Source organism: Candidatus Neomicrothrix sp. (assembly GCF_035329545.1).
Lineage (GTDB): Bacteria > Actinomycetota > Acidimicrobiia > Acidimicrobiales > Microtrichaceae > Microthrix > Microthrix subdominans.
In genome coordinates, this window is the sequence record NZ_DAOLGP010000001.1 from 145,830 (window position 1) to 203,114 (window position 57,285).

52 protein-coding genes are annotated in these 57,285 nt (G+C 68.1%); 37 read left to right on the forward strand and 15 right to left on the reverse strand.

From position 1 onward, the window contains the following. Positions 1 to 137 precede the first annotated feature (137 nt). The 4 genes from PKD89_RS00660 (at position 138) to PKD89_RS00675 (ending at position 2,830) form a co-directional block, all read left to right on the forward strand. Positions 138 to 557, forward strand: a complete 420-nt coding sequence (locus PKD89_RS00660; RefSeq protein ID WP_289010758.1) for a hypothetical protein — start codon at positions 138 to 140, stop codon at positions 555 to 557. Between the two features lie 589 nt (positions 558 to 1,146). Then, positions 1,147 to 1,560, forward strand: coding sequence for a type II toxin-antitoxin system VapC family toxin (locus tag PKD89_RS00665; RefSeq protein ID WP_289010757.1), 414 nt, complete (start codon positions 1,147 to 1,149; stop codon positions 1,558 to 1,560). A 227-nt stretch (positions 1,561 to 1,787) separates the two neighbouring features. Further along, complete coding sequence (locus PKD89_RS00670) at positions 1,788 to 2,561, forward strand: hypothetical protein (RefSeq protein ID WP_324332213.1); 774 nt, start codon at positions 1,788 to 1,790, stop codon at positions 2,559 to 2,561. A gap of 38 nt (positions 2,562 to 2,599) precedes the next feature. Beyond that, positions 2,600 to 2,830 carry a hypothetical protein gene (locus PKD89_RS00675; protein WP_287389595.1) on the forward strand — a complete coding sequence of 77 codons (231 nt, stop codon included), beginning with the start codon at positions 2,600 to 2,602 and terminating at the stop codon, positions 2,828 to 2,830. Positions 2,831 to 2,871: 41 nt separating this feature from the next. Here the strand turns inward: PKD89_RS00675 and PKD89_RS00680 are convergent, their stop codons facing one another. Continuing rightward, positions 2,872 to 3,105, reverse strand: coding sequence for a hypothetical protein (locus tag PKD89_RS00680; RefSeq protein WP_287389593.1), 234 nt, complete (start codon positions 3,103 to 3,105; stop codon positions 2,872 to 2,874). A 174-nt stretch (positions 3,106 to 3,279) separates the two neighbouring features. Here PKD89_RS00680 and PKD89_RS00685 point away from each other — a divergent pair, with 174 nt between their 5' ends. The 7 genes from PKD89_RS00685 (at position 3,280) to PKD89_RS00715 (ending at position 8,769) form a co-directional block, all read left to right on the forward strand. Further along, positions 3,280 to 3,492: a type II toxin-antitoxin system VapB family antitoxin gene (locus PKD89_RS00685; protein ID WP_289010755.1), complete on the forward strand. Its 213-nt coding sequence runs from the start codon at positions 3,280 to 3,282 to the stop codon at positions 3,490 to 3,492. Beyond that, positions 3,489 to 3,899 carry a type II toxin-antitoxin system VapC family toxin gene (gene vapC / locus PKD89_RS00690; protein ID WP_287389589.1) on the forward strand — a complete coding sequence of 137 codons (411 nt, stop codon included), beginning with the start codon at positions 3,489 to 3,491 and terminating at the stop codon, positions 3,897 to 3,899. The genes PKD89_RS00685 and vapC overlap by 4 nt, the downstream gene beginning before the upstream one ends. Before the next feature lie 62 nt (positions 3,900 to 3,961). Beyond that, entirely contained in the window at positions 3,962 to 7,366 is a 3,405-nt protein-coding gene (locus PKD89_RS00695) for a TM0106 family RecB-like putative nuclease (RefSeq protein ID WP_289010754.1), read from the forward strand. Between the two features lie 44 nt (positions 7,367 to 7,410). Continuing rightward, the gene (locus PKD89_RS00700; protein ID WP_289010753.1) at positions 7,411 to 7,659 is read left to right on the forward strand and encodes an AbrB/MazE/SpoVT family DNA-binding domain-containing protein; all 249 of its coding nucleotides are present in this window, start codon (positions 7,411 to 7,413) and stop codon (positions 7,657 to 7,659) included. Further along, positions 7,656 to 8,057, forward strand: a complete 402-nt coding sequence (locus tag PKD89_RS00705; RefSeq protein ID WP_289010752.1) for a PIN domain-containing protein — start codon at positions 7,656 to 7,658, stop codon at positions 8,055 to 8,057. The genes PKD89_RS00700 and PKD89_RS00705 overlap by 4 nt, the downstream gene beginning before the upstream one ends. 118 nt (positions 8,058 to 8,175) lie before the next feature. Further along, positions 8,176 to 8,442, forward strand: a complete 267-nt coding sequence (locus tag PKD89_RS00710) for a WXG100 family type VII secretion target (protein WP_289010751.1) — start codon at positions 8,176 to 8,178, stop codon at positions 8,440 to 8,442. Positions 8,443 to 8,493: 51 nt separating this feature from the next. Next, positions 8,494 to 8,769 (forward strand): hypothetical protein, encoded by a 276-nt coding sequence (locus tag PKD89_RS00715; protein WP_287377809.1) that lies wholly within the window; start codon positions 8,494 to 8,496, stop codon positions 8,767 to 8,769. A 125-nt stretch (positions 8,770 to 8,894) separates the two neighbouring features. Here the strand turns inward: PKD89_RS00715 and PKD89_RS00720 are convergent, their stop codons facing one another. Continuing rightward, the gene (locus PKD89_RS00720; protein WP_324332214.1) at positions 8,895 to 10,145 is read right to left on the reverse strand and encodes a DUF1565 domain-containing protein; all 1,251 of its coding nucleotides are present in this window, start codon (positions 10,143 to 10,145) and stop codon (positions 8,895 to 8,897) included. A 149-nt stretch (positions 10,146 to 10,294) separates the two neighbouring features. Continuing rightward, complete coding sequence (locus tag PKD89_RS00725) at positions 10,295 to 12,073, reverse strand: acetyl-CoA carboxylase biotin carboxylase subunit (protein ID WP_289010750.1); 1,779 nt, start codon at positions 12,071 to 12,073, stop codon at positions 10,295 to 10,297. A gap of 104 nt (positions 12,074 to 12,177) precedes the next feature. Between PKD89_RS00725 and PKD89_RS00730 the strand changes: the two genes are divergently transcribed. Then, positions 12,178 to 12,996, forward strand: a complete 819-nt coding sequence (locus PKD89_RS00730; RefSeq protein WP_289010749.1) for a biotin--[acetyl-CoA-carboxylase] ligase — start codon at positions 12,178 to 12,180, stop codon at positions 12,994 to 12,996. A gap of 138 nt (positions 12,997 to 13,134) precedes the next feature. On the opposite strand, the gene PKD89_RS00735 is transcribed toward PKD89_RS00730, so the two are convergent. Together PKD89_RS00735 and PKD89_RS00740 are read right to left on the reverse strand one after the other, a co-directional pair. Then, the gene (locus PKD89_RS00735; RefSeq protein ID WP_289010748.1) at positions 13,135 to 13,995 is read right to left on the reverse strand and encodes an aminotransferase class IV; all 861 of its coding nucleotides are present in this window, start codon (positions 13,993 to 13,995) and stop codon (positions 13,135 to 13,137) included. 23 nt (positions 13,996 to 14,018) lie between these two features. Further along, entirely contained in the window at positions 14,019 to 15,248 is a 1,230-nt protein-coding gene (locus PKD89_RS00740; protein WP_289010747.1) for a chorismate-binding protein, read from the reverse strand. A 64-nt stretch (positions 15,249 to 15,312) separates the two neighbouring features. Here PKD89_RS00740 and PKD89_RS00745 point away from each other — a divergent pair, with 64 nt between their 5' ends. From PKD89_RS00745 to PKD89_RS00755, 3 genes are read left to right on the forward strand one after another with little or no spacing between them, the layout of a single operon-like run. Beyond that, complete coding sequence (locus PKD89_RS00745) at positions 15,313 to 16,884, forward strand: LCP family protein (protein WP_289010746.1); 1,572 nt, start codon at positions 15,313 to 15,315, stop codon at positions 16,882 to 16,884. A 24-nt stretch (positions 16,885 to 16,908) separates the two neighbouring features. After that, positions 16,909 to 18,201, forward strand: a complete 1,293-nt coding sequence (locus tag PKD89_RS00750; protein ID WP_287377786.1) for a UDP-glucose/GDP-mannose dehydrogenase family protein — start codon at positions 16,909 to 16,911, stop codon at positions 18,199 to 18,201. Positions 18,202 to 18,203: 2 nt separating this feature from the next. After that, a complete protein-coding gene (locus PKD89_RS00755) occupies positions 18,204 to 19,190 on the forward strand; it encodes an NAD-dependent epimerase/dehydratase family protein (RefSeq protein ID WP_289010745.1) in 987 nt (328 codons plus the stop codon). Positions 19,191 to 19,202: 12 nt separating this feature from the next. Here the strand turns inward: PKD89_RS00755 and PKD89_RS00760 are convergent, their stop codons facing one another. Continuing rightward, complete coding sequence (locus tag PKD89_RS00760; protein WP_289010744.1) at positions 19,203 to 20,165, reverse strand: GDP-L-fucose synthase family protein; 963 nt, start codon at positions 20,163 to 20,165, stop codon at positions 19,203 to 19,205. Between the two features lie 39 nt (positions 20,166 to 20,204). Between PKD89_RS00760 and PKD89_RS00765 the strand changes: the two genes are divergently transcribed. From PKD89_RS00765 to PKD89_RS00795, 7 genes are all read left to right on the forward strand, one after another. After that, on the forward strand, positions 20,205 to 21,332 hold the full coding sequence (locus PKD89_RS00765) for a glycosyltransferase family 4 protein (RefSeq protein WP_289010743.1): 1,128 nt from the start codon (positions 20,205 to 20,207) through the stop codon (positions 21,330 to 21,332). Continuing rightward, positions 21,329 to 22,465: a glycosyltransferase family 4 protein gene (locus PKD89_RS00770; protein WP_289010742.1), complete on the forward strand. Its 1,137-nt coding sequence runs from the start codon at positions 21,329 to 21,331 to the stop codon at positions 22,463 to 22,465. Before PKD89_RS00765 ends, PKD89_RS00770 begins: the two co-directional genes overlap by 4 nt. Positions 22,466 to 22,478: 13 nt before the next feature. Further along, a complete protein-coding gene (locus PKD89_RS00775; RefSeq protein ID WP_289010741.1) occupies positions 22,479 to 23,714 on the forward strand; it encodes a glycosyltransferase family 4 protein in 1,236 nt (411 codons plus the stop codon). Positions 23,715 to 23,774: 60 nt separating this feature from the next. Beyond that, positions 23,775 to 24,836, forward strand: coding sequence for a hypothetical protein (locus PKD89_RS00780; protein ID WP_289010740.1), 1,062 nt, complete (start codon positions 23,775 to 23,777; stop codon positions 24,834 to 24,836). A gap of 62 nt (positions 24,837 to 24,898) precedes the next feature. After that, the gene (locus PKD89_RS00785; protein ID WP_289010739.1) at positions 24,899 to 25,777 is read left to right on the forward strand and encodes a hypothetical protein; all 879 of its coding nucleotides are present in this window, start codon (positions 24,899 to 24,901) and stop codon (positions 25,775 to 25,777) included. A gap of 10 nt (positions 25,778 to 25,787) precedes the next feature. After that, positions 25,788 to 26,804, forward strand: a complete 1,017-nt coding sequence (locus PKD89_RS00790) for an NDP-sugar synthase (protein ID WP_289010738.1) — start codon at positions 25,788 to 25,790, stop codon at positions 26,802 to 26,804. Between the two features lie 134 nt (positions 26,805 to 26,938). Beyond that, entirely contained in the window at positions 26,939 to 27,361 is a 423-nt protein-coding gene (locus PKD89_RS00795; RefSeq protein ID WP_287377767.1) for a hypothetical protein, read from the forward strand. 24 nt (positions 27,362 to 27,385) lie between these two features. On the opposite strand, the gene PKD89_RS00800 is transcribed toward PKD89_RS00795, so the two are convergent. Continuing rightward, positions 27,386 to 28,393: an SDR family NAD(P)-dependent oxidoreductase gene (locus tag PKD89_RS00800; protein ID WP_289010737.1), complete on the reverse strand. Its 1,008-nt coding sequence runs from the start codon at positions 28,391 to 28,393 to the stop codon at positions 27,386 to 27,388. A 100-nt stretch (positions 28,394 to 28,493) separates the two neighbouring features. On the opposite strand from PKD89_RS00800, the gene PKD89_RS00805 reads away from it, so the two are divergent. Continuing rightward, complete coding sequence (locus PKD89_RS00805; protein WP_289010736.1) at positions 28,494 to 29,930, forward strand: carotenoid oxygenase family protein; 1,437 nt, start codon at positions 28,494 to 28,496, stop codon at positions 29,928 to 29,930. Between the two features lie 49 nt (positions 29,931 to 29,979). Here PKD89_RS00805 and cofE read toward each other — a convergent pair whose 3' ends face one another. From cofE to gmd, 3 genes are read right to left on the reverse strand one after another with little or no spacing between them, the layout of a single operon-like run. Continuing rightward, positions 29,980 to 30,738 carry a coenzyme F420-0:L-glutamate ligase gene (cofE, locus tag PKD89_RS00810; RefSeq protein WP_289010735.1) on the reverse strand — a complete coding sequence of 253 codons (759 nt, stop codon included), beginning with the start codon at positions 30,736 to 30,738 and terminating at the stop codon, positions 29,980 to 29,982. Beyond that, positions 30,714 to 31,652: a 2-phospho-L-lactate transferase gene (gene cofD, locus PKD89_RS00815; RefSeq protein WP_287377759.1), complete on the reverse strand. Its 939-nt coding sequence runs from the start codon at positions 31,650 to 31,652 to the stop codon at positions 30,714 to 30,716. Before cofD ends, cofE begins: the two co-directional genes overlap by 25 nt. Before the next feature lie 22 nt (positions 31,653 to 31,674). Further along, positions 31,675 to 32,655 carry a GDP-mannose 4,6-dehydratase gene (gmd, locus tag PKD89_RS00820; RefSeq protein ID WP_287377757.1) on the reverse strand — a complete coding sequence of 327 codons (981 nt, stop codon included), beginning with the start codon at positions 32,653 to 32,655 and terminating at the stop codon, positions 31,675 to 31,677. Between the two features lie 146 nt (positions 32,656 to 32,801). On the opposite strand from gmd, the gene PKD89_RS00825 reads away from it, so the two are divergent. Then, positions 32,802 to 33,278 (forward strand): helix-turn-helix domain-containing protein, encoded by a 477-nt coding sequence (locus PKD89_RS00825; protein WP_287377755.1) that lies wholly within the window; start codon positions 32,802 to 32,804, stop codon positions 33,276 to 33,278. Positions 33,279 to 33,479: 201 nt separating this feature from the next. Here PKD89_RS00825 and PKD89_RS00830 read toward each other — a convergent pair whose 3' ends face one another. Then, complete coding sequence (locus PKD89_RS00830) at positions 33,480 to 34,388, reverse strand: GDP-mannose 4,6-dehydratase (RefSeq protein ID WP_289010734.1); 909 nt, start codon at positions 34,386 to 34,388, stop codon at positions 33,480 to 33,482. Positions 34,389 to 34,513: 125 nt separating this feature from the next. Further along, a complete protein-coding gene (locus PKD89_RS00835) occupies positions 34,514 to 36,187 on the reverse strand; it encodes a hypothetical protein (protein ID WP_289010733.1) in 1,674 nt (557 codons plus the stop codon). Positions 36,188 to 36,298: 111 nt separating this feature from the next. Here PKD89_RS00835 and PKD89_RS00840 point away from each other — a divergent pair, with 111 nt between their 5' ends. The 3 genes from PKD89_RS00840 to PKD89_RS00850 are packed head-to-tail and all read left to right on the forward strand — an operon-like array spanning position 36,299 to position 42,553. Continuing rightward, complete coding sequence (locus PKD89_RS00840) at positions 36,299 to 40,504, forward strand: glycosyltransferase (protein WP_324332216.1); 4,206 nt, start codon at positions 36,299 to 36,301, stop codon at positions 40,502 to 40,504. After that, positions 40,501 to 42,114: a DUF5719 family protein gene (locus tag PKD89_RS00845; protein WP_289010731.1), complete on the forward strand. Its 1,614-nt coding sequence runs from the start codon at positions 40,501 to 40,503 to the stop codon at positions 42,112 to 42,114. Before PKD89_RS00840 ends, PKD89_RS00845 begins: the two co-directional genes overlap by 4 nt. Position 42,115: 1 nt before the next feature. Continuing rightward, the gene (locus tag PKD89_RS00850) at positions 42,116 to 42,553 is read left to right on the forward strand and encodes a hypothetical protein (RefSeq protein ID WP_287389548.1); all 438 of its coding nucleotides are present in this window, start codon (positions 42,116 to 42,118) and stop codon (positions 42,551 to 42,553) included. Here PKD89_RS00850 and PKD89_RS00855 read toward each other — a convergent pair. Together PKD89_RS00855 and ftsH are read right to left on the reverse strand one after the other, a co-directional pair. Continuing rightward, the gene (locus PKD89_RS00855) at positions 42,550 to 43,455 is read right to left on the reverse strand and encodes a DUF6777 domain-containing protein (RefSeq protein WP_289010730.1); all 906 of its coding nucleotides are present in this window, start codon (positions 43,453 to 43,455) and stop codon (positions 42,550 to 42,552) included. The two genes, PKD89_RS00850 and PKD89_RS00855, sit on opposite strands and share 4 nt — an antisense overlap. A gap of 147 nt (positions 43,456 to 43,602) precedes the next feature. Further along, on the reverse strand, positions 43,603 to 45,528 hold the full coding sequence (gene ftsH, locus PKD89_RS00860) for an ATP-dependent zinc metalloprotease FtsH (RefSeq protein WP_287377738.1): 1,926 nt from the start codon (positions 45,526 to 45,528) through the stop codon (positions 43,603 to 43,605). A gap of 238 nt (positions 45,529 to 45,766) precedes the next feature. Between ftsH and PKD89_RS00865 the strand changes: the two genes are divergently transcribed. From PKD89_RS00865 to PKD89_RS00910, 10 genes are all read left to right on the forward strand, one after another. Next, positions 45,767 to 46,006 (forward strand): DUF3499 family protein, encoded by a 240-nt coding sequence (locus PKD89_RS00865; protein WP_287377735.1) that lies wholly within the window; start codon positions 45,767 to 45,769, stop codon positions 46,004 to 46,006. A gap of 8 nt (positions 46,007 to 46,014) precedes the next feature. Then, positions 46,015 to 46,797 (forward strand): type II CAAX endopeptidase family protein, encoded by a 783-nt coding sequence (locus tag PKD89_RS00870; RefSeq protein WP_287377734.1) that lies wholly within the window; start codon positions 46,015 to 46,017, stop codon positions 46,795 to 46,797. Between the two features lie 52 nt (positions 46,798 to 46,849). Then, positions 46,850 to 49,756 (forward strand): hypothetical protein, encoded by a 2,907-nt coding sequence (locus tag PKD89_RS00875; RefSeq protein ID WP_289010729.1) that lies wholly within the window; start codon positions 46,850 to 46,852, stop codon positions 49,754 to 49,756. A gap of 56 nt (positions 49,757 to 49,812) precedes the next feature. Beyond that, the gene (locus PKD89_RS00880; protein ID WP_287377730.1) at positions 49,813 to 51,180 is read left to right on the forward strand and encodes a phosphomannomutase/phosphoglucomutase; all 1,368 of its coding nucleotides are present in this window, start codon (positions 49,813 to 49,815) and stop codon (positions 51,178 to 51,180) included. 46 nt (positions 51,181 to 51,226) lie between these two features. Beyond that, complete coding sequence (locus tag PKD89_RS00885) at positions 51,227 to 51,475, forward strand: Trm112 family protein (RefSeq protein ID WP_287377728.1); 249 nt, start codon at positions 51,227 to 51,229, stop codon at positions 51,473 to 51,475. Beyond that, positions 51,472 to 52,527: an SIS domain-containing protein gene (locus PKD89_RS00890; RefSeq protein ID WP_287377725.1), complete on the forward strand. Its 1,056-nt coding sequence runs from the start codon at positions 51,472 to 51,474 to the stop codon at positions 52,525 to 52,527. The genes PKD89_RS00885 and PKD89_RS00890 overlap by 4 nt, the downstream gene beginning before the upstream one ends. A 79-nt stretch (positions 52,528 to 52,606) precedes the next feature. Continuing rightward, positions 52,607 to 54,055 (forward strand): adenosylhomocysteinase, encoded by a 1,449-nt coding sequence (ahcY, locus tag PKD89_RS00895; protein ID WP_287377723.1) that lies wholly within the window; start codon positions 52,607 to 52,609, stop codon positions 54,053 to 54,055. A 144-nt stretch (positions 54,056 to 54,199) separates the two neighbouring features. Continuing rightward, positions 54,200 to 55,129: an SDR family NAD(P)-dependent oxidoreductase gene (locus PKD89_RS00900; protein WP_289010728.1), complete on the forward strand. Its 930-nt coding sequence runs from the start codon at positions 54,200 to 54,202 to the stop codon at positions 55,127 to 55,129. Between the two features lie 86 nt (positions 55,130 to 55,215). Continuing rightward, positions 55,216 to 55,452 (forward strand): AbrB/MazE/SpoVT family DNA-binding domain-containing protein, encoded by a 237-nt coding sequence (locus PKD89_RS00905; RefSeq protein WP_287377720.1) that lies wholly within the window; start codon positions 55,216 to 55,218, stop codon positions 55,450 to 55,452. A 3-nt stretch (positions 55,453 to 55,455) separates the two neighbouring features. After that, positions 55,456 to 55,863 (forward strand): PIN domain-containing protein, encoded by a 408-nt coding sequence (locus PKD89_RS00910; protein WP_289010727.1) that lies wholly within the window; start codon positions 55,456 to 55,458, stop codon positions 55,861 to 55,863. Positions 55,864 to 55,889: 26 nt separating this feature from the next. Here the strand turns inward: PKD89_RS00910 and PKD89_RS00915 are convergent, their stop codons facing one another. Further along, positions 55,890 to 57,167, reverse strand: coding sequence for an HD domain-containing protein (locus PKD89_RS00915; protein ID WP_289010726.1), 1,278 nt, complete (start codon positions 57,165 to 57,167; stop codon positions 55,890 to 55,892). Positions 57,168 to 57,285 lie beyond the last annotated feature (118 nt).

Here is a 57,285-nt window from a genome sequence, read left to right on the forward strand (position 1 = left end):
CTCAGGCTCAGGCTCAGGCTCAGGCTCAGGCTCAGGCTCAGGCTCAGGCTCAGGCTCAGGCCGAACACGAGCGGCGGTGGGCCGTTCTTTCCCAAGATGGTTCCAGCCCCGCCGAGAAGCTGTCCGCTGCCACAGAGATGCTAAAGACTCCGGGCTGGGACGCTCACACGCAGCTGTTTCTCAAGGGGGCGGTGGCGTACTACATCGCGGTGTTTGGATTAGTTGAGCGATATGGCGAGGCTGACCGGCTCTCGTCCGAGGTGGTAGCGCAGGACCCGAGCGATGCCAACGTGGATACCCGAGGTTGCGTGCTGGCGATGATGGGCGCCGGGCTTGAGGCTGTGCCGATGCTGAAGCGGGGGTTGATCGGCATCGATGAGCTTGGTCTTGGTGATGAGGAACTGGGGTGGTGCCACTCGTTCCTGGCCAAGGCTCACCTCGACGGTGGTGCGGAGCCCGAGGCCAGGTCGCATGCCCTCAAGGCTGCTGAGCTTGGCGCGACGATCCCTGCGTTTGACGAGGTTCAGCAACGTCTCGGGCTGTCGCAGATCGACTGAATTCAGTCGGTTGCCGTGAACACCGCTTGTAGCCCATCGTCGGGGTGGAAGGTCCAGGTCACATTTACGTGGTCGGCGTCGGCCTCCTGGGTGCCGTCGAGCGCCCGAGTCTGTCCCATTCGTTGGACTGCTGCGGATGAGAAGCCCAGTTCATCCATTGGCGGATGTCGAGAACCGCCGGAGGTCGCCACCCCGGTGGCGTCCGAGCGAGCTGAAGAAGTCCCTGCTGTGGGTGGGGTCCACACGCGCCCGCGATCGGCTCTACATCACCTGGGCAGGCACCCCAGGCAGGTTCCGCAGCTGAGCCATCGAATGCGTTGTCTGCCACCCGTCGACGGAGTACATTTAGATCCATGGCAGAAGTAAAGAAGCGACGGAAGGGGACCACCCGCGTGAGTTCTCAGCGCCAGGTGACGATTCCTGCTGAAGCGTTTCGCTCTGCTGGTTTCGCAGTTGGTGATCAACTTGCTGCTCGATCCGATGGGCCTGGTCGGGTGACGTTCGAGCGAGTCGATGATGTGCTCGCTGAGTTCGCCGGGGCCCTGACCGGCGTCTACGAACCCGACGAACTCGACAGACTGCGTGATGAATGGGACTGACCCACTTGGATGCAGGGGTGCTGATCGGGTTCCTCAACGCGGAGGACGCGCATCACGGGTCGGCAGCCAAGGCGATTGGGGATGCGCTTTCGGAGAACCAAACGCTCGCGATGTCAGCTTCAGTTTTCGCCGAGATTCTGGTCGGACCATCCAGGAGCGGCGCCGAGGCGGTTGAGGTCGTGCGCAACATGGTGGCCACCTTGCCCATCGGGACGGTTCCGATTGGCGATGAGATAGCGGTGACGGCTGCAGGACTGCGGGCTCGTCACCAATCGCTCAAGCTCCCGGACGCTCTGGTCATTGCTGCGGCCAAGGTGGAAGGCGCAGATCGGCTCGTCACCACCGATCGATGCTGGCCAGCAGCCAAGCGCCTCGGCATCACGACGGAACTGCTCATTCTTTAGGGCAGCCGGTTGATGCCCGCGGGATCTCTCCCCAGGGGGTGCGGATCCGTACCTGCGCAACGTGCCCTCAGGACCTCTGGGCCAGTGACAGGTGCTCGACTGAAGCCTCGGGGTTGTCCGAGCGGGCGACGTCGACCACCGCCTGAAACAACGTCACCGATGGGGGCGTCACCGCCGACGACCTCGACGGTGGGTCCGACCAGCATTCCTTCGCCGGCTACCACAGCTTGCGGTCGGGGCCCGAGCCGGTGTTGGCCGGGTTTCGCACCCGGCCCGAGATGCTTGATGCGCTGGTCGAGCAGGTGCGCAGCTGGATCGACGAGGGGGTCGATCCGATCGCCATCGGCGTGGCGGCCCGCACGAACAGGCAGGTCGAGGCCGCCAAGGGTGTGCTGGACTCGGCCGGGCTGACCACCTGTCTGTTGCCCCAAAAGGACCTGCCCAGCAAGCCCGGCGTTCGACTGGGGACGATGCACCGCATGAAGGGACTGGAGTACGAACGGGTGGCGGTCAGCGACGCCGACGACGCCAGCGTGCCGGCGCCGGACGAGCTCGACCGGCATCGCATCGGTCTGCAGGCTGCCCGACGGGATCGTGTGAACCTCTTCGTGGAGAGTGCCGAACGGCTGCTTGTTCGCATGGAGGCTGCAGCCAACACGGCCAACTCGAAGGTGTTGCTCAACCCGATCCAGTCGCCGGCCGTCATCAAGGCGAGCAACAGCGTCGTCGAGGGCGTCGGCGAATTCCACGGGTTGCTTGAGATCGAGGCGTCCCTCCAATCGGCCGAGGCCCGAAAGTGGAAGCACGCTGCCTCCGAGACCTGGGACACGACTTTTGAGCGAGGGGCTGCTGGCATCGGCACGGTGAAGACCTTCGGTGGCGACACTTTCAGCCAGGCGAAGTCGGCAACGGGCAAGCTCTCCGGGAAGCTCTCCGGGAAGCTCTCTGGCCGGAAGCTGCGCAGGCGCGGAAGCGGTGACCGGGAAGGAGATGGGGCCTGACCCCAGCTACGTTGGCTGTACGAAGGAGGCGACTTTCTATGGCGAAGAACTTCGATGAACTCGCACAACCCATCATCGATGACCCAGTGCGTGCAGTCCGTGTCGAGCGGTTCGTCGTCGAGGCCCTTGAGCAGGTCGTCACCCTTGAGGGCTCGGAGCAGGACGAGGCCGCCGAGGACTTGGTAGATCAACGCGAACTCGAGCTGGCCCGAGCCGAGAACGAGTTCCTCGCCTGGGAGGAAGTCAAAGCTGACCTCGGCCTGGCCTGAAGCTCCCACCCCGTCCAGAGTGACGGGCTCGCCGGGTAGAGCTACTTCCCAGCGTAGGTGGTGAACTCCGAGAGCGGGCGGGTGGCGTAGTCGTCGGCCTCGGCCTCAATCGCCGCAATGGTGGCGTGTTTGCCGTCGAGGATGTCGGGCTCGCCGGTGGGCTTGTAGAGATAGCCGTCAGCATCGGCGAGGTAGTCGCCGTATGGGTACAGCGGGGTGTCGGGCGTCGGCCTCGGCGCATTCTTCCGGGTCGGTTCGGTCGTGGTGGTGCTCATAGGAAATCGGCCTGTGTGCCCGGCCTCAGCTTCATAGAGTGGATAACTCGGCGTTCAGTATCGGACGGTACGTAGACAATTTCCAGTAGCTGTCCGGTCTGGGTCGCTCCGAGGAGGACTCCATCCGGCGGGTGGTCGTACACGTTCTTTACACGTGAGGTGTAGGATAGGTGTATGGCTCGAACTCGAACCAACATCGAAATCGATGACGTTTACGTTCGGGCGATCATGGATCGCTTCTCCGTGAACACCAAGACTGAGGCGGTGGACCTGGCGCTCCGTCATCTTGCCGGTCAGCCGATGTCCCGTGAGGAAGCACTGGCCATGCGAGGTGCCCACGCCATCGGTGTGCTGCCAGCCGATAGCGGGCCGGCCGACGCAGCGTGATCCTCGCTGACACGTCGGCGTGGGTTGAGTTCGATAGGGCCACAGGTAGCGAGGTTGATCGCAGGCTGACCGACATCATCACCACCAGCGAGCCCCTCGGCGTCACTCAGCCGGTGATCATGGAACTGGCTGCTGGCGCGCGAAATGACGAACGCGAACAGGACATCCGGCGGCTTTTGGGGCGTTTTGATCTGCTCAACTTCGATGCCGTGATCGACTTCGATGCCGCTGCCCGTATCTACCGGACGTGTCGACGGGTCGGAGTTACTCCACGAGGCATGGTCGACTGCATGATTGCCGCCATTGCACTGCGGTACGGGGCCACATTGCTGGCCCAGGATGGTGACCTCACTCGCGTCGCCGCCGTGATGGGGATCCCGCTGGACGAGGCCTCGCCCCAGGGTTGAGCGGCTCTCAAGCTATGGGGTCAGCAGGGTGTGGTCCGCGTCAACCGGGTCATGATGTTCGGGTGACCGCTCGGCTGCTGACCCCGTCCAAGATCACCGCCTGGCTGTGCTGCGAGCACGCCCTCACGCTGCAGCACCAACTGGAGTCCGGGGCGATTGCCCCGGTCCCTCAGCCGTTCGGCTCGTTCGCCCGATTGCTGGCCAACAAGGGGTTGGAGCATGAGGCGGCGTGCCTGGAGGCCTACCGGGCGCAGGGGCTGTCGATACTTGAGATCCCCGATCGAGCGCCGACCGAGCGGTTTGCCGACTGGGTGGAGCGCATCGGCGACCCGTTCGCCGGGGACCACGACGTGATTTACCAGATGCCGTTCGCACACGACGGAGTTCGCGGCGTGGCCGACTTTGTGCTGCGGGTGATCGACGAAAAGACCGGACAGGTGAGCTACGAGCCGGTCGACGCCAAGTTGGCTCGCTCGGAGGCAAAGCCCGGCCACGTGCTGCAGCTGTGCTTCTACGCCGAGGCGATCGAGGCACTCACCGGCATCAAGCCGAAACAGATGCACCTGTGGCTCGGATCGGGTGAGTTCGAGACGATTCGAACCGACGATGTGATGCCGTATTGGCGACACCTGCGATCGGGGTTCCACGAGCTGATGAGCGAGGAGGGAGCGAAGGCGGACACCACGCCCGTCCCCTGCGACCACTGCGAGGTCTGCGACTTCGAAGCGACGTGCGCTGCCTGCTGGCGCTCCGAGGACGCAGTGCACCTGGTGGCCAACGTCCGGACGATGGACGTCCCGCTGCTGGAAGCGAGCGGCATCGGGACGCTTGCGGGCCTGGCCGATGCGCGCCCCGGCACCGAGGTGGAAGGCATCGACCCGGATCGGCTGGCCCAGATGTCCATCCAGGCGGAGCTGCAACGGGTCGCCCGCGACTCGCCCGACGAGGCGCCGCCGTTTCGATTCATCGACGTGGCGGATGGACCACCCGGATCGCTGGGGTACGAACAACTGCCCAAGCCCGACGATGGCGACGTGTTTCTCGACTTTGAGGGCCACCCGTTCTGGCGGCCCTCGGACGACCTGATCTTTCTGTTCGGGTGGATCTGTCGCGACCCCGACGGGGATGGAGCCGGGGATCGGGGCGGCGACGGCTGGACCTACCACGCCCGCTGGGCACATGACCTGGCCGAGGAACGCACGCAGGTCGGGGCGCTGATCGAGTACCTGGCCGAGCGGCGTGTGCGCTACCCAGACATGCACGTCTACCACTACAACCACACCGAGCGGTCCGCTCTGGAGCGCCTGGCAGGGCAGTACGGGGTGGGGGAGGTGCTGCTCGACGACCTGGTGGGCACCGGGGCGTTTGTCGACCTGTTGGTCGTCATCCGGGGCGGGATGCAGGTGGGCGTCGAGTCCTACGGGCTGAAGCACCTCGAAGCGCTCGCCGGGTATCAACGGGGTGATGACATCGAGCAGGGCGCCGGGGCGGTGGTGGCCTACGAGGAGTTCATGGCCGGCGGTGACCCGGCAACGCTCGACCGGATCGCCGCCTACAACGCCGACGATGTGCGGGCGACTCGGGCCGTGCGTGACTGGCTGGTGGAACAGCGGAACGACGCCCACGACTGGCGAGACGCTGAGCTGGTTCCGAACGAACTGCCCGAAGAACTCGAGGCCCGGGTTGAAGCGCTCAAGGAGTTTGGCCCCGACACCGACGAGCACCTCCTCGCCGACGTGCTGGGCTACTGGCAGCGCGAGTGGAGTGCGCACAAGGCGCAGCAGATGTCCCGTTTGGCGGGCTCAACATCCTCGTTGTTGGATGACCCGCTGGTGATCGGATCGTTGAGGTGGGAGGCCGAGATCCCAAGGGTTCACAAACGGCACGGTGGGGCCATTGACCCGGCCATGCGCTTCTCCTTTCCACATCAGGACGTTGAGAGCTGGGCCAAGCCCGGCAAGCAGGTGTTTTTCGAGGCTTTGGATGGCCAAACGGGATACTCCAGCGTGGTCGCCGCTGAGCCCGGGGTCCTTGATCTGGCATGGAACGAGAGCAGCCGCGAACTGGGCGTGTTGCCGGAGGCGATCGTCTTCAACGACTGGGTGGCGCCCAAACCCAAGCCGGAAGCGCTGGACGACTTTGCTGCCCGGTTGCTGGATCCGGAGGCGTTCGGGGCGCCCAACCCCGTGTCGTTGGCGCTGCTGCGTCGTGAGCTTCCCCGGTTTGTGGACAGCGAGGGACCTCCCGGTGCCACCTTCGCGGGGGACCTCGACGAGATGCGTCGCTGGGCGCCCTCTTTGGATCACAGCTACGTGGCGGTCCAAGGCCCGCCCGGCACGGGCAAGACCTACAGCGGAGCGCACCTGATCCTGGAGCTGATCCGCTCGGGGCAGCGGGTGGGCATTACTGCGTTCTCCCACAGCGCCATCGACAACCTGTTGAGCGCAGTGGTGAAGGTGTTCGGGGACAACGGGGAGTCGGAGCTGCTCCGGGCCGTGCGGCGCGGAGCAGAACCGCGATCGGGCGGGTTGCCGGGCGTGACGTACGCCGGAGGCAATCTGGCGTGTGCCAACGGCACGTACAACCTGGTGGCAGGCACCACTTGGCTGTTCGCCGGCAAGGACCTGCGAGGTGCGCCGGTGGACACGCTGATCGTCGACGAGGCCGGCCAGCTGTCGCTGGCCGACACGCTGGCGGCCTCCGGAGCCGCGACGAACCTGATCCTGCTGGGCGACCCGTTGCAGCTGGCCCAGGTGTCCAAGGCGTCCCATCCGCACGGCTCCGGGGCGAGCGTGTTGGAGCACGTGCTGGGCGACGAAGCGACCATGCCGGCGGAGCGGGGTGTGTTTCTGGACGTGACCCGCCGGATGCACCCGGACGTGTGCCGGTTCATTTCCGAGCGGGTCTACGACGGCCGGTTGGTGAGCCACGAGTCGTGCGCACAGCAGACGACGGAGTTCGGCACCGGGCTGCGGTGGGTGCCGGTGCGCCATGAGGGTCGCTCAACCGAGTCGGTGGAGGAGGCCGAGGCTGTGGCCCGCGAAGTTGACCGGCTGCTGGGCACCGACTGGACGAATCAGCGTGGCGAGACCCGGCCGCTGGAGGCGTCGGACATCATGGTCGTTGCGCCCTACAACGACCAGGTGAACCTGATGAGAGTGACCTTCGAGGCGCAGGGGATGGCCGGGGTTCCGGTGGGCACCGTCGACAGGTTTCAGGGCCAGGAAGCGGCCGTGGTCTTCTACACAATGACCGCTTCGAGCGCGTCCGACGCTCCTCGGGGAATCGACTTCCTGTTCTCGCAGAACCGCCTGAACGTGGCGATCAGCCGGGCTCGCTGCCTGGCGTACCTGGTGAGCACCCCGCAGTTGGTCAACGTTAAGGCGGGCAGCCTGTCGAGCATGCGCCTGCTCGCCAACCTCTGCGCATTTCGCGATCAAGCGACAAGGCTGCCCGTCCGGGAGTGATCGCGCCGAGGTATCCTTACCTACCGCGCTACGTAAGGAGTCACATGGACGTCGCAGCGAAGCTGACCTCCAAGGGGCAGGTGACCATTCCCCGGGCCGTCCGCGAAGCGCTTGGCGTCAGCACCGGGGATCAGCTGATCTTTCGGGTTCAGGGCACCCGAGCGGTGGTCGCCCGAACCCCCGAGTTCCTCGACCTCGCAGGTTCGGTGCCGGTACCCGAGAGCAAGCGTGGCGCATCCTGGGACGAGGTGGTTGAGAGCACGCGACGCAGTCGCGCATCCGAGCGGCGGTGAGCGCATTCCTCGACACCAACATCCTGATTCGACACCTCACCGGTGACCCTCGGGACATGGCGGGGCGAGCTACCGCCTACCTTCGGACCGCTGACGAGCTTTTTCTCGCCGACCTGATCGTGGCAGAGACGGTGTACGTGCTGGAGTCCTTCTATGAGGTGCAGCGTGTCCAGGTGGCCGAAGCGATGCGCTCGCTCCTGGCGATGAAGAGCGTGGTCACGCTGGATGCTGTCGTGCTGCTGCGAGCCGTGGAGGTGTACGAGGTCGAGCGGATCGACTTTGCCGAGGCCTATCTGGTGGCCTGCGCCGAACGTGCCGGCGTGGGCCAGATCGCCTCGTTCGATCGGTCGATCGATCGGGTCGCAACGGTGCAGAGGATCGAACCGCCGCCGGTCTGAGACCACCGGCGGGAGACCGCCGGCACCGGCCCGGAGCCTGCCCCGGGTTGTGATGCCCGGTGACAGGTGGGGCGCATCTCCTTACGGTGAGCGAACACTCAACGAAGGGAGAGCGGACATGGCCTTCATGGGCATGAATCCGGCACAGATGCGGACGTTCGAGACCAGCCTCGATGCTGAGGCGAAGCGGGTGCGGGCGGTGATCTCGGATCTCGATGGCCGCGTGGCCAAGGTGGACTGGCGCGGGCCGGACGCCAGCAAGTTCAAGTCGTCGACGTGGCCGTCGGCCCGCAGCCAACTGGAGAAGCTGGTGGCGGGCTACGAGCAGCTGCGGGAGATGGCCAAGACCCAGCGCGTTCAACAGGAGCGCACGTCGGCTCGCTGAGCCGGCCGAGCACGAAATCACCAACCAGACAACACAGACAGGAGCGAGACGATGGCGGATACCGAACTGGGTGGCGACCCGGTACAGATGAACGACCTGGCCGGATACCTGGCCAAGAAGGCGGCCGAGATCGACGGCAACGTCAACGACCTGCGGGCAAAGAGCCGATCGGTGATGTGGGTGGGCAAGGACGCCGACACCTACCGCACGGCCCAGATCGACGGGCAGCTTCGCAAGTCGTCGGAGGCGGCCACGGCCACCCTCCGGTCAGGCGAGAAAATGTTGACCGAGCAGGCCCGCGGCCAGGAGCAGGCCTCGGCCAGTTAGCGATCGACGATGGGCTCCGAGCGGGGCGTCTCGACAGCGTGGAAACCCCTGCTACCCGGTCGAGAACGCGGAACAGCCCGGCACACGGCCGGGCTGTTCCTGACTACGTGTGACCGCTGGGGTCGTCAGCTACCGGTGCAAGGTCCGCTGCTGGCCAAGTTCCATGGCGAGAAGTCGACGCCCGGCGTCACGGTGCTGGCACCGGGAGCGCCCGGGCCATCGGCCGAGCCCCACCAGTTGCACTTGGCATCGAGATCGTTGGGCCGAGCGGCACCGGTCCAGCGAACCCCGATCTTGGGGACGTCCACAACGGTGGCCCCGCTCCAGAGACCGCCGTCAAAGCTGTTGCCGCTGATCGCAGCGTTCACGGTCGTCGGCCCGCATGCTCCGGCTACGTAGAAGTTGATGCCGGCACGGTTGTTGACGAACGTGTTTCCGGTGAAGGTGTTGAGGTCCGAGTCGACGTTGGTCCCGTTGCACACCTGGCCGTACACACCCGAGCCGAAGCCGGTGAAGGTGTTGTCGCTGACCGTGTTGCCACCGGCGGTGATGACGACGCCCGCCGGAGACCAGTCGGGTGAATCCCAGCCTGTCGAATCAAGGTTGTTGTTCGACACCGTGATCGTTCCGGGGAACGGTCCGCCCTGGTACTCGTTGATCCAGATCGCCCGGTTGGTGACGTGGTGGATCGAGTTGCCGGTGATCGTTCCCGACACGACAGGATGGCCCGAATCGAACTGGGTCACATCGATCGGAGAGCGGAAGTTGGTGAAGGAGTTGTCCTTCACCTCATACGTTCCGGACTGAACCATGACGGCCGCGTCGGTCATCGTCGTGCAGGCGTAGCCGCAGTCGGACACCCATGGGCCACCGGTGAACACGTTGTTCTTGACCGACACCTGCGGACCGCCGAACAGCGAGACGAGGTGATGGGTCGACGGGGCGATCAGCGACGCGTCGCCCTGGGGGTCGATGGTGAAGCCGTCGATGGTGACGCTGAACTCACCGGTCGCTGCCGCCGGATGAGGTTCGCCCGGATTGCGGAACCCCTTGACGACGCTTCCTACGGTGCGTAGTGCCGGAGTGACACCGGCGCTTCTCCCGGCGTTGGCGCCCTCGAAGACCAAGCTCTTGGTCACCGACACGAGCTCGTCATAGGTGCCAGCGGCGACGTGGACGGTTTCACCCGCCACAGCTTGCGAGACGGCGTAGTTGATCGTGAGACATGGCGTCGCCGACGCAGCGCAATCGCTGGCATCGACGCCTGTTGGCGAAACATAGCGACCACTGTCCGACGGCGGATCCGGAACGCATGCGGTCACCGCTAACGCAGCAACAGCGCAGGCGCCAAAGAGCAGCTTCTTGACATTCCTCACGAGACGTTCCCCCCGGTAAGGCGAACCGCTCCGGTCCGCAGATTGTGGAGCGTATACCGACGGAGGTGTCCCGGGGGCAGAATCCGAACAAGTCCGGTCAGAACCGGTGTTCCCCTGGTGGGTCCGTCCCCGCGAGGGGTGAGCTTTGGTTACTCGGCTGGGGTGATGATGATGACGACGTCGCCGTTGGACACCGACGAGCCGGTCTCCACCTTGACCTCGGCCACCGTGCCGTCGACGCCGGCGGCGATGTTGTTCTCCATCTTCATCGCCTCGAGCACACACACGGTGTCGGCCGCTTCGACCTCTTGGCCGACCTCGACGAGCACCTTGACGATGGTGCCCTGCATCGGTACGGCCACCGCTCCCGTCCCGGCAGCGGCGATCGCGCCGCCTCCCCCTCCGGAGCGGCGCGGCCGCGGCCTGGCGGCTGCCCCACCGCCGCCGGACGCAGCGATCTCGGACTCGGGGATCCACATCTTGACGTCGAAGCGCTTGCCGCCGACCTCGACGAGGACGTTGCGCTCCACCTTTTGCTCAGCATCGTCGGCGTCCGGGGGTGCCCCCGCAGCGCCACCGATGCCGGTGAGGTCGAGCACCTCCTCGACCCACTTGGTCGAGTGCTCGATGGCGGCAAAGTCGGGGTGCGACAAGATGGCCAGATCGGCGGGGATCGTGGTGGCCACGCCGGTGATCGTGGTCTCCTCGAGCGCACGGATCATGCGGGCGATCGCACGGTCGCGGTCACGACCCCACACGCACAGCTTGCCGGTCAGGTTGTCGTAGAACTGGCTGACCTCGTCGCCGGTCTCGTAACCGCCGTCCCAGCGGACGCCGATGCCGGCGGCCATGTCGAGCTCGGTCAGCGTGCCCGGGCTGGGCAAAAAGGCGCCCTCGGCCGGGTCCTCGGCGTTGATGCGGCACTCGATGGCGTGGCCGTTGATCTGGATGTCGTCCTGGGTGAACGGGAGCTCTTCGCCCGCGGCCACCCGCAGCTGCAGCTCGACGAGGTCGACGCCAGTGATCAGCTCGGTCACCGGGTGCTCAACCTGGAGGCGGGTGTTCATCTCCAGGTAGAAGAACTCACCGTCCTGGTAGAGGAACTCGACCGTACCGGCATTGACGTAATTGCAGCCCGCGGCCACGGCTACGGCGGCCTCGCCCATCGCGGTGATGATCTCGGGGTCGATCCCGGGGGCCGGGGCCTCCTCGATCAGCTTCTGGTGGCGGCGCTGCGCCGAGCAGTCCCGGGTGCCCAGGTACACGTGGTTGCCGTGGGTGTCCGAGATGGTCTGCACCTCGACGTGGCGCGGCTTGGTGAGGTAGCGCTCCATGTAGGCCTCGTCGCGACCGAAGTACGCCAGGGCCTCGCGCTGGGCGGACTCGAGTGCTGCGGCGGCCTCATCGGCGGACGCGACCACCTTCATGCCACGACCACCACCGCCGTAGGCGGCCTTGATGGCGATCGGATAACCGAACTCCTCACCGAAGGCGGTGACGTCGTCGGGGCCCTCGATCAGCTCGGTGGTGCCGGGCACGCCCTGCACGTTCACCCGCTCGGCGGCGTGGCGGGCGGAGATCTTGTCGCCCATCACCTCGATCGCCTCGGGCGGCGGGCCGATGAAGGCCACCCCGGCCTCGGTGATGCGGCGGGCGAAGTCGGCGTTCTCGGAGAAAAAGCCGTAACCGGGGTGCACCGCCTCGGCGCCCGACTGCTCGATCACCTCGATCAACTTGTCGGCGTTGATGTAGCTCTCGGCCGCGGTTTGGCCGCCGAGCGCATAGGCCTCGTCGGCCAGGCGCACGTGCAGTGCCTCCCGGTCCAACTCGGAATAGACGGCGACTGAGGTAATGCCGAGTTCGCGGCAGGCTCGGATGACCCGCACTGCGATCTCGCCACGGTTGGCGATCAAGACCTTGGAGAACACGTGGCCTATCGTTGCCGGGTGCCCGGGGGTCGTGCCACTTTGTCGGCAAAGGATTGTCTTCGGTGGCCTTCGGTGGGGTGTTGCATTGTCGGTCGGAGGGCCCGATGAGCAGTCCAGACGCGCCGGGGTCGGCCGGTTTTGGTGAGCTGCGTTGGGTGGAGGTGTGCAACTCGACCAACACCCTGGTGCGGTCGTTGATCGCCGAGCTGCCACCCCACAACGCACCCAGGGCGGTCGCCGTCGCAGACGCCCAGAGCGCCGGGCGGGGACGGCTGGACCGTCGCTGGGAAGCGGCAGCCGGCTCGGCGCTGATGCTGAGCGTCGCCCACGAGGCGCCCAGCGATCCGGAGGTGCTGGGAGCGTTGCCCCTGGCGATGGGACTGGCCGCCGTCGAGGCGATTGCGGCGACGGTCGGGGCGATGCCAGGCCTGAAGTGGCCCAACGACCTGTTGGTCGAGGTTGGCGGTCCGGACGACTGGAAGAAGGTGGGCGGCATCCTGGGGGAGTCGTTCGACGATCCCCGTCCCGTCGCTGTTGGGCGGGTGGCCGTGCTGGGGATCGGCATCAACACCGGGTGGGACGCGCTGCGAAGCGACCTGCCGGAGGCCACGTCGCTCAACCTGGTCACCGGAGTCGAGGTCGACCGTCGGGAGCTGGCGATGGCACTGCTCGCCCGGTACCGGTCGTGGTGGCAGCGGTTGCTCGACGGCGATCGGGCCGGCTTCCGGGCGGCGTTGGAGGGCGCCTCGCTGACGATCGGCCGGCGGGTGCGGGTGGAGCTGCCCACCTCCGAGGTCCTGGGCGTGGCCGAGGCGATCACCGCATCGGGAGCGCTGGTCATCGTCGAGGACGGCGGCGCCCGTCGGGAGGTGACCGTCGGCGACGTCGTGCATCTTCGTCCGCTCGACGACCCTCAGAAGTGATCGCCAGCGTCAGCGGCGGCGGTGACCATCGTGCGCCTGGCGGTCGAGCACGGTGGGGTTGACGAGGGCCACCGGGTCGAGTTCCCAGTTCCCAGTTCCCAGTTCCCAGTTCCCAGTTCCCAGTTCCCGATGGCCGGCTCACGGGTCGGGGGTGGTCGCCCGAAGCTGGGACCAGTAGGCGTCGAGGCGCTGCCAGACCGGGCCGTCACGTCCGGGCATCGGCTGGTAGTCGATCGACTCCACCGGGATGATGCCACGCACCGACGACGTCAGGATCACCTCGTCGGCCTCCGAGGCATCGTGAGCGTCCAGGAGCTCGCCCACCGTCACCAGACCGGACTCCAACAGCAGCTGGCGGGTAATCCCGGGTAGGCAGCCGGTGTCGAGATCGGGGGTCTCCACCCGGGCGCCCGACACGACGATGACGTTGGTGGTGGTGCCCTCACACAATTCTCCTGCCGGGGTTTGATAGAGGCACTCGGTGGCGCCGCGGCGCCGTGCAGCCCAGGCGAGCACCGCCCTGGTGTTGGCGGCCCCGGCAAGCGTTTTGTGCCCGGCATCGAAGCGCTCGGGATCCCGAGGGTGGGCGCCGGTGACCGCCGAGACCGCCGAGATGGGTACCGAAGCGTCGACCTCGGTCAGGGTGGCCCACACGGTCGGCGAGGTGGCCGGATCGGCGGGAGCGCCGGGCCCGGCGGTGATGGTCACCCGCAGGCGTCCGTCGCCCACGCCCAGCTCGGACGGCAACCCCGCCAGGCGCTCCCACGGCACGTGCGCCGCGGTGAGCCCCAGGTGTTCGAGCGAAGCGGCGAGGCGACGGCGATGGCGTGACAGGGCGAACGGCACCCCGTCGACGACCCTCATCGTCGTGTAGACCCCGTCGCCGGAGGTGACCCCCCGGTCGTTGCTGGCGATCGTGAGAGCACCGGGGTCGATCAGCTCGCCGTCGATCAAGGTCCACGATCGGAGCGCAGGGGTGGTGTCAACCGGAGTCGCCATAGGAGCGGTCTACCGGCGTTGGTTCACCAGGTGCGCACCGCAGGGACATCCAGGCCGAGCGGATCACCCCGGGTGGCGAGCGGATCCTCGGCCAAAGTGAGCAGGCGAGCGGCCTTGAGCTCGGTCTCGGACCACTCGTCCTCGGCATCGGAGTCCCAGGTGATCGCCCCGCCGGTGCCGAACGTCCAGCGCCAGGCGTCCGGCCAATCAGCGACGGCCGATGCGGCCCAGAAGGTGCGGATGCTGACCGCCAGGTCGGCTGTTTGGGCGTCGGCATCGACCCAGCCCAGAGCGCCGCAGTAGGGACCCCGGCCTTCTGGTTCGAGCGCATCGATCACCTCGAGGGCGGCCAGCTTGGGGGCGCCGGTGACCGAGCCCGGTGGGAAGACGGCGTCGAACAGCGCGGCCCAACCAACCCCGGACCGGAGCCGACCCGACACGGTGGTCACCAGGTGCACGAGGCCGGGGTGGGATTCGAGGCGCAACAGGTCGGGCACCTCGACCGAGCCCATCGTGCACACCCGACCCAGGTCGTTGCGCACCAAATCGCAGATCATCACGTTCTCGGCGCGGTCCTTGGCGGTGAGCTGCTCGGCGGTCACGGCCGTTCCCTTGATCGGCTCGGACGTGACCAGGTCGCCGTCGCGGCTGAGAAACCGTTCCGGGGAGGCGCCCACCACCCATGCCCCCAGCTCGGGCAGGCACAGGCTGGCGCCGAAGGGCGCCCGGTGGGCGGTGGCCTGCGCCGTGGTGAGCGCCAGCGCCGAGGCGCCCGGGTGGTCCCGCCGGATCGGTCCGGCCAGCCGACGGGTGAGGTTGACCTGATAGACGTCGCCGGCGGCGATCAGCGCCCGGATATCGCCAACCCGGTGGGAGTAGTCCTGGCGCGAGAACGACGAGACCCACGAACGCGGCGGTTCGTCCTCGGCGGGCACGACCGGGGGTGGCAACCCGTCGCCATCGCTCTGGGACTCGGGCTCGGGATCGACCCGCACCGGGGCCGAGTGAGGGAAGCGGGCCGCCAGCATCGGCCCCTGGGCGGGTAGGCACACGATCCACCGTCCGGTGCCGTCCAGCACCGCCGGATCGTGGCTGATTTCGGGCCGGCCCCAATGCCAGCGGCCGTCGGCGAGCGCCCACGAACCGGCGGGGTCGAGCCGGTCCGGCACCACGACCGTCGGATGTGGGGCTGGGCGGGTGGTCGGGTCTTCGGAGGTCCCGGAGCGAACTGCGCTCCGCTGAGTGGGCTCCATCATCGGGAGCGTAGGTGAACACCCGTGTACTGCGAATCACCGAGGGTTCCGGTATCGTTTCCGGGTGCCTCGACTGCCTCGCAAGTCTTCTCAGCCCCGTCGCTCCTGGCCGCAGCGGTTGCTGGTGGCGTTCAACGGGGTCTTGGTGGTCAGCTGCATCGCCGCCGCCGTCGGCCTGTTCTACACCCGGGTGCTGGTCCAACGGATCGACACCGTGTCGGTGTCCCAGGCGACCCGCAGCGACACCCGCAACGCCAAGGATCCGATCAACTACCTGATCATCGGCACCGACAGCGCAGCCACCCTCGACAAGAGCGACCCGATCAACACCGGCCGGGAGGAGTACGGCGAGCTGGCCGACGTGATCATGGTGCTGCGGGTGGACCCCCGGAGCGGACAGGCATGGCTGCTGTCGGTCCCCAGGGACTCCCTGGTGCCGATCTCGCCATCGGGCCGGGAGTCCAAGATCAACTCGGCGCTGAACGGCCCGGGCGGGGCCAGCGACCTGATCCAGACGATCAAGCGCAACTTCGGCGTATCGGTCGATCACTACGTCCAGATCGACTTCCGGGCGTTCAAGCAGATCGTCGAAGTGCTCGGCGGCGTCCCGGCCTACTTCATCAACCCGGTGCGCGATGCCAACACCGGCCTGCTGGTCGAGGAGACCGGCTGCACGGTGCTCGATCGGGACCAGGCCTTGGCCTACGCCCGAGCCCGCCACCTGGAGTATCAGCAGCCCGACGGAACCTGGGAGACCGACCCCCGCGGTGACCTTGGACGGATCCCCCGCCAGCAGCAGTTCGCCAAGCTGTTGATCCACAAGGCGCTCGGCAACGGCATCCGTAACCCGGGCAAGGCGCTGGGCGTGGCCAACTCGGTGATCGACGTCGTGAAGATCGACCAGCAGCTGTCGGTGCAGCAGTTGGTCGACGTCGGCTCGCAGTTCCGCACCTTCTCGTCCGACCAGCTGAAGACCTACCCGCTGCCCACCTCGGACTACACCACCGAGTCGGGGGCCTACCAGAAGGTCGAATGGGACGACGCCCGCCAGTACCTGCGGGTGTTCCAGGGCCTGGAGACCGGTCAGCGCCCCGTGCCCCGTGACGTCATCGTCGACGTGATCGGCGACACCGAACAGAACACCACCGCGGTCATGAAGTCCCTCGGCAACCTGGGCTTCGATGCGTCCACCATGGTGGACGACACCAGCCGAGACGTCCCGCTGATCACCTACGGGCCGCTTGGGGCGTCCGGCGCGCTGCTGGTGGCCCGGGCGATCGACGGGCCGGTCGAACTGCGCTCGGATGATGCGATCGAGGGGCAGCGGGTGCTGGTGGAGCTGGGGGACCTCACCCCGACCGTGCCCGATGAGCTGCGGGCCGAGGCCGACGTGGACCCCGAAGTGCTCATCGACCTGGCCCAGGCCGGGGCGACCACCGACGCCGGCGAGAACCCGCCGAGCACGATGGGTGATCCCAACACGACCGAGCCCGGCGAGGGCACGACCACGGTCCCCGAAGCGACCAGCACGACGGTGTACGGCGAGGACTCTCCGCCCGAACCCGGTCTGGTGGGGTCGGAGTCAAACGCCATCGTGCCGATCGACTACGAGCGGTCCCTCGCCTGCAGCGGCTAGCTCACGACCTGCCAAGATGATCCGGTGTCGTCACGGATCGCAGTAGTAGGAACGGGATACGTCGGTCTGACCAGCGCAGCTGCGTTGGCTCACCTGGGCCACGACGTTGTCGGCATCGACATCGATGCCAACAAGGTCGAGGGCCTTCAGCGGGGCGAGTTGCCCATCCTGGAACACGGGCTCGACGAGCTGGTCGCCGAGGGCGTCGACGCCGGGCGATTGCGCTTCACCACCGACGGGGTGGCAGCGGTGGTGGACCGCCAGTTCATCTTTTTGTGCGTGCCGACGCCCCAGGGCGCCGACGGCGCCGCCGACCTGAGCTACATCCAGGAGGCGGCCCGCACCCTGGGCCCGCACCTGGCCAGCGATTCGGTGGTGGTCAACAAGTCGACCGTGCCGGTCGGTTCGGCCCGTGTGGTTGCCGCCGAACTGCGTCGCGACGACGTGTCGGTGGTGTCGAACCCCGAGTTTCTTCGCGAAGGATCGGCGGTCGCTGACTTCCTCAACCCCGACCGGGTGGTGATCGGCTCCGACGACCGGGCGGCGGCGATGGCCACCGCCGAGCTGTACTCGTCGCTCAACGCCCCGATCATGATCACCGACCCGGCATCGGCCGAGACGATCAAGTACGCCTCCAATGCCTTTCTGGCCACCAAGCTGAGCTTTATCAACGCAGTGGCCGCCGTGTGCGAGGCGGTGGGCGCCGACGTGGCCGACGTGGTCACCGGCATGGGCTACGACACCCGAATCGGGCCCGAGTTTCTGCGTCCCGGCCCGGGCTGGGGCGGGTCGTGCTTCCCCAAGGACACCCAGGCGATGGTGCGGATCGCCGCCGACGCCGGCTACGACTTCGGCCTGTTGAAGGGCGTTGTCGAGGTGAACGACCAGCAGTTCGACCGGGTCGTCGACAAGATCCGACGGGGCGCAGGCGGGACGCTCGAGGGCGCCACCGTCGCCATCTGGGGACTGACGTTCAAGGCCCGCACCGACGACCTGCGGGACTCGCCGGCGATCGAGGTGGCGAGCCGCCTGCTCGCCGCAGGCGCGTCGGTCACCGCGTATGACCCGACCGTGGAACCGGGCGACGAGTCGAAAGCGGTGCCGGACGGGGTGCGCGTGGTTGGCGACCCGCTCCAAGCCAGCACGGATGCCGCGGTGCTGGCGGTGATGACCGAGTGGGACCAGTTCCGCTGGGTCGACCTCCACCGGGTGGCCAAAGCGATGACCGGAGACGCCGTGATCGATGGCAGAAACCTGCTCAACCCGACCGAGGTGCGCGCCGCCGGGCTGAGCTACGACGGCATCGGCAGGAGCTGAGGATGGCCGAGCAACCAGACGCCCAACAGCCGTTGACCGAGCGTGTCGTGATCGTGACCGGTGGGGCGGGGTTCGTCGGGTCCCACCTGGTCGATCGGCTGGTCGAGCGGGGAGACCGCGTTGTCGTCGTCGACAACGTCGTCACCGGCACCTGGGACAACCTGGCCCATCTGGGCGACCGTATCGAGCGCGTCGAGGCCGATGTGTCCCAGGGGCTCGCCCTCGACACCCTCGGCGACCGCACCCCCGACACGGTGTACGGCGTGTGTCACCTGGCCTCGCCCGCCTCGCCGCCCGCCTATCTGGCGCTACCGGTCGAGACGCTGATGGTCGGCTCGGAGGGCACCCGCCACGCCCTCGAGGTGGCCCGTCAACGCGGTGCCCGCTTTCTGCTGGCGTCGACCAGCGAGATCTACGGCGACCCCGAGGTGCATCCGCAGCCCGAGACCTACCTGGGCAACGTCAACGCCATCGGTCCGCGCGGCTGCTACGACGAGGCCAAGCGCTTCGCCGAGGCGATGACGATGGCCTACGCGCGTACCCACGGGGTGTCGGTGCGCATCGCCAGGTTGTTCAACACCTACGGTCCGCGGTTGCGGGCCGAGGACGGCCGGGTGGTGTCCAACCTGTTGACCCAGGCGATGGAGAACCGGCCGATGTCGATCTACGGCGACGGCACCCAGACACGGTCCTTCGGCTACGTCGACGACACGGTGGACGGCCTGCTGCGGCTGCTCGACAGCGACGTGCAGATGCCGGTCAACCTGGGCACCCCGACCGAGTTCTCGATCCTCGAGCTGGTCGAGGCCGTGCGCCAGGTGACCGGGACGACCGCCGAGGTGGTGCACCTGGAGTTGCCCACCGACGACCCGACCCAGCGTCAGCCCGACATCGGTCGCGCCAAGGAACTGCTGGGCTGGAAGCCCGAGGTCACCCTGATCGACGGCCTGCACCGCTACGCCGACTGGCTCTCCGCCCAGACGGCGTAGGAGGAACTCGGGTTAGTTCGCTCGGGCCTCGGCCGCTTCCCGGTTGTTGAGGAACCACTCGATCGTGGTTTTCATGCCCTTGCGCAGCTCGGTGTTGGCCGTCCAGCCGAACAGCTCCTTGGCCCGGCTGGCGTCGACCCCACGCCGGGGCTGGCCGTCGGGCTTGGACGTGTCCCAGCGGATCTCGCCGGCGTACCCCACCAGCTCGGCCACCAACGGGACCAGCTCGGAGATCAGCATCTCGTGGTTGCTGCCCAGGTTGACCGGATCGATCCCGTCGTAGCGTTCGGCGGCGGCGAGGATGCCGGCGGCGGCGTCGTCGACGTACAGGAACTCGCGGCTGGCCGACCCGGTGCCCCACACCTCGATGAAGGGCGCATCGGCCTCCTTGGCTTCGACCATGCGTCGGATCAGCGCCGGGATCACGTGGCTGACCTTGGGGTTGAACTTGTCGCCCGGCCCATACAGGTTGGTCGGCAGCAGGTAGATCGCTCGCTGGCCGTACTGATCGGCGTTGGCCTGAATCTGGGTGAGCATCGCCAGCTTGGCGACGCCGTAGGGGGCGTTGGTCTCCTCTGGGTACCCGGTCCACAGCGAGGATTCCTGGAAGGGCACCGGCGTGATCTTCGGGTACGAACAGATCGTGCCCACCGCCACCGTCTTGGCCACCTCGTGGCGTCGGGCTGCGTCGATGACGTGGGTGCCGATCAGCAGGTTGTCGAGGTAGAGATCGCCGGGCCGCTCACGGTTGGCGCCGATGCCACCCACCCTGGCGGCCAGGTGGATCACCAGGTCGGGGGCGGTGGCGCTGAACAGCTTGTCGGTGGCGGTCGGGTCGCGCAGGTCGCACTCCGCCGAGGTGGGGGTGATCACTTCGCCGGGCGCCAGCGGGGCCAGCGCGCGCTGCACCGCCGAACCCAGAAAGCCGGTCCCCCCGGTGATCAGCACGCGGCGTTCGCTCCAGAAATCGGACATGTACGCATCGTACCGGCGGCGCCGTGTCACGCTGGAGCGGTGCAGCGACCCACCGTGGCCGTCCCCCTTCAGTTCTGCTGGCAGTCCACCCCAGGTGGGACCGGTCGCGCCGCGATCGAGCTGACCGCAGCGTTGCGCAACGAGGGCCTGGCCGACGTCGTCGGGGTCGTCCCCCGCATCGGGACCCCAACCGAGGGCTACGAGCCGAGCGTGCCCACGGCGGCCGCTCCCGCCCCGCCTTGGCCGGCGCTGCCCGCACCGTTGCTCAACTCGGCTTGGCAACGCCTGGGGTGGCCCTCGATCGAGGGCGCCGTCGCCGCCGCCGGACGGGGGCGCGTCGACCTGGTGCACCTGATGGCGCCGATCGTTCCCCGCCGGGGGAGCGCCCCGCTGGTCGCCACGTTGCACGACCTCTTTCCGCTCCGCTTCCCCGAGTCGTTCAGCCGTCGCGGCGTCGCCGTGATGACCCGCGGGCTGGCCCTGCTTGCCGACCGGGCCCAGCTGGTCGCCTGTTCCAGCGAGGCGACCGCCGCCGACGCGGTCGATGCGGGCTTCGACGCCGCCCGCCTGCGGGTGATCCCGCTGGGGGTGAACGCCTCGCCGCAGGACGCCGCCGCCGTCGCCGCCGTACGCCGCCGCTACTCGTTGGAGCGGCCGTACGTGATCTGCGTCGGCACGCTCGAGCCCCGCAAGAACCTGGCGGCGTTGTTACCGCTCGGGACCGAGCTCGACCGTCGGGGCGTCGACCTGGTGTTCGTCGGCCCGTCGGGTTGGGCCGATGTCCATGCCACGGTCACCCGGGCGCCGTCGGTGCGGTGGCTGGGGTTTGTGCCCAGCGCCGACCGGGACGCCCTCCTTGCCGGGGCCGACGTGGCCGCCCAGCCCAGCCTGGACGAGGGTTTCGGCCTGCCGGTCTTGGAGGCGATGGCCCAGGGGACGCCGGTGGTGACCTCGGCGGCCACCTCGACCGCCGAGGTGGCCGGTGACACCGGGGTGCTCGTCGACCCCCGTCGCGGGGACGAGGTGCGCGAGGCGGTGCTGGCGCTGCTCGACGACCCCGACCGGGCGGCCGCCCTCGGCCACGCTGGCCGTCGCCGGTCGGCCGAGTTCACCTGGCAGCGGTGCGCTCGAGCCACCGCCGCCATGTACGGCGAGCTGCTGACATGAGCGACTCTGGGGCGTTTCCCCGGGTAGGAGTGAACCTGCTGTGGCTGCTGCCGGGCCGGGTGGGAGGTTCCGAGCAGGCGACGATGCGCCAGCTGAGCGCCCTGGCCGAGCTGCCCGAGGCTACGAACTATCACCTGTTCTGCACCCCCGAGGTCGCCCGGGCCCATCCGGCCATCGTGAGGGCCTTTGCCGTCACCGAGCTGGCGGTGGACGCCGATTCGCGGCTGCGGCGCATCGTCGCCGAGTCGAGCACCCTCGAGCGCGCCGCCAGCCGGGCCGGCGTGCAGCTGATGCATCACCCCGGCGGCACGCTGCCCATGCGCAGCCGGTTTCCGGCGGTGGTCACCATCCACGACATCCAGCCCCTCGACCTACCGCAGTACTCATCGGCGCTGAAGCACCGTTACCTGGCGATCAGCCTGCCCCGCACGGTTCGTCGGGCGCGGGGGATCGCCGTGCCCTCGGCTTTCGTCGCCCGTCGGGTGATCGTTCGCTTGGGTGCCGATCCCCGGAGGGTCGCCGTCATCCCGTGGGGTCCACCCCGGGCCGCCGAACTGTCCTCCGAGCAAGCCTCGTCGCCATCACAGCGTGACGGCAACGACTACCTGCTGTACCCGGCGGTCACCTGGCCGCACAAGGGCCACTTGGCACTGCTCGAGGTGATGGCGGCGCTGCCCGAGGACATCGATCTGGTGCTCACCGGGGCGGAGGGTCCCGCCCACGCCGCCGTTCTCGACGCGGTGACCAGGCGTGGCCTGGGCAACCGGGTGCGCCATCTGGGCCGGCTATCCCAGATCGAGCTCGACGGGCTGTACCGGGGCGCCCTGGCCGTCGTCGTCCCCTCCGAATACGAAGGGTTCGGCATGCCGGTGATCGAGGCCGAGGCCGCCGGCGCGCCGGTGATCGCCTCGGATCATCCCGGTCTCGACGAGGCCTGCGGCGACGCCGCGCTGCGCGTGGCGACCGCCGATGTTGCGGGCTGGGTCGCCGCAGTCCAGAGTGTTCGCAGCGACACGCAGCGTCGTGAGCGCCTGGTGGCCGCTGGCCGCCGGGTGGCCGCCACCTTCAACTGGACCGACTCGGCCCGGGCACTGGTTGCCCTCCACCGGTCGGCTTGGGAGTCTCCCTCGTGAAAGTCAGGCCCGCGTGAAACTGCTCGTCATTGCGCCTCATTTTGCGCCGGATGTGGCGCCGACCGGCGAGGTGATCACGTCGATCGTCGACGGGCTGGTCGACCGCGGCCACTCCGTCCATGTGATCACCGCGTTGCCCTGGTACCGCGGCCACCGGGTCGAGGACGGTTGGGGCGGCAAGCTGGTGCGCACCGAGGCGACCGAGTGGGGTGCGATCAGCCGCCTGCACCCGTTCCCGACCGAAAAGTCGAACATTCCTGCTCGTGCCCTGGCCTTCGGTGGGTTCACCGCCCTGGTCACGCTGCGAAGCCTGGCGATCCGCCACCGTCCCGACGCCGTCCTGGCCATGTCACCGCCGCTGCCGCTGGGCTTCCCCGGCGCGCTGGTGGGGGCGGTGCGACGCATCCCGTTCGTGTTCAACATCCAGGACGTCTTCCCCGACGTCGCCGTCGAGATCGGGGCGATCACCAACCCGACGGTCATCAAGGTTGCGTCGCTGGCCGAGCGGTTCCTGTACCGACGGGCGGATGCGGTCACCGTCCTCTCGGAGGACCTCCGACGCAACGTCGCCGACAAGCTCGGGTCCGGCGGCGACGAGAAGGTGGAGGTGATCCCCAACTTCGTCGACACCCAACGGGTGCAGCCCTCGAGTACCGATGTCGCCTACCGGCGCGAGTTCGGTCTGGGCGACCGCACGGTGGTCACCTATGCCGGCAACGTCGGGTTGTCCCAGCCGGTCGAGCTGCTGGTCGAGGTGGCCCGGCGCATGGTCGAGCGGCGCGACGTCGTCTTCGTCGTCAACGGCGGTGGCTCCTCCCTTGACTCGGTGCAACGTGCGGCCGCCGGCCTGGACAACGTGGTGTTTGTCCCCATGCAGCCACGGGAGCGTCTCTCCGAGGTGCTGGCGGCGGCGGACATCCACACGATCCTCCTGCGCCACGGCCTGGCCCGGTCCTCGGTGCCCTCCAAGATGTACTCGATCCTGGCAGCGGGCCGCCCGGTCGTCGCCTCCGTCGATCCCGACACCGAGGTCACCCGGGTGCTCGATCAGGCCGGGGCCGGCGTCTCGGTGGCGCCCGGCGCCGTCGACGAGCTGCACCAGGCGATCGTCGGCCTGGTCGACGACCCTGCCCGCCGGGCGACGATGGGGGCGTCCGGGCGCAGCTGGGTGGAGCGTTGGCTCTCGCCCGCCGCAGTCGCCGAGGCCTACGAGGAGTTGTTCGAGCGGCTGATCACTCAACACAACTGACCCTTGTATAGGAAGGCTTCTGGCAGTACATTGTCGCCAAGCCTGAACCGGGGGGTTCTCATGGGCGATTCGATCGTAGTTCAGGTGGCGGTTGGGTTGGCGCTGATATTCTTGGTGCTAGCAACATTGGTTTCGGCGCTGACCGAATTGATGTCCAAGGTTTTCAGGGTGCGTGCTAAGACGCTCTGGAAGTCGCTGGCTGGGCTGCTTAATCCGCCAGCCGTAAAGACCTATGGTCCCCCCGAAGGGACATCCACCGACTTCGGGCTCGCTGCCGGCCTCAAGATGGTCACAAACGACCCTCGGCCGACTGGTGCTCTGGGTGGGAATCATACAATCACTACCGATTTGGCGATGACGCCCTCCGTCCGAGCGTTCGATCCGACGGCCGATCCAAAGAAACCCACACAGGTGGCCCAATTGCCGCCGCGCGTCTTTGCTGCAGCCTTGTTGGAGTTGGCCGAAATCAAGGGTGAGTCCGGAAGCGTCGCAGCTCGCATCAGGAAGTTAACCACGGAGTACGGTGATGCACCGTTGGGCCAGTACCTAGCGACTATTGCAGCAGGAGTGGGCGACGACGTCGACCGCTTCGTCGACCAAGTGGGCGGATGGTTTGACGCTCAAATGACCCGCCTAACCGCCGTATATAAGCGCTGGGCAACACTCATCCTCTTTGTCATCGGTCTCGTGGTGGCGTTAGGCCTAAATGCCGACGCTATCGAGATGGGCATCGCTCTGAAGGAAAACACCCAGACTCGTACCGCCCTGGCCCTTGTGGCTGACAGCGTCGCTGGTAGCGATGTTTCAGCAATGTGCACCCGCCCTGCCGAGCCTGCCGAGCCTGCCGAGACATCCGGAACATCCTCCGACGGGGACAGTGGCACAGCGGACTACATCGACCTGCGTTGTGCTAGCCAAGCAGTAGGAAAGTTGGAACAGCTACGCATTCCAATCCTGGGCAACTGGTCGTGGCAGCGCTGGTTGGACAGTTGGACTGAAGGCGGTTTGCTCGGGGGTGTTACCCATGGTGCAGGGCTTTTGATTACTGCGATGGCTTTGGCTATGGGAGCGCCATTCTGGTTTGACTTGCTCGGCCTACTTACGGGGAAACGTCGCCAGTAGCGGGTCGTCTTGGGATGGGCGCTAGTGGATCGACCTCCTGGGAGTAGTAGCGTGTCCGGCTCATGGACTCTCAGCGCTCCCTCAAAAAGATCCAGCGCGTCCAGCGGGCCGGGGTCACCCGGGCTGCGGGACAACGGCGCCCCGTGGGCTTCACGTTGCTGTTGGTCGTCATCGTCATCGTCGGCCTGGTCCTCACAGCGTTCGCTCGATCGGCCTACCGAGACGTCTCGGGCGCCGCTCCGCGTATGGCGTCGGACACGGCCGAAGGCGACCGCTATCGAAATGCCTTCGGGATCTACCTGTGCGACCGCTTTATCGAACCGTTGGCCGACGTCAAGACCGACACCACCGGGATCCACTCCCACGACGATGGTCTGATCCACATCCACCCCTCGCAGCCGAGCTCGGCGGGGTCGGGAGCGGTGATCGGCAAGTTCTTTGATGCGGTCGGCCTCGAGGCGACGCCCGACGTGGTCGTGCTCCCCGAGGGCGCAGACGCGAAGGAAAAGACCTGGACGAGCGGCACGACCACCTGCAAGGTGGGTGACGGCAAGGACGCGAAGAAGGAAAAGGGCCAGTGGGTGCTGTTGGAGTACCCGGCCCAGGCCGGTCCCGATACCGAGCCAATCGTGCACACCGACGACTTTGGTGAGCTCCCGGTGCGCACCGACGGTCAAGCCTGGACGCTCGCCTTTCTCCCCGAGAAGCAGATCGACAACGTGGCGGAGAAGCGCAAGGGCGACCTGTTGCCCCCCAGCATCGAAGCCCTGAAGAACCCCGACAACGACCAGGAGCCTGGCCAAGGAGACCTCCCGGCCAATCCTGGCGAGAACATCCCCACCGATGTCACCGTTCCGGCGGGCGACGATCCTGCACCCACGACCGGGGAACCGGCACCCACGACCGACGCCACCGCGCCGGTCACCACGGCTGCGGGCTGATCGGGCCGCCATGCGAGCGATCGTCCTGGTTGGAGGTTTCGGCACTCGCCTGCGCCCCCTCACCCTGACCCTGCCCAAGCAGATGCTGCCGGTGGCCCACACCACCATGCTCGAGCGCGTGGTCGGCGGCCTGTCGGAAGCGGGTGTGACCGAGGTGGTGCTGTCGCTCGGGTACCGGCCCGACACCTTCGTCGAGGCGTATCCGTACGGGTCCTGCGCCGGCGTCACGCTGCACTATGCGGTGGAGCCTGAGCCGCTCGACACGGCGGGTGCCATCCGCTTTGCGGCGCTGGAGGCCGGGCTGGACGAGCGCTTCCTTGTCGTCAACGGCGACGTCCTGACCGATCTGGATGTGGGCGCCCTCTGGGACCATCACGAGCGCTGTGGGGCCGAGGCGACGATCGCCCTGACGCCGGTCGAGGATCCGTCCCGTTTCGGCGTCGTGCCGACCCGGGACGACCATTCGGTGATCGACTTCGTCGAGAAGCCCGACCCCGGCACAGCGCCGACCAATTACATCAATGCCGGCACCTACGTGATGGAGCCCTCGGTGATCGGGCGCATCGCCGATGGCCGCCGGGTGTCGGTCGAGCGGGAGGTGTTCCCGGCCCTCGCCGGTGACCGCACCCTCTACGCCCTGCGCAGCGACGCCTACTGGCTCGATGCGGGTACACCCGAGACCCTGTTGCAGGCCAACCTCGACGTGCTCGCCGGCAAGCGGGCCTTCGGCAGTGATGCGGTGCACCCGTCGGCCCGCGTGCACTCCGATGCGGTCGTCGTCGACTCGATGATCGGCGCCGAGTCGGTCGTGGAGGCCGGCGCACGGGTCGAACGCTCGGTCGTGTTCGCCGGCTCGAGCATCGGCGCCAACGCCACGGTGACCATGTCGCTCATCGGTGGCACCGCCACGATCTCCGAAGGCGCCACCGTGGCCGACCTGAGCGTGATCGGCTTCGGCGAGAAGGTCGAACCCGGTGCAGTGCTGTCGGGCGACGTTCGGCCGGTGAAGGACGCCTGGCCCGACTGAGGCTCGGCCGACGGTCACCTCCGAGCTGGTCCCCATCTTTGCCAAAACTTGACCCGGCCCTGGGCTTGCGCTGGCACGTTGGGTGTGAGGGTGCATCGACGCCGCAACGAGCGGCGGCCTGAAAGGGACCCCCCATGTCAACACGTACAGCATCCGGAGCATCCGACCTGCGACGAGGGGCGGCCGCGGCCTGCCTCATCGGCGCGGGGTTGCTCCATGGGTTCATTACCCTCGAGTACGTCAATGAAAAGCTGTACATCGGCCTTCTGTTCGGACTGTCGGTGCCACTGTGCATCGGCTTGGCCGCCTACCTGTGGCAGCACGACGACCGCCGCGCCTGGCTCCTCGGTGCAGCCCTCTCGGCCGGCATGATCGTGGGCTTCCTGGTCAGCCGCACGACCGGGCTCCCCGGGTTCAACGAATCGGGAGTGTGGGCGCACTGGACCGAGGGCTTTCCGGCGTTGGCCACCGAAATCGGCTTCCTGGTGGCGGCGGCCCCGGTGCTGATGGCATCCATCGGAGCCGCTCAGGGACACGGCCAGCCGCTCCGGGGGTAGCGGATCGCCCGGCCCGACTGAGGCTCAGCCGACGGCGACCGGCGCCCTCAGCTCGGGCACCGGCGGAACGGGGTAGCCCGCCTGGGCCAACAGCCGCTCGGACAGCTGCCAGAGGTGCTCGGCGTGCACGGTGGATCGGGCCCGGCGGCCGACCGTGCCCGGGCGCTTTCGCACCCAATAGGTGCCGCTCGACCGACCGCACAGCACCGACGTGGCGGCGAACACCGGCGTTTCAGCGCCCTGTCCGGCGGTGATCAGCACCCGCTGTTCGATCGGGCGCAGCCACCGTTCCATGCGACTGGACACGTCACCGTCCATGGCGAACTCGCTGGCGACACTGCCCGGGTGGACTGAGTGAACGACCACCCGGGTCGGGTCGAGCCGGTTGGCCAACGAACGCGTGAAGGCGACGTTGGCCAACTTCGACTCCCCGTAGACACCCAACGCATTCCACAGGCCGATGCGGCGGTGAGCAAGGCGTCCGAAGGGAATGCCGCGGGGAGCCAGGTGGTGGGCCGCGGAGGCGATGTTGATCACCCGGCTCGGGATGGCTCGGCGCATCAGGTAGTCGTCCGGTTCCGGGTCGGCAACACCGCGCAGCTGAGGGAGCAGGCGACGGGTGAGGTAGAAGTGGCCGAGGTGGTTGACCCCGAACATCGTCTCGAACCCCTGAGCGGTCTCGGTGCGTTCGCCCAGGATCAGGCCGGCGTTGTTGATCAACAGGTCGATGGTGCGACCCTCGAGAGAGGTGGCCAGGGCGCTCACCGTCGCCAGGTCGGCCAGGTCGAGCGGCAACATCTCCACCGACTCGTTGCCCGACCTGGCGATGATGTGCTCGAGCGCCCGTTCCCCCTTGGCCCGGTTGCGGACGGCGCCGATCACCGTCGCTCCACGCGTTGCCAACGCCACTGCTGTCTCCAACCCAATGCCGGAGTTGGCGCCGGTGATCAACGCCACGGAGCCGTCCAGACGCTCGGGCGAGGGCGGGTGGTCGATCGCCACGGAGGCCGGGCCGGAGGGGGGAGACACCATGGGGGCACGCTAGATGATCGGCCGTCCCCAACTTCTCGGACGGCTCCACGGGACGCAACACACCGAATGACACGGCCTTTCCCCGGGCGTACCGTGAGACATGGCCGACACCGTCACAGCCAACGCCCGTCCCAGCGCCCCAATACCGAACCGGTACCTCGAGGGCGCCTATGCGCCGGTCGCCGAGGAGGTGACGCTCACCGACTTGGTCGTCACCGGCACTCTGCCGCCGGAGTTGGACGGGCGCTACCTGCGCAACGGCCCCAACCCGCTCGGGCCGGTCGACCCGGCCACCTACCACTGGTTCACCGGCGACGCGATGGTGCACGGCCTGCGCCTGCGGGACGGTCGGGCCGAGTGGTACCGCAACCGTTGGGTGCGCTCGACCAACGTGAGCGAGGCGTTGGGTGAGCCACCGGCCCCCGGCGAGCGCCACGGCGGCATGGAGACGGCGAATACCAACGTGATCGACCTCGGTGGCCGCACCATGGCCATCGTCGAGGCCGGCGCCCGTCCCGTCGAGCTGAGCGACACCCTCGACACGCTGTGTCACACCGACCTCGGCGGCAGCCTGCCCCACGGCTACACCGCCCACCCCAAGGTCGACCCGGCGACCGGGCTCCTGCATGCGGTCGGCTACTACTGGGCCCGGCCCAACGTGTTGGAGTACGCGGTGATCGAGCCGTCCTCCGGCCGGGTGGTCCACCGGGTCGACGTGCCGGTGCCCGGCAACCCGATGGTCCACGATTGCTCGATCACCGAGGGGCATCTGGTGCTCTACGACTTGCCGGTCACCTTCAACCTCGACGTGGCCGCATCCGGCGCCTCGTTCCCCTACGTGTGGGACGACGCGTACGGCGCGCGGGTGGGAGTGATGCCCCTCGGGGGGCAGCCGGAGGAGGTGCGCTGGTTCGAGGTGGAGCCGTGTTACGTGTTCCATCCAATGTCCGCCGAGGAGCGGCGCCGGGAGGACGGAACACTCGAGATCGTGCTCAACGTGGTGCGCCACCCCTCGATGTTTCATACCGATCCCCATGGGCCCAACGAGGGAGCGCCCACGCTGTGCCGTTGGACGTTGCGCCTCGGCGCCGATGGTCAACCGCTCGGGCCCGTGGCTGAGTCCCAGCTCGACGACCGCCCGGTCGAGTTTCCTCGGGTGGACGAGCGCCGGGTGGGGCGGACGGTCCGCTACGGGCTGGCCAACGTTCTGGCGGTGGGCGACGGCTCCCCAGGTGCGGGTGGCGATATCGGCTGGGGGGATTCCGGCCTGGTCCGCTACGACCTGGAACGCGGCGAAGCCCTCGAGATTCCGCTCGGGCCGGACCGGGCGCCCGGCGAGGCGGTGTTCGTGCCCCGCAGCGTCGATGCCGCCGAAGACGACGGCTGGTACCTGATGCTGGTGAGCAACCGGACTGACGGCACCTCCAGCCTGGATGTGTTGAGCGCCGCCGACCCGGCCGGCGGACCGGTCGCCCAGGTGCAGTTGCCGGTGCGCGTGCCGCTCGGCTTCCACGGCAACTGGGTCCCGCTCCGCTGAGGCCGTTCGGGCCACGGAGGCCGGATCCCGTTCCGCTGAGGGTTTGGCGTTAGCGGAAGAGGTCCTCGGCGGGGGAGCGGACGAGGTCGGCGACGACGCCCCCGGAGGCGGGCAGGTCGGGATCGGCCGGGTCGGTGAGCCAGGCGGGGTCAACGCCGCGGACGATCGCTGCGGCGATCCCAGCCGACTTGCCCATCACCAGGTCGGCCGCGGCCGCCACCTCGTCGACCAGCGCCACCTCGGTGACGGCCAGCTCGCGGCCGAGCGCATCGTTGGTGCCGCGCAGGTCGAGGATGGGTCGGATGCCCGCCGAGCCGAGGGCGATGTCGGTCACCCCCCGGCGCCACGTCCGCCCGAACGTGTCCGAGATGATCACGCCGCAGGTGACGCCATAGCGGTGCACGAACACGTCGCGTAGGCGGCGGGCCGAACGATCGGGATCCTCGGGCAGGAGGGCGGCGGTTCCCGCTTCCACGTTCGACAGGTCGATGCCTGCGTTGGCGCAGACGAAGCCGTGATGGGTCTCGGAGATCACCAGATCGCCCCGGCGGCGAAGGATGCGCCGCGACTGCCCGGCGACCAGCGCCCGGTGGGCGTTGGGGTCGTTGGCATCGATCGCCACCAGTGCGTTCTCCGCCTTGCTGACCACCTTCTGGGTGACGACAACCACGTCGCCGTCCTCGAAGCCGACAGAGGCCAGCGCAGCGTCGGCGACCAGGGCGCCCAGATCATCGCCGGGCCGAACCTCGGGGATGCCCGGAACCGGCAGCAGCTCCAGGCTGTTCACCTCGGAGCGCCGGCCAGACACACCCGGGCCAGCTCGGCGGCTCGCTCGGGCGTGTCCATGATCGACGGCGCCACCACCGGCGTCATGCCGGCCTGGGCCACCGCACCAGCGAGGTCGGCGTCGACGGTGTCGATGATCAGCGCGCTTGCGAACGGTGCGTACCGCCGAGCGACGCCGACGACCGAGGCCTCCTCGCCGAGGTTGGTCATCAGGCGGGCTGCGGGTCCCTTCAGGGCCGCCCCGCCCACGATGGGCGACACCGCAATCACGGATTCTCGCCTGAGGGACAGTGCCTCGCCGATGCCCGGCACGGCCAGCACCGGACCGACCGAGACGATCGGGTTGGACGGGGCGATCACCACCACAGCGGCGTCCCGCAGGGCGACGGTCGCTTCGGGGGTGGGTCGCGCCTCGATGGCGCCGGAGAAGCGGACGGTCGCCACGTCCACATCGTGTTGCGCTCGAACGAAGTACTCCTGAAAGGTCAGCGTCCCCCCGTCGTGGGTTGTCACCTTGGTGCGGATCGCGTCGTCGCTCACCGGCAGCAGCCGCAGGCCCAGGCCGAAGGTGCGCGTGATCTCGGCGGTCACCTCGGTGAGGCGGGCGCCCTCGGCCAGTCGATGGCCACGCCACAGGTGGGTGCCCAGGTCGAGGTCGCCCAGCGCAAACCAGCCGATGTCTGCCCGGCCGTTGGCCTTGGCGTGGCGACGCAGCGACCCGAGCGCAGCCCAGGTCTCCCCGGCCAGACCCCACCCGGTGTCCGGGTTGACCGCACCGGCCAGCGTGTAGGTGATCGTGTCGAGGTCCGGGCACACCAACAGACCGTGGAACTCGGTGTCGTCGGCCACGTTGACGACGGCGGCGATCCTGGCGGGGTCGGTGACCTGCACCATCCCCGCCAGTAGGCGCGCCGCGCCGACGCCACCCGAGATCACGGCGACCGTCGGGGCCGACGGTTCAGGCGAGATGATCGAGCTTCCCCGAGAGCAGCGCCATGTCGGCGTCAACCATCATGTGGACCAGCTGCTCGAAGTCGGTCTTGGGCGTCCAGTCGAGCACCTTGCGGGCCTTGGCCGGATCGCCGACCAGGAGGTCCACCTCGGCGGGCCGGAAAAACTTCTCGTCGACCGTGACATGGTTCTCCCAGTTGAGCCCGACCCGGTCGAAGGCAACCTGGCAGAACTCCCGCACCGAGTGGGTATCGCCGGTGGAGACCACGTAGTCGTCGGGTTCGTCCTGTTGCAGCATCAGGTACATCGCCTCGACGTAGTCGCCGGCAAAGCCCCAGTCGCGCTTGGCGTCCAGGTTGCCCAGCGCCAGCCCGGTGTCCATGCCCAGCTTGATGCGGGCTGCACCGTGGGTGATCTTGCGGGTGACGAACTCCAGGCCGCGCCTGGGAGACTCGTGGTTGAACAAAATGCCCGAGCAGGCAAACAGGTCGTAGCTCTCGCGGTAGTTCAGGGTGATCCAGTGGCCGTAGACCTTGGCGACGCCATAGGGGGAACGGGGGTGGAACGGGGTGGTCTCCAGCTGGGGCACCTCGTGCACCTTGCCGAACATCTCCGAGCTGGAGGCCTGGTAGAAGCGGACGTCCGGGTCGACGATTCGGATGGCGTCCAGCAAGCGGGTGACGCCGAGGCCGGTCACCTCACCGGTGAGCACCGGCTGGGAGAACGACGTCTGCACGAAGCTCTGTGCTGCCAGGTTGTACACCTCGTGGGGGCGGTAGGTACGCAGCAGTTCGATCAGGCTGGCCTGGTCCAACAGGTCGCCGTTGACCGTGGCGATGCGATCCTGCAGGTGGGCGATGCGCTCGAAGGTCACCGTCGAGCTGCGGCGCACCATGCCGATGACCTCGTAGCCCTCGTCGAGCAGCAGCTCGGCCAGGTACGAGCCGTCCTGGCCGGTGATTCCGGTGATAAGCGCGCGCTTGGTCATGGGTGTAGTTGTAGTCCACCCGCTCGGGGGTGTCTGTCTACTCAGTTGACACGTTTGCGTAGCTCCTCCCGTTTCGGAGGTTCGCTCTGATCCTGGGCGGTACCACCTCTCCGGGCCCCGTCTTCAGCGGGTGTATCTTTGCTGCTGTGAGTGAGCCCCCGGACGCGTCGCTACCCTCCAATCTTGGGGGGCGGATCGCAGCTCTGCGCGGTGACTTGGGGTGGACGCAGACCGAACTGGCCGAACGGGTGGCGATCTCGCGGGTGGCGGTGTCCAACCTCGAATCGGGCCGATCGATCCCCTCGGAGCGCACGGTGGTGTTGCTCGCCGGGGTGTTCGGCACCGAACCCCACCAACTGGTCGCCAACACGAGCTATCCCCACCAGAAGAGCGACCGCCTGCCCCTGGTCGCGGCGCGCCACACCGAGATCGACCTTCAGCTGGCGCTTCTCGACCGGGACCTGGAGTGGCTGGCACGGGTCGAATCGCCCGAACTCACCCGGGAGGTACTGGGTGAGTGGCGTGTTCGCCTGGAGTCGCTGGCCCAGCGGACGCTGGATCGACGCTGCCGGGACCAGTTGGCCGAGGCTCGGCGGCGGGTGGGGCGTCTCGCCGGGTCCTGACGAGCCAGCAACTCGGGAGTGCAGAAGACCGTCAGGGCGCCCGCTGGGCTCCCGAGTTCGCAGCGCACCGGCAACTCGGGAGTGCAGAAGACCGTCAGGGCGCCCGCTGGGCTCCCGAGTTCGTGGTGGTGTGGGCGCCGGCCTGGGTGAGGGGGCCTCAGGCTTGGGTGCGGGGGGCCTCAGGCTTGGGTGAGGAGGGCCTCAGGCGTCGGCGACGCGTGAGCGGGCGGTGCCCATCAGGTCGGCCAGCGTCTGCGACAGCGGTATCTCGGGCTGCCATCCGGTGGACGCCTCGATCTTGGAGTTGTCGCCCAGCAGCACGGGGATGTCGACCGGACGTTGCAGGTCGGGGTCGGAGGTCAGCCGCACGTCGACCGTGGCCATGGCGATGAAGGAATCGACCAACTCCTGCACCGCCACCGCTGCGCCCGAGCAGATGTTGTAGGCCTCGCCGGGCTGCCCATCGAGTACCAGCAACCGGTAGGCCCGCACCACGTCGCGAACGTCGGTGAAGTCGCGCTTCGGGGTGAGGTTGCCCACCGGGATCTCTCCGCCGCCGTTGATTTCGGCCTGCGCCACGCGTTGTGCCAGTGCCGGAGCGACAAAGCGGGGCGACTGGCCGGGGCCGAGGTGGTTGAACGGGCGGGTCCGAATGACGTCGAGCCCGTAGCCCAGGCCCGCTTGGACCGCCAGGAAGTCGGCGGCGACCTTGGAGGCTGCGTATGGGCTGACCGGTCGCAGCGGGCACTGCTCGGTGATCGGCAGATCATCGGTGTGCACCCGGCCATACACGTCGGCCGACCCGACGACCAGAACCCGTTCGACCCCTGCGTCGCGGCAGCCGAGCAACACGTTGAGCGTGCCTTCGGCGTTGGCCCGAAACGTGGACGCCGGGTGATCCCAGCTGCCACCGACATCGGCATCACCGGCCAGGTGGTACACCGCGTTGGGGCGGAGCTCCGCCATGGCTGCCGTCACGGCGGGCCCGTCGGTGATATCGATGCCCTCGAGCGTGCGGTCCCAACCGATGACCTCGTCGCCGGACGATTCGAGATGGGCGGTGAGGTGGGCGCCGACGAAGCCGCCGGCACCGGTGACGAGCGCCCTCACCGGGGTTGCGGCGCCGGGCCGAAAGCGGAGAAGGTGGGCACAAAGCGAGGCACGGCGACAGCATAGGAGTGCGGGCCCTCCTGCGGTCAGCCGGCGGTTGCCCGGGCGGGCGGCCGTCCGTGTGGTCAGGCGGCCGGCCGAAGGTCGTAGACCTCCGCCAGCACGATTCCGCGCTCCTTGACGACCCCGACCGGCGTGTTGCCCGCCCTGAATCCGGCCACCTCTCCGGACAGGTCCAGTTGGCGATCGTTGATGTAGATAATTCGGTAATCGGCCGCATTTCCGACTTTGGTCGCCCGGCCGCAGGTGATCGCCTGGTCGAAGTAGGGAAATGCCATCGCCACCATGATGTTGTCGCAGTTGCCGGCCTCGCGTCTGGCGATGATGTCGTCGGCATCCCTGATGCCTTCCCCCCAGCCGACAACCAAGAGTGACTCGGCCCGGTCCGAACCGCCGAGCAGCGGGTTGAAGTAGATCCCGCCCCACGGGCTGACATGAACGGCATACCCGGTTGCGGCGACGAGAGCCACCGCTGCAGCGATGGGAAGCGTCCTCGGATATCTGCCAACAAATCCGGCCACGAGCGGGCCGAAGCGACCGGAGCGGAGGTGCTCTACCAACCTCGCCGCACCGATTCCGGTGGCGACCGCCAGCAGCGGCAGGACTTCGATGATGTAGCGGTCGATCTTCTTCGGGGTCAGCGTCAGAACGGTGACGGTTGTGACGATGAAGACGACGATGGTGAGGAATTGTCGTCGCCGATGGCGATCGGTGAGGCCGATCGGGACCAGGATCACGGCTGCGAGCATGAACCACGGCGTCATCCGAAACGGAGTGGTGACGAAGTAGAACAGGCCGGGCGGCGCGAAGGTGATCTCGCCCTGGAAAACGCTGAATTGCCCGGCGTCGGCGAGGCTCGCCGACTTGCGCAGCACGCCCAACTGATCACCGGGGGCAACGACGATCGCCGGCCACAGGATGGCGACGGTGGCGGCGCCGGCGAGGATGATGATCGCCAGGGGCTCGAGGACGGATCCCAGCCCATCCTGCCAACGGCCCCCTGCCCGTCGGGAACCGACAACCCGGCGCCAGGCGACCCAGCAGATCAACAAAACCGCCCCAGGAATGAACGCCACGGCCGAGAGCTTCGTCAGCGCGGTCAGCGCCGCCAGAATGCCGGCAACCACGGCGGTCGCTACGGGGCGCTCGAGGGGAGGTCCGCCGCGTCCCAACAAGCGAGCGAGCAACACCACGGTGCAGGCTGCAAGGAGCCCGAGGAGTTCGTCGGTGTGGAGGACGGCGCCGTGCCCCACGAGGAGCGGCTCGGTCGCCATGAAGAACCCGACGGTCATGGACGGAATGGCACCGAGCCACTGCCAGGTGAGCCACACGAGCAGCCCGATCAGCAGGCTGGTAGCGATTGCCAGAGCGATCTGGGCACTCTGCAGACCCGTCCAGGCTTGAGCGAAGGGCTCATCGGAAACGACCCCGATCTTTTGGCCGGCGCCGTAGAAGAACCGCGCGATCGAGCCGACGATCATCGTGGGCACCCCTGGCAAGGTGGCCACCTGATCGCCCGTCGCAGCGGTCATGCCGGCCAGGTTGGCGGTGGAGAGCGCGTCCGAGTACCGGACCGTCCGCCGCATCCACACCAGTTCGTCGTAGGTCAGGTGGTGGCCGGCGGTCAGCATCCTCGGAATGAACGCGCTGACAGCGAAGAAACCGGCGACCGCCTTGGCGTTCAGCACACAGCGCTTCGCTCTGAGGTCGGTGACAGGCGCGGCTTCGACTTCCTGCACGATCGGAACCTAGTGCGCGAGGCCTGGTACGCAGGCTGTGGAGGGGGCGATCACCGGCGGTCCATGGCCCACTCCTGGGTGCATTAGTCTCGCTTTCTGCCGGGCGGTGCGATGACGTCGAGCCGCGCACGTGGAGGTCTGACTATCTCGACCCGGGCCAAGAACCCCCAAGACAACCAGAGCGCACAGGCGCCGCGCGCCACCACCTCGGGCACCGGCGCGCCCGCCGTGGTCGTCGTGCTGGTGACCCACAATCCCCAGGAGACCTTCGAGACGACGCTGGCGTCGCTCGAAGCCCAGGATTATGCCAACCAGGCCGTGCTCGTGTTCGACAACGACAGCGACGAGCCGGTCGATGGCCGGGTGAAGGCCGTCCTGTCGGACGCACACGTCGTGCGCCTGGCCGCCAACCGCGGTTTCGGCGCTGCTGCCAACCGTGCGCCGGCCGTGGTCAAGGGCGCCTCCTTCTACCTGTTCTGCCACGACGACGTGTACCTGGAGCCGAACACGGTGTCGGCGCTGGTGGCCGAGGCCTTCCGGTCGAACGCCGGGGTGGTCGGCCCGAAGTTCGTCGACTGGGACGAGCCCGAGATGCTGCTCGACGTGGGTCGGGCGATCGACAAGTTCGCCTTCCCGGCACCGGTCACTGAGCCGGGGGAACTCGACCAGGCCCAGCACGACGCCGTGCGGGACACCTTTTCGGTCAACGGCGCCACCATGTTGGTGCGCGCCGACCTCTTCGAGGCCGTCGACGGGTTTCCATCGGACTTCAGCGCCTACGAGGAGGACACCGACCTGTGCTGGCGGGTGCACCTGGCCGGCGCCCGGGTGATCGTCACCTCGGACGCCGTCGTGCGCCACCGGGAGGCGACGCTGCGCGAGGTCCCCGCCGCCGAACGCCTGCGCAGCCAGTACGCCCACCGGGCCCGGATGGTGCTGACCAACTACTCCGGCGCCCACCTGGCCCGTGTGCTGCCCCAGGCGGTGTTGTTTTCGCTGGGTGACTTGATCCTCAACCTGTTGGCGTTCCGTTGGGTGCGGGCGGCCGACGTGGCCCTGGCGTGGACCTGGAATGTGGCCCACCTGCCGAGGTCGCTGGCGATCCGTCGCCAGGTCAAGGGGTTCCGCCGATCGCCCGACACCGAGATACGCAAGCTCCAGGTCGGTGGATCGGCCCGGGTCACCGCATTTGTGCGGGGCACGGTTGGCGAGGGCGCAGCGCGCTTCAACACCGGTGCCCAGCAGTCGCGCACCGTCGTACAGCGACTTCGGGAGGGTCCATCCCAGGTGGCCGCCCTGGCATCGGTGTTGATCGCCCTGGTGCTGATCATCGGCAGCCGCAGCGTGATCCTGGGCGACATCCCCATCATCCGGGAGTTCTCCGGCACCGGCACCTCCTGGTCGTCGATGTTGCGCGAGTACTGGGATGGTTGGCGCACGACCGGGCTGGGTGCGACCGCCCCGACGCCGACCCTCGTCGGGCTGGTCGGATCGCTGTCCACGTTGCTTTTCGGCGGCGAGGGGCTGGTCCGCAACCTGCTGATCGTCGGGTGCCTGCCCGCCGGTGTGACCGGCGCCTGGTGGATGGCGCGGGGCGGCTCGAGCAGCAAGACGCGGGCGCTGATGATGGTGGCCTACGTGATCACCCCGGTGCCCTACAACGCCATCGCCGAGGGCCGCTGGGGGGCGTTGGGCCTGTGGGCGGGCCTGCCGTGGATGGTGGGCCTGCTCGGTCGTTCGGCCGGGGCCATGCCCTTCGCCGGCTCGGAATTCCCCACGCTGAAAGGCCTGCGGGCCACGGTGGCGCTGGGGCTGGTGACCGCTGCGGTCACCACCGTCCTGCCGCTGGCACCGTTGCTGATGGTGATCGTTGCGCTGTTGATGGCGGCGGTCGGCACGCTCGACCGCTCCGACCTGGCCCGGTGGGAGCGGGCGGTGCCCACCGCGATCGGCGCCTCGGCGATCGCCTTTGTGCTGCACCTGCCCTGGGCGATCGGGCTGCTCTTGCCGCTCCCGTCCTGGAGCGAGATCGTCGGGCCGGTCAGCACCGCCGGTGGCCCGGTGGCGCTGCGCGACCTGGTGTGGCTCGACTCCGGCCCCAACAGCTTCGGGCTCGTGCTGGTCGGGCTGCACCTTGCCGGCGCGTTCGCCATCCTCGTCGGTCGGGAGTGGCGGTTTCGACTGGCTGCGCAGGGATGGGCGATCGCCCTGGTCGGTTGGGTGCTCGCCTGGATGGGCGAGGCGCGCATCGGGCCGGTGCTGCCTCCACCGGAGGTGACGCTGATGCTGCCTGTGATCGGGTTGTCGTTGGCCATCGGTGCCGGCCTGGCCGCATTTGAACGCGATGTCGCCGGCAGCGACTTCGGCTTCCGGCAGGTGTTTTCGATGGTCGCCGCCACCCTGATGGTCGTGGCGTCGGTCGCCTGGGTGGCACGCTCGGCCAACGGACGCTGGGGCCTGCCCGAGGAGGGCAACCTGGCGGTGGTCGGCACGTTGACCTCCCAGGCACCCGAGGGTGAGTACCGCACGCTGTGGCTCGGAGACGCCGACGTGTTACCGATGGGCTCATGGACGCTGTCCAACGGATCGAGCTTTGCGACGACCTCCGGCCTGTTCCCCCGCATTGGCGACTGGTTCGAAGGACCTTCGTCGAAGGGCACCGACACGCTCAAGGAGGCGCTCGAGGACGCGGTGGCCGGCAAGACCACCCGCCTGGGGCGCCTGCTGGGGGCGATGGGCATCAAGTACGTGGTCGTCGCCCAATCGGGAGCGCCGCTGGCCTACGACAAGGGCAAGGCGGTGGTCAAGCCCCCTGACAGCACGGTCAACGCCCTCGACGAGCAGCTCGACCTGGCCCGCCTGTCGGTGTCGAAGTCCGTGTTCATCTACGACAACTCGGCATTCACTCCCGAGGTGGCCGAGCTGCCGTCGGGTGCGCTCGACAAGGCGGGCAGCGACCTGGCAGCGATCCTGACCACCGATCTGAGCGGGGCCAAGGCGGCGCTTCCCGAGCGGGGACGGTTTGCCGACGGGTCCGGTGAGCTGGCCGATGACGTCGAGCTGTACGTTGCTCGAACCCACGATGCCAACTGGACCCTCACCGTCGGCGATGCCGAGGTCGAGCAGCGCCCTGCCTTCGGCTGGGCGTCCCAGGCGAGCATCTCCTCGGGCGGCGATGCCAGGCTGGTGTACTCGCCGCCGTTGGTGCGCAACCTGGCGGTCATCGTGCAGCTGCTTGCCCTGGTGGCAGCGATCAACATCGTCAGCCGACGCAGGACCGGGGTGATCAAGGTGGGCGGCCTCAAGCGGATGCTGGCCGACCGACGGGAGCTCGTTGCCGAGCGGAAGCTGCGGCGGGAACAGGAGCCAGAGGTGGACGGACCGCTGCTCCCCACCTCGGAGCTTCCGACGTTCACCATGGAAGGGGAGGAGGAGCTCTACGAGCCGCCCGAGAGCGACGGGTCCTTCGATGACGACGAGGAGCCGAGCCTCGACAGCGGTGCCCCAGCGGGCCTCGGTGAGGAAGCGCAACCGGGGTTCGACGCCGATGCCAAGCCGGATGCTGCTCGCCCTGCGCCCGTGGCTTCCGATCGTGACGGCCCAACGACGCCGGACGGCCCGGCTCGACCCACCCCTCGGGATGGGGACGACGAGGCTGCGCCCGAGGTTCGGCCCGAGGCTGCGCCGGCTGCCCCGCCCGAGACCGTTACCCGGGAGACGTCGGAGGCCGACCGACGTGCCACGACCGAGGGCGATGAGGACACCGGGCTGGCCGACGAGCCCCAACTGCTCGACGACAAGGCCGAGTGGGACCCCGGCGAGCTGGAGCCCGAGTGGATGGCCGAGCCGCCGGCGGTGCGCCGCCGTCGTCGTCGTCGCCGCAACGTCGTGTTGCCCGGCGAAACCGAAACCGAAACCGAGACCGAGGCCGTCGTCGAGCCGTCCGGGGAGGAGCAGCCCGATGTCATCCCGTTCGGCGGCGGGGGCTCCGACGCTGAAGGGCCTGGCGACGAGGATGCAGCCGTCGCCGGTTCTGAGGACCATCCGGCAGGCAGCGGGCGCGGGCGCCGCCAGCGGCCACGGCTGCGGTTGGTGCGCGGCCGTCAAGACGATGAGCCCGATGAGCGCGACGCTGACGAGCCAGATGCGGCCCAGCCGGCAGGTGGCCCGGCGGTGTCGGAGACGGGCGATACAGACGAGGAAGCACCGCCGCCGGTCGTGCGACGCCGTCGCTCCCGTCGCAACGGCGAGGAGGGCCGCACACCGGGCGAGGAGCGAGAGCCAACCGGTGACGACCCGAACGAGGAGCGGCCGTGAAGTTTGTCCGAATGGGCGTGATCACCGCGGTGTTGGCGGTGCTGGCCGCACTGTCCGCCGTCAGCTTGGACGGTCGACGGGCGGACTCTGCCGGGGAGCAGGTGGAACAGCGCCTCGGCCTCCTCAACGAGATGGTGACCGCCGACCCCGCCGGGACGCTCGACTCGACCTGGTACTGCGCGGCCACCCGGGTGTTGGAGGCCGGCAGCAGCAAACATGAGGTGCTGATTTCCAACGGCTCCGACGAGCCTGTCAACGTCGAGCTGCGGGCCGTCCCGCTGAACACGAAGGCCAAGGTGCAACCCCCTCAGAAGCTGGAGGTGGCCGCCAACAGCGTGGTCGTCTTCGATGCGTCCACCTTGTCGAAGGAGTCGTCGGCGGCGGTTGTCGTCGAGGTTCGCTCCGGCGAGGTGGTCGTCTCCCACCGGCTGACCAACGGCACGGGCAGCTCACAGGCGCCGTGCACCTCCCGCCCGTCGGGCTCGTGGGACTTCCCGTACGTCAACACCGAGAAGGACGCCACGGCCCGGCTGTTTCTGTTCAACCCCTACCCGGTTGCGGTGAGCGTTGACGTCACGCTGTCGACCACCGAGTACGTGCGGGTTCCCGCAGAGCTCAGCGGTGAGAGCGTTGCCCCCGGTCAGGTGAAGGTGATCAACCTCAACGAGCGTGCCCCCCGCCGGGACCGCCTGTCGGTGAGCGTGCGGTCCAGATCCGGGCTGCTGATCGCCGAGGTGGTGCAGACGTTCTCGAAGGACAACCTGGAGTTCAACCTGTCCTCGGGCGAGGGCGGCGACGGCAAGGTGGACAAGGAGGAGATCGGCGAGCAGCCGGTGAAACGACGAGGCGTGGCGCTCGTGTCGGGTAGCCCGCAAGCGACCACCCATGCCGGGTTCGTCGACGGGTTCACCCAAGGTGGGGTGATCGAGCAGTACGTGGTGTTGAACCCATCGGATCAGAACGCCGACGTCCAGCCGATCTGGATCACGCCGTACGGGCAGCCGCGTGACGGGATCGAGCCGCTGGCCAAGGTGATCCCGCCGGGCCGCGCCGAGACCATCTCGCTCGACCAGGAACAGCGAATCCCCCCAGAGGGGTTCCACCACGGGTTGGTGATCGCCGACCGGGGCGTGGCCAGCGCTCGGGTGCTGGTGAGCGTGGATGAGCGCAAGGACTCCACGGCGTCCGGCGACCAGCTGCGTCCCAAGCCGGCCACCGGCATCAGTATCTCACCGGGCATGCCCCTGGCCGCCGACCGCTGGTGGTCCGGTGGCATCACGCTGTCCGGCGACGATGAGGGCTGGCTGTTGGTCGACAACCCGTCCAGCACCGACTCGGCGTCGATCAAGTTGCTCGTCCACGGGGACGGCAAGGTGGAGGCGGCCGAAGGTCTTGACGACTTCAAGATCGAGGCCGGAGGCCAGCTGGCCATCGACCTCCGCAGCCTCAAGCTGCCTGCGGCAGCGTTGGTCGAGTTGCGGTCGACGGCTCCGGTACAGGTTGAGCAACGGTTGGTCAGCGCCGCTGCCGGCGACTACTCCTCGGGACCCGCCATACCCGATGCGAGCACGGTCGTGTCGCTGGCCGACGTCGTCGGATCGTCGGGTTGAGGTGATCGTTCAGCTGGTGATCGTCGCCGTCATCGTGGCGGTGACGATCGGGGTGGCGATCGCGTCCCGCCGCGTCGGTGGTGATGCCGCCCCGACCCCGAGCGGGTTCACCGTGCCTGGGCGGGTGGCGCGCAACGACTTCGAGCACCCCGAGCGGCCGTGGCTGGTGGCGGTGTTCACCTCGGAGACCTGTGACAGCTGCGCCGGTGTCGTCGAGCGGGCCGCCCCATTGGACTCGCCCGAGGTCGCCGTGGCGGCGGTCCCCGTGCAAGATCAGGCCGAGACCCATGCCAAGTACCGCATCGATGGGGTGCCGACCACGATCATCGCCGATGCGCACGGCACGGTGGTCGACAGCTTCCTCGGACCGGTGCAGACGATCCAGTTGTGGGACGCGGTCGCGGCGGCCCGGGCAGCGATTGAAGGCCCGGAGGGCTAGCCGTTTGCGATCGTGACCTGGTCGTCCGTGGCGGGGCTGTCCCCGTTGGGCGCTGTTCCCTGGTCGGACGCGCCGTCGACGACGCCGCCGCCGGTGTCGGTGGCGGTGGCGGGGCCATCCGTCGCCGTGCCGTCACCGCTGTCACCGCCGCCGTCCGTGTCACCAGATGTCGTGGTCTCATCGTCGGGGATCGATGACGTCGTCGATGACGTGGAGGTCGACGAGGAGGTCGACGAGGAACTGGTGGTGGTTGAACTGCTGGTCGAGGAACTGCTGGTCGAGGATGAGGACGTCGTCGGATCGCCGGTGGTGGTGGTGACCCACTCGGGCCGCTTGGCGCCGATCTCGGGTGCTGGGAGCAGCGGGTTGCCACACCGGCAGCGGGTCACCGGTCGTGGGCCGCCCGACTTGCCCGAGTCGTCCTTGTCGACGAGCACCGCTGTTCCGGCCTCGAGGTTTGACGCGACCGGGAACGGCTTGCCCTGATCGTTCAAACCGTGGTTGGTGAACTTCGTGTCCTCGCCCAGCACCTGCGGCTCCAGGGTGTCGATGTAACCATCGACATCGTCCTGACTCATGCCCAACACCTCGGCATAGGCGGCCTTGGCCTCCGGACGCTGATCGAGTTCGTCCTTCAGCATTTCCTTGTCGCAGCCGCCGCCTTGCCGGGCGCCGGCAAAGCCCTGGAAGACCGGACCGGTGTCCGGTGCGACGTCGACGGGAGCGGTAAAGGCGCCCTGGCCGGGCGCCGTCACGGATTCGAACACAAAGTCGCTCTCCTGCACCACGTCGTCACCGGCCGCTTCGTCGGTGTCGTTTCCGCAGCCGGCGGCCACCAGCGAGAATGCCGCCAGCCCGCCGATCAGTGCGCCGACAAGCGGCGAGTGGGTTCGTACACGCATGGTCATAGCCTCTCTCAGTGTTCTTGACCGGACGAGGCGACCCTAGCGCCGTGTTGTCCGGAATGCCGCGGAACGCCGTGAAGCGCGAAGAACGCCATCACAGCCCCCGTGGTGTACGCCGACAGGTTGGCCCTGCCGGCGAAGCCCTCAGTGCACCTCGGCGGTGTCGTGGGACGGGGTGTCGGATCGATCATCGCCCGAGCCAACGACCGAGTCGCTTGCGGGCTCGCTGGCGGTGAAGCTGCCGAGGTAATCGGCTGGCGGGGCCGAACCAGGGTCGGGCGGGTGGCCCGGTTCGCCGGTGCGTCCAACCTTCACCAGGCGCAGCACCTCGGCACCGTCGATCGTTTCGTGCTCGAGCAGCTGGCGGGCGACCAGATCCAGGCCGTTGCGCTCGGTGCGCAGCAGCTCGCGGCATCGGCTCTGGGCTCGACGCAGGATCTTCTCGGTCTCCTCGTCGATGACCCGGGCCATCTCGTCGGAGTACTCCTTGGTGCTCATCAGGTCGTCGCCGAGGAACACGGCGCCCTGGGATCCCCAGGCCATCGGCCCAACCCGCTCGGACATGCCCCATTCCTTCACCATCGAATGGGCGAGCTGGGTGGCCTTGACCAGGTCGTCGGCGGCGCCGGTCGACACCATCTCGAACGTGATCTCCTCGGCGGTGCGACCGCCGAGCATCATCACCAGGCGGTCCTCGATGAAGTTCTGGCGGTGGATGTGGCGTTCCTCGTCGGGCAGCGTCATCGTGACGCCCAACGCCATGCCGGCCGGGATGATCGTCACCTTGTGCAGCGGATCCATTTCGGGGAGCACCGCAGCGCACACCGCGTGGCCGGCCTCGTGGTAGGCGATCGCTTCCTTTTCGGTGTCGCTGAGCACCATCGACTCGCGCCGCTGGCCCATCATCACCCGGTCACGGGCGTCCTCGAAGTGGTGGGCATGGATCTCGGAGGCGCCTTCGCGCACGGCGAAGAGGGCGGCCTCGTTGACCAGGTTGGCCAGATCGGCGCCGGACATGCCAGGAGTGCCGCGGGCGACCAGGTTGAGGTCGACGTCCGGCGACATCTTCTTGGCCTTGACGTGCACCTCGAGGATGCGGCGCCGATCCTCGAGCTCGGGCAACGGTACGACGACCTGACGGTCGAAGCGGCCGGGACGCAGCAGGGCGGGATCGAGGATGTCGGGGCGGTTGGTCGCCGCCATCATGACGATGCCCTCGGTGGCCTCGAAGCCGTCCATCTCGCTGAGCATTTGGTTGAGCGTCTGCTCCCGCTCGTCGTGCCCGCCGCCCATGCCGGCCCCACGCTTGCGGCCGATCGAGTCGATTTCGTCGACGAAGATGATCGCCCGTCCGGCCTTGCGGGCCGATTCGAACAGATCGCGCACCCGGCTGGCGCCGACGCCGACGAACATCTCCATGAAGTCCGAACCGGTGACCGACATGAAGGGCACCCCGGCCTCGCCGGCGACCGCCCGGGCAATCAGGGTCTTACCGGTGCCCGGCGGGCCGACCAGCAGCACGCCCTTGGGCACGCGGGCACCGATCGCTGCGAAGCGGTCCGGCTCCTTGAGGAAGTCGACGACCTCCCGGATCTCCATCTTGACGCCGTCGTATCCGGCGACATCGGCGAAGGTCGTGCCCGGACGCTCGGACGAGTAGGTCTTGGCCTTGGAGCGACCGATCGACATGACGCCCGACATCTGGCCCGACGCACGGCGCTGCATCCAGGCGAAGAAACCGAGGATCAGGGCGAAGGGCAAGATGATCGAGAGCAGCGACAGCAGGCCGCTCTGCTGGGGAGTCTCGAAGGTGTACTCGACGTTGTTGTCCCTCAGGAGGACCTCGAGGTCCTGCGGGTTCTCGGCCGGGCCGGTCGACGTGAAGGTCTTGTCACCGTCGCCCTTGAAGGTGCCCTCGATCTTGCCGGTGGTGTTGTCCCAGGTGATGGACTTCACTTTGTCCTGCTTGACCTGGGCGACCAGCTGGTCGTACCGCAGCTCATCGGAGGGTGCCTCGGCGCTCGAGAAGTACAACACCGAGCCGATGACGATCGCGAGCAGGACGAACATCGACCAGCTCGGAAGCTTGCCGCCGAGGAAGCCACTCGGGGACGAGCCACCGGAGCCCTGACGTTGGGGGCCCTGGCCTGAGGGCTGCGGAGGTCGGGTCTGCTCTGGCATCGCAGGCAGTCTACGGGGTGCCACCACCATCGGCGACGCACGCCCCGGCACACTGTGGGGGATCCCAGGTAATCGTGGTCACGAGAGGGTCCATGAGCTGCTCGTCCCCGGCCGGTACGGTGTGAACATGAGTCGCACCGGGAGCAGAATATGTGCCCGCCCCTACTGCTCAAAGGTGGCAGCGGCCACCCTGTCGTATGCCTATGAGTCCGGGTCGGTGTGGTTGGACGACCTCACGGTGGATTCCCATCCGATGGTGCACGACCTGTGCGAGCTGCACGCCGACGCCGTGACCGTGCCCAAGGGATGGCGGGTGGTCGACCGCCGCAGAAGCGATGCCGTGGTTTCCCAGCTCGCCGTCGGTTAGCTCAACCGATGAACCAACGTTCGCGCCGGGAGGCCGCCAAGCCCACCCCCGACCCCGTGCTGACGCGTCTGGTCTGGCTCGCAGCCCTGTGGCTGGGGTCGCGGCTGATCGCTGGAGTGATCGCAGCGCCCTTCCTCGGCGAGGGCGCACAGCTCGACCCGGCACGCCTGGTGATCACCCAGGTGCCGTTCTGGGCGGCGACGGTCGGGGGGTTGTACTGGATCTCCCGCCGGGAGGGAGAGCGGTTCGGGCCCTTCGTGCGCTGGGGTTTCAAGCCCCCCGACGCCCTGGTCGGTCTGGTCGCCGGCTTTGGCCTGCACTGGGGCGTGAACCTGCTGTACCGGGCGCTCGACAGCGTCGGTGTCTCGGGAGACCCGTCCGAGTCGGCCCGCAAGCTGGTCGAGGCGTCGCCTGGCGTACTCGGCAAGGTGACGCTGGTCGTGATGGTGTCGGTGGGCGCGCCGTTGGTCGAGGAGCTTTACTACCGCGGCGTCGCCCAGCGCACTGCGGTCGAACTGGCGGGCGGCACGGCCGCACCGTGTGTCAACCGGCGCAGCGCGTTGGGTGCGGCGATCGGCATCGGGGCGGTGGCGGTGTTTTTCGCCCTCAGCCACATCAACTCCGGTGCCGACCTGATCCAGGTGCCCGGTCTGGTGCTGGTCGGGGTGGTGCTCGGCACCCTCACCTGGCGATTTGATCGGCTGGGCGCATCCATCGTTACCCACGGGGTGTTCAACCTGTGCAGCCTGCTGGTGCTGTGGGGCGTCTCAACTCCGCTGTTGGCCGGATAGTTCGCCCGCTCGTCGATGAGGAGTTGGTGTGCCGTCATGGCACCATGGGGCGATGACCGACCTGGCTGATTCCCCCGCGCCCGGGCACCTCACCGACCACGCCGGTCTGTCCGAACCGACACCCCTGGCCGATGGGCGCTCGGGTGGCGCCGGCCCGAGCGCCGGTCGTTCCGCCAAGCCGTCGATCGGTCGCCGCTGGCCCGGGGGCTTTTCGCCGGCGCAGGCGGCCAACTACGCGGTGCTGACGGCGGCGACCGTCTTCATCTTCGTGTCCCTCAACCGGGCCGGCGGGCTGTGGTCGCGCGCCACCCCGACCGGTGGGGACATGGGCGCCCACGTGTGGGGTCCCGCCTACCTGAAGGACACCCTGTTGGCGTCGTTCCGGCTGTCGGGCTGGAGCCAGGACTGGTACGCCGGGTTCCCCGTCTACACCTTCTACATGGTCGTGCCGGCGCTGGCGATCGTCGCACTCGACGTTGGCCTTCCCCCGTTGGTGGGGATCCCGCTGCTGGCCCTCAGCGTCGGCGCCCTCGTCTACGGCTGGTCGCTTTTTACCCATCGGCTGGCACGGGCGGCGATGGTCGTCGCAGCGGTGGTGATCATCCCGCTGTGCATCGACCTCGACCCCAACGTCGCGTTCAAGCTGGTGACGGTGTCGGGGTTGCTGGCGATGCCCTGGGCTGCGTACTTTCTGGGCACCTCGCTGCGGCTGCGCTTTCCCGGCCCGATGATGATGGTGATGGCCGCGCTGGTCTTCGTCTGGGACTCGCACTTCACGATCTACGGCGGCAACGCGGCGTCGACGATGGCGGGGGAATTTTCGTTCTCGATCGCGCTCGCCTTGGCGCTGGTCTTCCTCGGCGTCGTCGCCCGCGGCCTGGAGACCGGCCGCCATGCGTCGTTGGCGGTCGTTCTGTTCGGCCTGGTCGCCACCTGTCACGTCATTCCGACGTCCTACGCCATCGCCGGCGCCCTCGCACTGTGGGTGCTGCGCTTTGGGTGGCGTCAGCTCGCCTGGGTGGCCACCGTCGGGGTGTCCGGCACGTTGCTGGCGTCGTTCTGGATCGTGCCGTTTTTCCTGCGGCGCGCCTACCTCAACGATATGGGCTGGGAGAGGCTCGGCCCGCCTATCGATGACAAGCCGGCCACTTTCTGGCAGTACCTGCTTCCCAACACGATGCCCTACCACCAGATCATCATTGGCCTGGCGGTCATAGGGGCGGTGCTCAGCATCGTCAAAGCCAACCGGGCCGGCCTCACCTTCCTCGTCTGGACCGTCCTCGGCGCCTGCATGTTCCTGGTTTTGCCGCAGGGACGGTTCTGGAACGCCCGGGTCCTGCCGTTCTATATCCTGTCGCTCGACCTGCTCGCGGCCGTGGGCGTCACGTTGCTGATCGGCGCCCTGGCGTCCTTCGTTGCGTCGCAACCGCACTGGCGGACTGCCGCAACCGGGGTGCTCGCCGGAGCATCGGTGATCACGGTGTTCCTGGCGGTCGCGCTCCCGTTGGGGCTGCCACCCACCGCCAAGTCCACCGTCGTGAACGCCTCGACCGTCGTCGTCAGCCAGACCTCGGTGACCCAGCTCGACGGCCGTCAGTTCGGCCCCTTCCTGTCCACCCAATCCAACGTGGCCAGCAGCTGGGCAACCTGGAACTTCGCTGGTCTCGAGGCCAAGGACCGGTACCCGGAGTTCTCCAACCTGATAACGACGATGCGCCGCATCGGCGAGGAGCGGGGTTGCGGTCGGGCGATGTGGGAGTACTACGACGAGCTCGGTGATTACGGCACGCCCATGGCTCCGATGATGTTGCCCTACTTCACCGACGGCTGCATCGGCTCGATGGAGGGCCTGTACTTCGAGGCGTCGATGACCACGCCGTTCCACTTCCTCAACCAGGCGCTCCTCTCCGCCGTTCCGTCCCGCGCGATGCGCAACATGCCCTATCAGGGCCTCAACGTCGAGGAGGGTGTCAAGCGCCTCCAGCTGTATGGCGTGAAGTACTACCTCAGCCGCAGCAAGGCGGCCACCGACCAGGCCCGGGCGCTCACCGAGGGGCCCGACGCGATGCTCACCGAGGTGGCGGAGGTTCCCTCGCAGGGGCTCGCCGACGACACCGAGGTTGAACAACAGCCGTGGGTTATCTTCGAGGTGGCCAACTCCGAGCTGGTGAGCGGCCTGGACCACCAGCCGGTCGTGATGGACGACGTCGCCTCCAACCACGAGGCCTGGCTGGACCCGACCGTCGCTTGGTACAACGATTCCGGCGCCTGGTCCACGTTCCTTGCCGCCGACGGGCCGAAGGAGTGGACACGCGTGTCCTGCGGGAAGCGGCCTGGTGAGGTGAGCGTGGACGAGCCCTACGGGCGAGTCTGCGACGGGGTCGAGCCGAGCGAACCGGTGACCCCGGCCGAGGTGAGCGACATCGTCGTCGAGCAGCAGTCGATGTCGTTCACCGTCGACGAGGTGGGCAAGCCGGTCCTGGTCAAGATGAGCTACTTTCCCAACTGGCGGGCCGAGGGGGCCGAGGGCCCCTATCGCGTCGCACCCAACCTGATGGTCGTCGTGCCCACCAAGAACGACGTCACCTTGACCTACGGGCGCAGTTGGGTGGAGGTGCTGGGCGCGGCGCTGTCGCTGCTCGGCCTGGTGATCGTCGTCGCGCTGCTCGCGCTGAAGCTTCCCCGCTTTCGGCGGGCCTGGCAGTTCGCCTATGACGCCGAGACGAGCGATCCCGGGGCGCCGACCGCCAGGCAGTACTACGCACGCGCCTGGCCGTGGACGAGGAAGGGGTCATCGAGCCGCCGCAAAATGCCGGGGCCCGACGCGACACCGGAGTCCGCCGGGCCCTCGGGCCGCCGTGACCCCGACGCCACGTTGGAGCCATCGCCCGATTGGATTGTCGAGGCGCAGGCACCGGCAGACGTCGCCGACGACCCCGGGCAGGGGGACGACCGCTGATCGTGACGGCCCGCCACGTGGGTCGTCACCCCGGCTCAGCACTAGTGTTGCCGCCCGTGGCAGACTTGGACGGCATCTTTAAGGCCTACGACGTGCGAGGCCTGGTTCCCGACCAGCTCGATGAGCCGCTGGTCGAGCGGATCGGCGCTTCGTACGCCCGGTTTCTCATCGGCGGGACCGAGGGCGAGGTGGCCCCGTCTCGGGTCCTCGTCGGGCGCGACATGCGCCCGAGCGGACCCGGCTTCGTCGCAGCGTTCGCTCGCGGGGTGACCAGCCAAGGCCTCGATGTCGTCGACCTCGGCCTGTGTTCCACCGACGAGGTGTACTTCGCCAGCGGGTCGATGGACGCACCGGCGGCCATGTTCACGGCGTCGCACAATCCTGCGGGATACAACGGCATCAAGTTCTGTCGCTCCGGGGCGCGTCCCCTGGGGCTCGACAGCGGCCTCGATCGGGTTCGCGACGACGCTCGCGCCGACCTGGAGCCCATGGGCGAGCCCGGTGTGGTGACGACCGCCGACGTGCTCGAGCAGTTTGTTGACCACGTGCGCAGCTTCGTCGACGTCGACCGCCTCAGCCCCCTCTCGGTGGTCGCCGACGTTGCCAACGGCATGGGTGGCCTGGTCGTGCCCGCAGCGTTCGAGGGCCTCAACCCGAAGCTGGAGGTGATGTACGGCGAGCTCGACGGCAGCTTCCCCAACCACCCCGCCGACCCGCTGCAGCCCGAGAATCAGGCCGACCTCCGGGCCCGGGTGCTCGAGGTGGGTGCTGATGTGGGCCTGGCCTTCGACGGTGATGCCGACCGCGTGTTCCTGGTCGACGAGCAGGGCCAGGGTCTGTCGGGTTCGACAACGACGGCGATCATCGCCGCCGCCATGCTGCGCGAACACCCCGGTGCGACGATCATTCACAATCTGATCGTCTCGAAGGCGGTGCCGGAGGTGATCGCCGAGGGGGGCGGCGTCGCCGTTCGCACCCGGGTTGGACACAGCTACATCAAGGCGGTCATGGCCGAGCACGACGCCCTCTTCGGCGGCGAGCATTCGGCCCACTATTACTTTGCCGACAACTACCGGGCCGACTCCGGCCTGATCGCCGCCATGGTCGTTCTCGCCGAAATGTCCCGCAGCGGTCAACCCCTCTCGGAGCTGCGCCAACCCTTCGAGCGCTACGCCGCATCCGGCGAAATCAACTCGGTGGTCGCCGACCCGATCGGAACGATGGCCCGGGTCGAGGAGGCCTACATGGGTGCCGACCGCGATCATCTCGACGGCCTCACCGTCGATTTGGGTGATTGGTGGTTCAACCTTCGGTCCTCCAACACCGAACCGCTGTTGCGGCTCAACTTGGAGGCGGCCGACGACGAGGCGGTCGCCGAGCATTCCGCCGAGGTTTTGACGCTGATTCGAGGCAAGGAATCGTGATCTACCGTTCCATCACACTGAGACGACCCTGAAAGGAGCCAACCACATGGCGCTCTCCCCCGTGCTTTTGGAGGTGCTGGCCTGTCCCGAGGACAAAGGCCCCCTGTACTACCTGGAAGATGAGAACGCGTTGTACAACCCGCGCCTCACCCGCCGCTACCACATCACCGACGACATCCCGATCATGTTGATCGAGGAGGCCGAGACCGTCGACGCCGCCGAGGCCGAACGCATCACGGCCAAGATCGACGCTGACGGCATCTCGCCCACCTTCCCCGAAACCTCCGGTCAGTGAGCTCGCCCGACGCCTTGGTGCTCGACACGGTCGGCATGTTCGACGCGGCGTTCGGATTGCCCGACCAGATGGCCGCTGCGGTCGAAATCGCGTCGGCCGTCGACGGGCTTCCCGACGCGTCCAAGATCACCTCGTTGCTGATGGTGGGCATGGGCGGATCGGGTATCTCGGGCGATGTCGTGTCGCTGGTGGCCACCGACCACGGACGGGTACCCATCGACGTCAGCCGTCACTACGAGCTGCCGGCGTACGTGGGGCCTAACACCCTCGTGATGGCGGTGTCCTTCTCGGGCGGGACGGAGGAGACCGTCGTTGCCACCGAGGCCGCCATCGCCGCCGGCGCCCCGGTGGTCGCAGTGACCACCGGAGGCCGGCTGGGTGAGATGGTGTCTGCCGCTGGGGGCGCGGTCTGTGGCCTTCCCGACGGTATCCCGTTGCCGCGTGCGGCGATCGGCGCCGTCGGCCTGGCGCCGATCGTGCTCGCCACCCGGATGGGCCTGATGGACCACACCGCCGGCGCGGTCGACTCGGCGATCGAGGCGGCCGCCGCACGGCTGGAGGCCAACGCCGGCTTCACGCAGGGCACCGTCAACGACGCCCGTACCCTGGCACGCCGGATCGAGCGCACCCAGCCGATCATCTACGGGGGCGGACGGGTCGGCGAACTTGCCGCCTACCGTTGGAAGGCCCAGGTCAACGAGAACGCCAAGGCACCCGCCTACTGGGGCAGCGTCCCCGAGGTGTGCCACAACGAGATCTGCGCCTGGGGCCAACACGGCGACGTCACCCGCCAGGTCAACTCGATGGTGTACCTGCGCCACGACGGTGAGCACCCCAACGTCGCCCGCCGCTTCGATTTTCTCGCCCAGATCACCGCCGAGGTGGTCGCTGAGATCTTCGAGGTGCGGGCCAAAGGTGACTCGGCGCTGGCCCGCTTCTACGATCTGGCAGCGTTCGGCGACCTGGTCAGCCTGTGGATGGCGGTGGAAGCCGGCGTCGATCCTGGCCCGATCCCTGCCATCGCCGACCTGAAGGCCTACCTGGCCAACTAGGTGGTTCGCCGCCTGCCCGACCAACCCCGCACCGATTCGACGTCGTTGCGCACCCATTCGCAATCATGAGGAGACTTACATGCTGACCCCCGACGACTACAAGGTTGCCGATCTCTCGCTGGCCGGATTTGGCCGCAAGGAGATCGAGCTGGCCGAACACGAGATGCCCGGCCTGATGGCCATCCGCGCCCTGTTCACCGACGAGGCGCCGCTGAAGGGCGCGCAGATCACCGGCTCGTTGCACATGACGATCCAGACCGCAGTGCTGATCGAGACGCTGACCGCCCTGGGCGCCGAGGTGCGCTGGGCCAGCTGCAACATCTTCTCCACCCAGGACCACGCCGCCGCCGCGATCGCCGTCGGCCCCAACGGCACCCCCGACGCCCCCGACGGTGTGCCGGTGTTCGCATGGAAGGGCGAGACGCTCGAGGAGTACTGGTGGTGCACCGAGCAGGCGCTGCGTTGGCCCGGCACCGAGACCGGTGGCCCCAACATGATCCTCGACGACGGCGGCGACGCCACCCTGTACGTGCACAACGGCACCAAGTACGAGGCCGCGGGTGAGGTGCCCGAGGCCGACGAGGACGACCCCGACGAGTGGAAGGTCATCCTGGCCTCGCTCAAGGCGTCGCTGGCCGAGGACACCAACCGCTGGACCAAGATCGGTGCCGGCATCAACGGCGTCACCGAGGAGACCACCACCGGGGTGCACCGGCTGTACCAGATGTTCGAGTCCGGCGAGCTGCTGTTCCCGGCGATCAACGTCAACGACTCGGTCACCAAGTCCAAGTTCGACAACCTGTACGGCTGCCGTCACAGCCTGATCGACGGCATCAACCGCGCCGTCGACGTGATGCTCGGCGGCAAGACCGCAGTCGTCGCCGGGTACGGCGACGTCGGCAAGGGCTGCGCCCAGTCGTTCAAGGGCCAGGGCGCCCGGGTGATCATCACCGAGATCGACCCGATCTGCGCGCTGCAGGCCGCCATGGAGGGCTTCCAGGTCGCCCGCCTCGAGGACGTGATCGGCACCGCCGACATCTTCATCTCCTCCACCGGCAACAAGAACGTGATCACCCTCGATCACATGGCCGCCATGAAGCACCAGGCGATCGTCGGCAACATCGGCCACTTCGACAACGAGATCGACATGTCCGGGCTGCTGCGCAGCTCCGACATTCAGCGGGTGACCGTCAAGCCGCAGGTCGACGAGTTCACCTGGCCCGACGGGCACTCGATCATCATGTTGTCCGAGGGGCGCCTGCTCAACCTGGGTAATGCCACCGGCCACCCCAGCTTCGTGATGAGCTGCTCGTTCTCCAACCAGGTGCTGGCCCAGATGGAGCTGCACCAGTCGATTGAGAACTACCCGCTGGGCGTGCACCGTCTGCCCAAGCAGCTCGACGAGGACGTCGCCCGCTACCACCTGGACGCCCTCGGCGTGCGCCTGACGACGCTGACCGACGACCAGTCCAAGTACCTGGAGATCCCCAAGGACGGGCCCTACAAGCCCGACCACTACAAGTACTAAACCCCTCGCCTTCGGCGATTCTGGTTTCGAGCGTGGCCCGAGAGTTGATCCTCTCGGGTCACGTCCGTTTTGGTGCGACTCGAATCGCCGCCTTCTCGCCATCGGTCACCGTCGGTTCGGTACAGTCCGGCCGAGGGGGAACTCATGACCGACGCAAGTGATTGGGCGGGGAAGGTGGCCGTGGTCACCGGCGGCGGGTCGGGCATCGGGGCGGCGCTGTGCCGACGCTTCGCCGAGGCGGCCATGTCGGTGGTCGTCGCCGACGTCGACGCGGTCGCGGCCGCCGACGTGGCCACCCACCTCACCGAGGATGGCGTGCTGGTCGGCGGCGCCCGTGCGATACCGATCGCGGTCGATGTTGCGTCGGCCGACGACGTTGCGGCGCTCGGGGAGGCCACGATGGACGCATTCGGTGGCGTGCATCTGGTGTGCAACAACGCCGGGGTGTCGGCGGGTGGACTCTCCTGGGAGGTGCCGTTGGCCGACTGGCAATGGGTGATGGAGGTCAACCTGTGGGGCGTCGTCTACGGAGTACGGACGTTCGTACCGCTGATCGTCGGATCGGGCGGCGGCCACATCGTCAACACCGCGTCGATGGCGGGGCTGACCTCGCCGCCGTTCATGTCTCCCTATTCGGTGTCCAAGCACGGCGTGGTGGCCCTGTCCGAGGCGCTGTACCACGAGCTGTCGTTTACCCACCCGGAGGTTGGCGCCTCGGTGCTCTGCCCCGGTTGGGTGCGCACCCGCATCCACGAGGCCGGCCGAAACCGGCCGGCGCGGCACGGCGGGCCGACATCGTTCGCCGAGGCAGGCGAGGGGGACGCGGCGGCGAGCGGAATGGGTGACGTGGTCAGCCAGCTGATCGAGTCGGGCATGGAACCGACCGACGTGGCCGACCTCGTGTGGTCGGCCGTGCTGCAACGTCGATTTTGGGTGTTCACCGGTGACGACTGGATCGCCATGGCCGCCGAGCGGGCTCGCGGCGCCTTCGCCGGCATGAACCCACAACTGCAGATCCCCGGCGTTGATCTCACCGACGACGCGGTGGGTCCTGAGGACACGCCGACCGACTGACCGGTGGCCTCGTCGTGATCAACACGGCCCGCCCCGGCCCGAAATGTGGCATGTGAAATTGGGAACTGACTGGTAGCGTCATGGGAATGGAAGCAACCATTGACGCTGTTGGACGCCTCGTCGTGCCGAAGCCACTGCGAGAAGCGCTCGGGCTCGAGGCTGGCTCGACGGTCGACATCAGCCTGTACGGTCCTGGCCTTCAGCTCGTTCCCCAAGGCAGGACGGCTCGGTTGCAGACGGTGGACGGACAGTTGGTCGCCGGGTCGGACACCGTCATCGATGATGACACGGTGCTTGGCCTGATCGATGCGGGACGGAGATGATGAGTGGAAGTCGCCGTGGATACGAGCGTCGCCGTCCCCCTGATCATGCAGGCTCACACGTCCCACCGGCAGGTTCGAGGGGCCCTTGTCGGCAGGTCGCTTGTGCTCACCGGGCACTCCTTGGCTGAGACCTACAGCGTGCTGACCCGGCTCCCGGGGGACGCACGGCTGGCGGCGCACGACGCTGCCACCGTGATTGCAGCGACCTTTGGAGCACCGGCGCTCCTGGCTCCAGAGTCTGCAGCAACGATGCACACGACGTTGGCGAAGTTGGGCATAGCTGGAGGCGCCGTCTACGACGGCTTGGTTGCGCTGGCCGCCCTCGACAATGGGCTCGGCCTAATCAGCCGAGACAACCGCGCTGCAGCGACGTACGCGACGCTCGGTGTTGAGGTTGAGATGATCCGGTGAGGTAGGGGTTGCGCCACCGGTCACGCTTAGCGAAGCCCAAGGGTGTCGATCCCGGTGGGCAGCTTGGCCGGGTCCCAGCCGAGCCTGGCAAGGGCCTGACCACAGGCGTAGCGGTCGGTCATGCCCCCCACCCAGCGCACGGCCGCCCTCGTCGCCTCGGTCGAGCCGGCCGCGGGCCGTGCGCCGGATTGGCCCCGCTCTGCGGCATCGTTGCCGAAGAGATCGACGGGCAGCATTCCCGGACGGTCGGCGTAGTACTCGACCAGTGCGGACAGGATGCTCACCACCGAGTCGCCCGCCGCCACCGAAGCCGGTCGCAGGTAGATGTTGTCGTAGTTGAAGCGCCGGAAGGCAGCGAGGGCATCGGCGGCCTGGCCGGTCATCGCGATCACCCCGCAGCTGCGCCCCACCTCGATGACGTCGGCGATGAAGGCCCGCAGCTGTCCGGAGCGGACCCCGCTGCCGTAGGCCGCGACCTGTTGGGGTAGGGCCGAGCGGTCGACGATGCCGGCCGAGACCGCATCCTCGAAGTCGTGGGCGGTATAGGCAATGCGATCGGCCCAGCTGACGACGAGGCCCTCGGGCGTGGCCGGCCGCGGTCGTGACCAACTGTGGTTGCGGACCCCGTCGAGCGTCTGGGCGCACAGGTTGAGAGGTAGAAGCACCTCGTTTGCGCCCCAGACGGCGTGGTCGTAGCCCTCGCTGACATACGGGCTGAGCGCATCCTCGGAGGCGTGCCCCCCGGGGCCGTGCCCACAGTCGTGGCCGAGCGCGATCGCCTCGGTGAGCGCCACGTTGAGCCGCAGAGCCCCGGCGATCGCCACCGCCACCTGGGCCACCTCGAGGGCGTGGGTCAGTCGGGTGCGCTGGTGGTCGTCGGGGAAGATGAACACCTGCGTCTTGCCGGCCAGGCGACGAAAGGCGGAGGAGTGCAGGATGCGGTCACGGTCGCGTTCGAAACAGGTCCGCTCGGCGTCGGGTTCCTCGGGGCGGAGCCGGTCGCCGGCGCCGTGCGCCCTGGTGGCGCCGTCGGTCATCCAGGCGTGCTCGGCCCGTTCGCGGGCGACGCGGTCGGCTCGCTTCGTGGGGGAGGGGTTGCCGTCGGACGCTGCGATGCGCAGCGTGCCGCCCGCGTGAGCGGACCGCACCTGCTCGGCGTCCGTTTCGAGGCCGTCGGCGGGGTGGCCTGGTGTGTCGGCGGGATCGGCGGCGACGCGGTGCCCACCCATCGTGGCCGCCCAGCGACGGGTGCGTTCGCCGTCGGCGATCGACGGCTGGGAGTCCGTCGTGGAAGAGGTGCTCATGGAGGATGATCCTAGGGAGCCGCGGTGACATCCAACCCGCCGCCTCCGTCGTCGTGTCCACCTTTCGTCGCCGGGCTCGACCGTTGCGGGCCGGGAGCGGGTCGGCTCCTACGCTGGT

Excerpts from the sequence above, each read along its gene's own strand:
- PKD89_RS00660 (WP_289010758.1), top strand. The coding sequence starts at position 138 with ATGCTAAAGACTCCGGGCTGGGACGCTCACACGCAGCTGTTTCTCAAG.
- PKD89_RS00665 (WP_289010757.1), top strand. The coding sequence starts at position 1,147 with ATGGGACTGACCCACTTGGATGCAGGGGTGCTGATCGGGTTCCTCAAC.
- PKD89_RS00675 (WP_287389595.1), top strand. The coding sequence starts at position 2,600 with ATGGCGAAGAACTTCGATGAACTCGCACAACCCATCATCGATGACCCA.
- PKD89_RS00680 (WP_287389593.1), bottom strand. The coding sequence starts at position 3,105 with ATGAGCACCACCACGACCGAACCGACCCGGAAGAATGCGCCGAGGCCG.
- PKD89_RS00685 (WP_289010755.1), top strand. The coding sequence starts at position 3,280 with ATGGCTCGAACTCGAACCAACATCGAAATCGATGACGTTTACGTTCGG.
- PKD89_RS00700 (WP_289010753.1), top strand. The coding sequence starts at position 7,411 with ATGGACGTCGCAGCGAAGCTGACCTCCAAGGGGCAGGTGACCATTCCC.
- PKD89_RS00710 (WP_289010751.1), top strand. The coding sequence starts at position 8,176 with ATGGCCTTCATGGGCATGAATCCGGCACAGATGCGGACGTTCGAGACC.
- PKD89_RS00715 (WP_287377809.1), top strand. The coding sequence starts at position 8,494 with ATGGCGGATACCGAACTGGGTGGCGACCCGGTACAGATGAACGACCTG.
- PKD89_RS00730 (WP_289010749.1), top strand. The coding sequence starts at position 12,178 with ATGAGCAGTCCAGACGCGCCGGGGTCGGCCGGTTTTGGTGAGCTGCGT.
- PKD89_RS00735 (WP_289010748.1), bottom strand. The coding sequence starts at position 13,995 with ATGGCGACTCCGGTTGACACCACCCCTGCGCTCCGATCGTGGACCTTG.
- PKD89_RS00740 (WP_289010747.1), bottom strand. The coding sequence starts at position 15,248 with ATGGAGCCCACTCAGCGGAGCGCAGTTCGCTCCGGGACCTCCGAAGAC.
- PKD89_RS00755 (WP_289010745.1), top strand. The coding sequence starts at position 18,204 with ATGGCCGAGCAACCAGACGCCCAACAGCCGTTGACCGAGCGTGTCGTG.
- PKD89_RS00760 (WP_289010744.1), bottom strand. The coding sequence starts at position 20,165 with ATGTCCGATTTCTGGAGCGAACGCCGCGTGCTGATCACCGGGGGGACC.
- PKD89_RS00770 (WP_289010742.1), top strand. The coding sequence starts at position 21,329 with ATGAGCGACTCTGGGGCGTTTCCCCGGGTAGGAGTGAACCTGCTGTGG.
- PKD89_RS00780 (WP_289010740.1), top strand. The coding sequence starts at position 23,775 with ATGGGCGATTCGATCGTAGTTCAGGTGGCGGTTGGGTTGGCGCTGATA.
- PKD89_RS00785 (WP_289010739.1), top strand. The coding sequence starts at position 24,899 with ATGGACTCTCAGCGCTCCCTCAAAAAGATCCAGCGCGTCCAGCGGGCC.
- PKD89_RS00790 (WP_289010738.1), top strand. The coding sequence starts at position 25,788 with ATGCGAGCGATCGTCCTGGTTGGAGGTTTCGGCACTCGCCTGCGCCCC.
- PKD89_RS00795 (WP_287377767.1), top strand. The coding sequence starts at position 26,939 with ATGTCAACACGTACAGCATCCGGAGCATCCGACCTGCGACGAGGGGCG.
- PKD89_RS00800 (WP_289010737.1), bottom strand. The coding sequence starts at position 28,393 with ATGGTGTCTCCCCCCTCCGGCCCGGCCTCCGTGGCGATCGACCACCCG.
- PKD89_RS00805 (WP_289010736.1), top strand. The coding sequence starts at position 28,494 with ATGGCCGACACCGTCACAGCCAACGCCCGTCCCAGCGCCCCAATACCG.
- gmd (WP_287377757.1), bottom strand. The coding sequence starts at position 32,655 with ATGACCAAGCGCGCGCTTATCACCGGAATCACCGGCCAGGACGGCTCG.
- PKD89_RS00840 (WP_324332216.1), top strand. The coding sequence starts at position 36,299 with ATGACGTCGAGCCGCGCACGTGGAGGTCTGACTATCTCGACCCGGGCC.
- PKD89_RS00855 (WP_289010730.1), bottom strand. The coding sequence starts at position 43,455 with ATGCGTGTACGAACCCACTCGCCGCTTGTCGGCGCACTGATCGGCGGG.
- ftsH (WP_287377738.1), bottom strand. The coding sequence starts at position 45,528 with ATGTTCGTCCTGCTCGCGATCGTCATCGGCTCGGTGTTGTACTTCTCG.
- PKD89_RS00865 (WP_287377735.1), top strand. The coding sequence starts at position 45,767 with ATGAGTCGCACCGGGAGCAGAATATGTGCCCGCCCCTACTGCTCAAAG.
- PKD89_RS00870 (WP_287377734.1), top strand. The coding sequence starts at position 46,015 with ATGAACCAACGTTCGCGCCGGGAGGCCGCCAAGCCCACCCCCGACCCC.
- PKD89_RS00875 (WP_289010729.1), top strand. The coding sequence starts at position 46,850 with ATGACCGACCTGGCTGATTCCCCCGCGCCCGGGCACCTCACCGACCAC.
- PKD89_RS00885 (WP_287377728.1), top strand. The coding sequence starts at position 51,227 with ATGGCGCTCTCCCCCGTGCTTTTGGAGGTGCTGGCCTGTCCCGAGGAC.
- ahcY (WP_287377723.1), top strand. The coding sequence starts at position 52,607 with ATGCTGACCCCCGACGACTACAAGGTTGCCGATCTCTCGCTGGCCGGA.
- PKD89_RS00900 (WP_289010728.1), top strand. The coding sequence starts at position 54,200 with ATGACCGACGCAAGTGATTGGGCGGGGAAGGTGGCCGTGGTCACCGGC.
- PKD89_RS00905 (WP_287377720.1), top strand. The coding sequence starts at position 55,216 with ATGGAAGCAACCATTGACGCTGTTGGACGCCTCGTCGTGCCGAAGCCA.
- PKD89_RS00915 (WP_289010726.1), bottom strand. The coding sequence starts at position 57,167 with ATGAGCACCTCTTCCACGACGGACTCCCAGCCGTCGATCGCCGACGGC.